Raw genomic sequence first — 57,671 nt, 5'->3', positions numbered from 1 at the left:
CCAGAGCACTATCGTCAGTTTCTTGAAGGCTTCCTCAATAGCTATAGAGATACCGGGTATCTCCCTAAGTGGCTGGCTCCTGACGAAAGAGGAATGATGCCTGGGACTTTGATTGATGGCCTTCTTGCAGATAGTGCTTGCAAAGATATGACACCTGAGTTTGAAGAAGAATTTCTCAAAGCCATGATTGAAACTGCGACCAAGGCAGATCCAAAAGCTATCAACGGGCGGCACGGTCTAAGCCAATACCAAGAACTGGGCTATTTATCCACAGACTACCACGAAAGTGTCAGTCATACGCTAGATTATGCTTACAGCGATTTTTGTATCTCTACTTGTGCAGAAAAATTAGGTCAAGAAAAGCTGGCTCAAACCTATGCTCAATATTCTAAAAACTATCAGAATCTATTTGACTCTGAGACGGGTTACATGAGGGCGCGTGATGTAGATGGCAACTTCCGTCCTGACTTTTCTCCCTATAGTTGGGGTCGTGACTACGCTGAGTGCTCAGCTATTCAAGCCAGTCTGGGTGTCTTACATGACATTTCTGGACTTAGCCAACTAATGGGTGGAAAAGAAGCCTTTAGCAACTATCTTTTGAAAGCTTGTCAAAGTCTCCCACTTTTTGAAACGACGGGCTATGGATATGAAATTCATGAGATGAGCGAGATGGCAACAGCGCCATTTGGTCAACTAGCCATTTCAAACCAACCAAGCTTCCACATCCCTTATCTTTTCCGCTACAGTAGTTATCCCCAATATACCAGTCTCTTAATCAAGACCCTCCGTCAAAAAGCCTTCCGAGCTAGCTGGGATGCTTATCCGGGCGATGAGGATAATGGTAGTCTTTCAGCTTGGTATGTATGGTCTGCTCTCGGACTTTACCCAACCTGCCCAGGAAAAGCAAGCTATGATCTTGGAATTCCACTCTTTGACCACCTTCGTGTCTATCTGGCAGAAACAAATCAGTGGTTGGATGTTCATACTCAACAAAATTATGAACACTTCCACTTTGTCCAAGACTGTCAACTGGACGGAAAAGAAAAACAAAGTATCAGCCATCAGGAACTGCTCAATGCTAAGACTCTTGACTTTACCCTCAGCTGGTTACCGAAGCACTAATAGATCAAATCCCTTTGTCATGCACAAAGGGGTTTTCTTATCCATATAAAGTTATCCACAAACTGTGAAAAACTCTCCAACTGTTCTTTGGAAAAAATTTTCAAGTTTTTCCAAAATATCTTTCCAACCTAAGTATCTATGATCTGCAATAGAAATGCTGTTAGAATCCTTGTCTAATTAGGCTTTATACCAGATCCTCCTCTCTTATAATTCCTAAATTTCTTGTCCCCTTTACAAACGATAACTATAAAAATATTTTTGATAGGATGGTGTCAAGTTATCCACAGTTTGTGGATAATCCTTTTCTAAACCAACAAGCCCTATTCCCTATCTGTTAGCTAGCTTTTACTTTTTTATAGTAAATTTCAAATTTTGTTAGGCGCTTTCAAAAAATCATGATATACTGAAATTATCAGAAAAGGAGACATTATGAAAAAAGATCAACACCAACTTAATTGGCTGATGGTTTCTCTAATTGCTTTCAACATGGTTTGGGGGCTAGGAAACGTCGTCAACAACTATTCTCAACAGGGAATTTCAGTAGTCGTATCTTGGGTTTTAATCCTCGCACTCTACTTTATCCCATATTCACTCATCGTCGGACAACTAGGTTCTACCTTCAAGGAAAGCGGAAGCGGTGTTAGCGACTGGGTTGAAAAAACATCAACCAAACGCCTCGCCTACTTTGCCGCTTGGACCTACTGGGTTGTGCACATCCCTTATCTCGCACAAAAACCTCAAGGAATCCTGATTCCGCTTGGATGGGCCTTGCAGGGTAACGGACAATTTCTAAAACAAATCGATATCCACTGGATTGTTATTCTCTGCTTGCTAATCTTTGGACTTTTCCTCTATCTTTCTACAAAAGGATTGACAACACTGAAAGTCATCGGTAGCTTGGCAGGAAGTGCCATGTTGATTATGTCTATACTCTTTGTGCTTTTGGCTGTCGGTCTGCCTTTCATTAAGCCAGACATCCAGTTTGCGACACCACATATGGATCAACTGAGTACCTACATTCCAAACTTTGATTTTTCTTATTTTACAACCATCTCACTACTGGTCTTTGCCGTTGGTGGTTGTGAAAAAATTTCCCCTTATGTGAATCAAACTCGCAATCCTGCAAAAGAATTTCCAAAAGGTATGATTGTCATGGCCATCATGGTAGGACTCTCTGCTATCCTTGGTTCAGTTGCCATGGGAATGCTATTTGATGGTAATAACATCCCTGAAGACCTCATGCGTAATGGTGCTTATCAAGCCTTCCAAATGTTAGGAAATTCTTGGGGAGTTGGAAATCTTTTCGTTGTGATTTACGCTCTTACAAATATGGTCGGACAAATTGCTGCGCTTGCCTTTTCTATTGACGCACCATTACAAATCCTACTCAATAATGCTGACGAAAACTACATCCCAAGCTGGCTTCGTAAACGTACTGAAAAAGGTGTCCTCATTAACGGTTACCTCCTTACAGGTGTCCTCGTTAGCCTTATCATCATCCTTCCAATTTTTGGTATCCAAGAAATTGATGGACTTGTAAAATGGATGACCAACCTCAATTCTATCGTAATGCCAATGCGTTATCTCTGGGTATTCCTTGCCTACATGATGCTTAATCGCGCTTGGAAAACATACAAAAATGCCGAATACAAGTTTGTGAACAATCCTAAGCTTGGCTTTGTAATCGGTACTTGGTGCTTCCTCTTCACTGCCTTTGCTTGTATCCTGGGTATGGTTCCAAAAATTAGCTATGCTGAGAATCCAACTGCTTGGCAATTCTCTCTTCTTACAAACATCTTGACCCCAATTATTCTGATTGGTTTAGGTGTTATTCTACCAATCCTTGCAAAAAAAGAACAAAAGAAACAAATCAAATAAATCCTACTATTAGCTAGATAGTATCACTTTTGTCTTTTCCTGAAAGAAAAATCCCCTTTGAACCATAATGTTCAAGGGGATTTCTTTTTTGTCTGATAGGCTATCTCTACTTAGCCTCATACCAAGTCACGCCTTCATTTTCATCAGCAATCAGGGGCACACTGAGTTGAATGGCTTCTTCCATGGTTTGTTTGACAAGTTTTTTAATAGATGCCAATTCTGACTTAGGCACTTCAAGAACAATTTCATCGTGTACTTGTAACAGCATCTTAGTTTGATAACGACCTGCTACCAAGGCTTTATCTAGCTGAATCATGGCAATTTTGAGAATATCTGCAGCCGATCCTTGAATAGGTGAGTTGATAGCTGTACGCTCTGCAAAACCACGAATGTTAAAGTTACGCGAATTGATATCTGGTAACTCACGACGACGTTTGAAGAGAGTCTCCACATAACCCTTATCACGCGCCTCACGAACCACTTCATCCATGTAGTTTTTAATACCTGGGAAGCGTTCAAAGTAAGTGTCGATGTATGCCTTAGCCTCTTTACGGCTGATACCTAGGTTATTGGATAAACCAAAGTCTGAAATTCCGTAAACCACTCCAAAGTTGACAGCCTTGGCATTGCGACGGTCGTTTGGAGTCACATCCTCAGGACGTTCAATTCCAAAGACACGCATGGCTGTCGAGGTATGGATATCAGCTCCTTCTTGGAAGGCCTTGATTAAGTGCTCATCTTTAGAGATATGTGCCAAAACTCGCAACTCAATCTGTGAATAGTCCGAGCTGAGAAGGACACTATCCTCCCACTCTGGCACGAAAGCCTTACGAATGAGGCGGCCTTGTTCCAAGCGAACAGGAATATTTTGCAAGTTTGGATCCACACTAGACAGACGCCCTGTCTGAGTCAAATCCTGCACATAGCGCGTGTGAATCTTGCCATCCGCTAAAATCCAATCCTGTAAACCAATCACATAAGTCGATTGAATCTTAGCAATTTGACGATAATCTAAAATTTTCTTGACGATTGGGGCAATAGGAGCTAGGCGCTCTAACACATCCACTGCTGTTGAATAACCTGTCTTGGTTTTCTTGGTGTATTCTATAGGGAGACCTAGCTTTTCAAAAAGTAGTTCGCCCAACTGCTTAGGCGAGTTGATGTTAAACTCCTCACCAGCCAATTCATAAATCTCTTGAGTTAGCTTTTCAATGACAAGCTCATTTTCAGCTTGCATCTCAAGCAAGGTTTCTTTTTTGACCTTGATTCCAGCGATTTCCATCTTAGCAAGGACAAAAGCCAGAGGTTGCTCCATATCATAGAGGAGGTCCAATTGTCCGTTTTCACTTAATTTTTCAAGTAAAACAGGCTCTGTCTCAACTAATACAGCAACCTTACGAGCCAAGTGCTCCAAGAAGGTTTCTCTCTCAGGGATAGCTTTCTTGACACCCTTACCATAGAAGGTTTCATCATCGACTAGGTAAGTTTGACCATAAAGACTAGCAATGGTTGAAATTTCATTATTCTCTACAGTAGAGAGAAGGTATTTGGCCAAGCGACTGTCAAAAGCAGGAGCCTGCAAGTCCAAACCAAAGCGATTTAAGAGAACTTTAGCTTTCTTACAGTCATATACTTTCAGAGGTGTTTTTTCTAGAAATTCCTTAAGAATCGAATCCTGCAGAAGTTCCAGCTTATCTGTAGCATAGAGTTTGTCTCCGCATGACCAAGCAAAACCAATCAATTCATCTGTATGGTAGTTTTCACCAAAAAGTTCAAAGTGGAAGATAGAGTCGGCACTCAGCATATCTTCAGTCACTTTGTCCACCATGGTGAAATTCAAAGTCTCAGCTTGATTCGCCTGAGAAGCATTCAAGGCTTGTTTGAGCTGCTTAAAGCCCATCTCATCGTAGAACTTCCCAAGGTTTTCCACATTTGGTCCACTATAGACCAAATCATCTAGACCTATCTCAATTGGCGCTTTCGTGTCGATGGTCGCTAGTGTTTTAGACAGAAAGGCTTGTTCCTTGTCATTGACAAGATTTTCCTTCATCTTGGAAGCCTTCATGCCATCGATATTTTCATAAATACCTTCCAGCGAGCCATATTCTAACAAGAGCTTGATCCCAGTCTTTTCACCAATCTTGGTCACCCCAGGGATATTATCAGACTTATCCCCCATCAGGGCCTTGAGGTCTATAAACTGAGCTGGTGTGAGTCCCATCTTTTCCATGAGGTATTCTGGTGTAAAGGCCTCAAACTCAGCCACACCTTTCTTGGAAATCTCGACCACCGTACGTTCATCCGTCAGCTGAATCAAGTCCTTGTCCCCGCTAACGATTGTTACATCAAAAGATTCCTTTTCAGCCAAGCGACCAAGAGTTCCAATGATATCATCCGCCTCATACTGAGTCAACTCATAATGGCGAATCCCAAGATGGTCTAGCAACTCACGAATGAAGGGAAATTGCTCACGAAACTCATCTGGAGTCTTCGCACGACCACCCTTATAATCTGCATACATCTCTGTACGGAAAGTCGTTTTCCCCGCATCAAAAGCAACCAAAATATGACTCGGTTGGACACGCTCCAGTAGGTGATTTAGCATCAGATGAAATCCGTAGATTGCATTGGTATGTAGTCCATTGTCATTTTTAAAACGATCCAGTTGCTGGTAAAGTGCAAAAAATGCCCGGAAAGCAACTGAAGATCCATCAATCAATAATAATTTTTTCTTGTCCATACACCCATTATAAAGGAAAGCAGGGAAAAATACCATTGCTAAGAGTTAGATTATCGGTCAAGGCTTATTGGGATTTTTTTCAACTCGCGCACCATTGCTATCAACTTGGAAACCATCGATAGTCGTATCTACTGCCAATTCTCCAGATGCGTTCACGTAATAATATTTCCCTGAAACCTGGAACCACTGACTAGCTTTCATAGCACCCGAGCTTTCGAGATAATACCAAATGCCCTTATCCTTCAACCATCCTGTCTGCATTTCTCCAGATGATTTCAAGTAGTACCACTTGGAACCGTCTTTTAGCCAACCTGTTCTCATTGAACCATTAGTTTGGAAATAGTACCAACTGCCGTTTATCTTTTTCCATCCAAGTGCGACTTTGCCATTTTCATAGTAGTACCAGACTGTTCCCTGTTTTTCCCATCCATTCTTCGAGGTTACCGTTTTAATTAAGGGGATATAACGTCTGTTCCCACTTCTTGAAATATAACTAATCCATCTATAGCCATCCTTTTCAAGAGTTTGATCATAATGAACACTCATTCCAGGTTCGTAGTAATCAATAATAGTAGATGTCAATGATGGCTGATTCATAATAGCTACTTTTTCTGTAAAGTAATGAGTTCCACTAGAAGATAGTACAGATTGATGATCCCCTACACTAGCATTCCCCACATCTTTAAAATGAATGAAACCAGTCATAGAACTTGCTTTTACTATCCTACGATAATACGTTTCTGTATAATCGTAATTGTACTCCTCGATTTCAACCATGTCTCCAATCACGTTAGAAACCCAAGCTACGTGGCCATGTGTTCCCCTCGTACTCCAAGCAATAGCTCCAATCGCTGGTCTCTGATCTACACGATATCCTTCTTTTTGAGCACGGTATCCCCATTCCTTCGCATGCCCATAAGCAGCTGGTAGTTCAAATCCATTAACACTACTTAAACGAAAGGCAGCGAAAGAGGTACACTGTCTGGAGTATAGACGCCATTTATCGATTTCTTGACTTCCATTTTTATAATAATAAGGATAATCATCTCCACGTGCCAGTGAGCCATTGTTTGCCTGATTGGCATGAACAGCTCCTCCACCAAACAAAAAAGTACCTGCTAACAGTAGGGAAGCTGTACCCACTGTCGTTCTCTTAAGAAAAGTTCCCTTTTTACTATATGTCATTCATTCTCCTTCGAATAGATAAATTTTTGAGGTTGACCTCATTTATATCATTCGAAAGAAAAAGAAAAAAGTGAGAAAACTCCCACTTTCAACCTTAATCCAAATAGTGAATCAAATTCTTTTCCGTTAAAATATCAGAATAGGTGAAGGATTCAACGTAGACGTTGGCCTGTTTGTCTCCTTCTACATCCCCAAATTCAACGATAAAGAGCGATGGATAAACTTCAATAAGTCTTCCCAAGCGATTCTTTTGGCGTTTACGACCGTTTTCTAAAGTCATTTCCACGACTTGTCCTTCATGCGCCTTGATTTCTTCTTTGATTTTTTTCATCTTGGCTACATCTGTAAATGCATCTGTCATCTTTGTTCCTCTCTCTTCGAAATACTTGAAAACTTGTTATACTCTTTTTGAAAAATCAATTCTACTGTTCCACGCGCACCGCTACGGTTCTTCTCAATAATAACTTCTACCTTGTTATTCGGAAGACCTTCCTCTTCTTCGCCACCACGTTCATAATAGTCATCTCGATAGAGAAAGGCTACGATATCCGCATCCTGCTCGATAGATCCAGACTCACGAATATCTGATAGCACCGGTCTTTTATCTTGACGTTGTTCAACACTACGTGACAGCTGACTTAGCGCGATAACAGGCACCTTCAGTTCCTTAGCCAGAATTTTCAACTGACGTGAAATCTCTGAAACCTCTTGTTGACGGTTCTCACGACCAGTCCCTGTAATTAACTGCAGGTAGTCAATCAAGATCAATCCAAGATTGCCTGTTTCCTGAGACAATTTTCTGGCGCGTGAACGAATCTCCGTAATTCGAATTCCAGGGGTATCGTCAATATAGATACTTGCTTTTGCAAGATTACCTTGAGCAATCGTATATTTGCGCCACTCTTCCTCAGTCAATTGCCCTGTACGGATAGAGTGAGACTCTACTAGTCCTTCGGCTGCCAACATACGGTCGACCAGACTCTCTGCACCCATCTCGAGAGAGAAAATTGCAACGGTCTTGTCTAGCTTGGTTCCAATATTTTGAGCAATATTCAAGGCAAAAGCAGTCTTACCAACCGCAGGACGAGCAGCAAGAATGATTAACTCCTCCTCGTGCAACCCAGTTGTCATATGATCCAAATCTTGATAACCAGTAGCAATCCCTGTAATATCAGAAGTTTGTTGTGAACGAACTTCTAAATTTCCAAAGTTAAGATTTAGGATGTCTCGAATATTTCTAAAACCACTACGATTTGCATTCTCACTGACATCGATCAAACCTTTTTCTGCTCGTGCAATGATTTCATCTACAGGACTAGAAGCCTCATATGCTTGATTGACAGACTCTGTCAACTTAGCAATCAAACGACGAAGCGTGGCTTTCTCTGCTACAATTTTTGCATAGTATTCAGCGTTTGCAGAGGTTGGTACAGAGTTGATAATCTCAACAAGGTAGGACAAGCCACCAATATTTTGCAAATCACCTTGATCATCTAATATCGTACGAACAGTCGTTGCATCAATGGCTTCGCCTCGATCTGACAAATCAACCATGGCCTGAAAAATCAAACGGTGAGCATACTTAAAGAAGTCTCGAGAGTCAATATATTCTCGAACAAATACGAGTTTACTCTCATCGATAAATATAGCTCCCAATACCGATTGTTCTGCCAAAATATCCTGGGGCTGAACTCGTAGTTCCTCTACTTCTGCCATCAGACTTTCCTTCCTTTTACAAAATCATTACTCAAATCTAGCTTAGCCTTCTTTTACACGAAGATTGATGACGCTAGTTACATCCTGATAAATTTTTACAGGTACATCAATCAAACCAACTGCTCGAATTGGAGATTGAACTTGAATATGACGTTTATCAATTTTAATTCCAAATTGTTTTTGGAGCTCTTCCGCAATTTTCTTGCTAGTAATTGAACCAAAAGTTCTTCCATCTGGACCAACTTTTTCAACAAACTCAACAATTGTTTCTTCTGCTTCAAGTTTCGCCTTAATTTCTTGTGCTTCTGCAAGAAGTTGAGCATGTGCTTTTTCTTCAGATTTTTGCTTCCCGCGCAACTCACCAATTGCTTGTGAAGTCGCTTCTTTAGCAAGGTTTTTCTTAATCAAAAAGTTTTGTGCATAACCTGTTGGCACTTCCTTGATTTCGCCTTTTTTTCCTTTGCCTTTTACATCTGCTAAAAAGATTACTTTCATTCTTCTGTCTCCTTTTCTCTAATTTCATTAGAAATAACGGTTTTTAGTTTATCACCTGCTTCTTGCAGAGTCATATCTGTCAGTCGGGCAGCTGCCAGGTTGAAGTGGCCTCCACCTCCCAACTCTTCCATAATCCGTTGCACATTGATCTTACTTCGACTTCGTGCAGAAATGGAAATATCCCCTTGGCTGTTTTTAGCAATGACAAAGCTAGTTTCAATACCTGACATAGCTAACATAGTATCAGCCGCTTTACTAATCACTACAATATCATACTCCTTATCATCCTTGGCCTGAGCTACAAGAATAGAAGGTTGTACGGCCTGTCCTTGCAAGATTAGCTCATTAACCAATCGATACTCTTCAAAGTCAGTCGCCGCAAGTTCTTGAATTACAATACTATCACTACCACGTGTTCTTAGATAACTTGCCACGTCAAAGGTTCGGCTAGTTACACGAGAAGTGAAATTCTTAGTATCCAGCATCATACCGCCCATAAGAACACTAGCTTGGATACGACTTAAGCGTGCTTTCTTAGAGTTTTGGAATTGAATTAACTCTGTTACAAGCTCGCTCGCGCTACTTGCTCCACTCTCAATATAGGTGATAACAGCATTTTCCGGGAAATCCTGATCTCGTCTATGGTGGTCAATAATGATGGTTTGTGTAAACAAATCATAAAACTCTTTTGACAAGGTTAAAGCTGTCTTAGAGTGGTCCACCATCACTAGCAAGGAACGATTAGTGACCATTCCCATAGCTTGAGTTAGAGGGATGAGTTTTGTTACTCCCTCATTCTCTAAAAATTGAATGGCACGATGAATGTCCGGAGACATTTGTTCTGCATCATAGACCACATAACTTTCATCCAAGACGTTACTCGAGAACAATTGCATACCAACAGCAGAGCCTAAAGCATCCATGTCTAAGTTTTTATGACCAACTACGAAGACACGGTCAACACTTCTCAACTTTTCAGAGATTGCCGTCATCATTGCTCTTGTACGTGTTCTTGTTCGCTTAATAGAAGCTGCAGAGCCACCACCAAAATAAATTGGATTTTTCGTCTCATCATTTTCTTTTACAACGACCTGGTCTCCACCTCGAACTTCTGCAAGGTTGAGATTTGATAAAGCAACTTTACCAATACCCTCATGATCGCCATCACCATATGACAAGCCCATACTCATGGTTAAGGCTAAATCTCGCTGCTTAGCTTCTTCACGGAAGGTATCAATTACAGAAAATTTATCCTGCATCAATTGCTCTAATACCGTATAGTCGGTAAATAAGTAAAAACGATCCATGGTCACTCTACGAGAAAACATCTGATACTTTCCAGTAAATTCTGATACAAAATTTGCGACAAAACTATTAATATGACTGATGTCTGATTCAGATGTTTCGTTCTCTAAATCATCATAATTATCTACCGAAATAATACCAATAACAGGGCGACTTGTAACCAATTCTACTGTGGCTTCGTACTCTCCAGAAACGTCAAAAAAGTAGAGCACGCCAGAATTTCTATCTAGATGCACCGCATAACGTTTTTCCCCCACATTTGCATAAATTCCAGGCGAAGATATGGATGTTTTTATAATTTCTTGAAGTTGAGGAAGGTCAATTTCTCCATCTTCCGTTGTCAACATTAACTCTGCGTAGGGATTGAACCACTCAATCTCACTGCTTTCCATGTTTAGCTTGACAACTCCAACAGGCATCTGTTCTAAGAGTGAACTTAAACTATCTTCCGCCTGATGGTTTACGTACTGGATTTGTTCAATTTCTGTTTTTTGATAAGATTTCTTCTGAAAATAAAATAGCAGAAGAAATGCCACCATTAAGAAAAATAAGCATGCTATTGTGACTAGGTTATTTTGAAGAAAAATAACCAATACAGTCATGATTATAAAGGAAATCCCAACAAATAAGTATATAAAAAAGGGATTCATTTCATTTTTTTTCATTACAAACCTCTTGCGCAATATTATACCATATTTGCACTGAAAAAGCGACCTTTAAAGAAGGAATAGCACTTGTGCTCAAATGTAGCATGTAGGAACACAAAAGGTGGTTTACACTAGTGTAAACCACCTTTTTAGTCTAAGCATATTAAGTATTATGATTCTTTCACTTCAAGAAGACCAATATCTCCATCTTCGCGTCGATAAATAACATTTGTAGTTTCATCTTCAACATCGATGTAAATGAAGAAATCATGACCCAATAAGTCCATCTGAAGAAGTGCTTCTTCAAGATCCATTGGTTTTAAATCAATTTGTTTTGAACGAACAACTTTAGGTTGAGCAGCATCTGTCTCTTCTACCAAGGTATCTGTAAATAGTTGGCTAGTAGAAACTTTATTTCTGTTTTTACGTTCAATTTTAGTTTTATTTTTACGGATTTGGCGTTCAATCTTATCTGTCACCAAATCAATAGATCCATACATATCTTGAGAAACGTCTTCTGCACGAAGAGTAATAGATCCAAGTGGAATTGTTACTTCTACCTTAGCAGTCTTTTCACGATACACTTTCAAATTTACACGCGCATCTAATTCTTGATCTGCTTGGAAGTATTTTTCGATCTTTTCGAGTTTAGAAACTACATAATCACGAATTGCTTCAGTTACTTCTAGGTTTTCACCACGGATACTATATTTAATCATATAAGTACCTTCTTTCTAAACATATTTGTTTTTCTATATTTATTATAACGCTTTCATAATCTTTTTGCAATCTTTTTCCTCATCTTACGAGGGAAAATGTTTTAACCTCTTCTGCTCCTGCATTCTCTAGCATACTCTTGACACGGTTAACAGTCGCTCCTGTCGTATAAATATCATCAATCAATAGAATCTTCTTTGGAATCCTACTGTCTTCTTTAATAAAAAACGGAAGTTCCGTGGCCAACCGCTCTGAACGATTTTTAGAAGAACTTGCTTTTTCTTCTCTTTTCCCTAATACATCCAGATGGGAAAATCCTGCCGCTTCTATTAGGCCTGCAACCTGATTAAAACCTCTTTTTGCATACCTCTCAGGGCTTAACGGTATTAAAATAAAATGATAATCCTTGTATTTTTTTAAATTCTCATTTAAAATCATAGCAAAAACTTTTCGGAGAATATAATCGCCATCAAATTTGTAACGATTAAAGAAGTCTTTCATGGCTTGATTATAACTAAAAATCGCTTCATGACTTACTTCAACCCCTTCTTTACACCAAAGTTGACAATCTTGACACGAACTTGACACTCCTTTTTTATGACAATTTGTGCAATGTTCTTCCCCAATCATTTCAAAACTTGAGTAACAAGCTAAACAAAGTGAGCCCTCCTCCTTTTTCAAAAAAAGAAGCTCTCCAAAGGTTAGATTTTTCTTCAAATGTTGGGCACATAGTAAACAAATCATAGGCCTGCCTCCTTGTTCATCAGTTTAATTTCCTTTATAGCATTCTTAATCGAACGATCTAATCCATTATGAAAGAAAATTAGATCTCCTGTAGGTCTATCCATGCTACGACCTACACGTCCTCCAATTTGAATGAGGCTTGATTTTGTAAAAATACGATGGTTTGCTTCTACGACACAGACATCAACACAAGGGAAGGTAACTCCGCGCTCCAATATTGTTGTGCTTATCAATATGGTCAATTCCCTATCCCTAAAAGCTTGAACTTGCTCTAATCTATCTTCAGTAACTGAGGATACGAAACCAATTTTCTCATTTGGAAATTTCTCTTGTAAGATTTCCTTCAACTTCTCTCCCTTTGTAATTTCTGATGCAAATATTAGTAAGGGGTAGCCAGTTCTTCTCTGGTTTTCAACATATCTTTTTAGCTTTGGTGGTAGGCGAAACTTATCCAAACATTTATCCAGATCAGATAGCCAAACCGGTTTGGGAATAATTAAAGGATTTCCATGGAACCGCCTTGGCAGGCTTAGTCGTTTTAGCTCCCCTAAGCGAACCTTCTTATCCAACTCATCTGTAGAAGTTGCAGTGAGAAAAATTCTTAGTCCGTTTTCCTTTACACAATTCTTTACAGCTTTGTAAAGCATCTTGTTGTCAACATAGGGGAATGCATCTACTTCATCTACTATTAGTAAATCAAAAGCGTGATAAAACTTTAATAATTGATGAGTTGTTGCAACAACTAGTGGTGTCCGAAAGTATGGTTCAGACTCACCATGCAGTAAAGCTATTTCACAAGCAAAGTCATTCTGCAATCGCTTATACAATTCCAAACAAACATCTATCCGTGGACTTGCTAGACAAACTGCGCCACCATCATTAATAACTTTCGCAACAACTTTATAAATCATCTCTGTCTTCCCAGCACCAGTCACTGCATGAACTAAAGTCGGTTGCTGGTTCTCTACTGCCTGAAGTAATCCTTCTGATACTTTCTCTTGAAATGGAGTCAATTGTCCCTTCCATTTAAGAACATCTTGTTTAGGAAAATCTTCTTGAGGGAAATAATATAAGGCCTGATCACTCCTAACTCGCTTCATCAACAAACATTCTCGGCAGTAATGAGCATTAATAGGTAGAGACCATTCATCTTGAATCATACTATCACATCGTTGACAGAAGAGTTTCCCCTTCTCTTTTCTCATACTTGGCAGCTTCTCCGCCAGTTGTCGTTCTTCAGGGCTTAATTCTTGTTCTGTAAAAAGTCGGCCTAGATAGTTTGGATTTATTTTCATACTTCTTTATTCGTAAAATCTAGAACTTTAGACTATTTTTTAGTACAATAAAAATATGGAATTTAGAACGATAAAAGAGGACGGACAAGTCCAAGAAGAAATCAAAAAATCACGATTTATTTGTCATGTAAAACGTGTCTGTAGTGAAGAAGAAGCTCGTGCCTTTATCACTGCTATCAAAAAAGAACACTATAAGGCTACCCACAACTGCTCTGCTTTTATTATCGGTGAGCGCAGTGAAATCAAGCGAACCAGTGATGATGGGGAGCCAAGTGGAACTGCTGGTGTACCTATGCTAGGAGTTCTAGAAAATCACAATTTGACCAATGTTTGTGTAGTTGTTACCAGATATTTTGGTGGTATCAAATTGGGAGCAGGAGGTCTTATTCGCGCTTATGCAGGTAGTGTTGCCTTTGCTGTCAAAGAAATTGGAATTGTTGAAATTAAAGAACAAACAGGGATTCAAATTCAAATGAGCTATGCTCAATATCAAGAGTATGGGAATTTTCTTAAAGAACATAATCTTATGGAACTCGAAACCAACTTCACAGATCAAGTTGACACAATTATCTTTGTCGATAAAGAAGATAAAGAGGATACCAGAGCTGCCCTTATAGAATTTTTTAATGGGAAAGTTATCCTAACAGATCAGGGCTTACGAGAAGTTGAAGTCCCTGTAAACCTTGTGTAAAGCACTTTTAAATATCTTCCCTCAATTTTTAGATTTACACTGACTATTTTTCAGATTGTTATAAAAAAATCCTATCGCTTCGATAGGATTTCTATATTTTACAAAAGTTTAAGATAGCGTTATACTAGAAACATCTTATATAAAGAGGTGCTAACATGGCTATTTATAACAATATCACAGAACTTATCGGAAAAACACCGATTGTTAAATTGAATAACATTGTACCAGAAGGTGCAGCAGACGTTTACGTAAAACTAGAAGCTTTTAACCCAGGTTCATCCGTTAAAGACCGCATTGCTCTTAGTATGATTGAAAAAGCAGAACAAGAGGGTAAACTGAAACCAGGCTCTACAATTGTAGAAGCAACAAGTGGGAACACTGGTATCGGTCTTTCATGGGTTGGTGCTGCTAAAGGTTATAAAGTTGTCATTGTTATGCCTGAAACAATGAGTGTTGAACGCCGCAAGATCATCCAAGCTTATGGTGCTGAACTAGTCCTCACTCCCGGTAGCGAAGGAATGAAAGGTGCGATTGCAAAAGCGCAAGAAATTGCTGCTGAACGCGATGGTTTCCTACCATTACAGTTTAATAACCAAGCTAACCCAGAAGTTCACGAAAGAACAACAGGAGCTGAAATTCTAGCTGATTTCGGAGCTGATGGTTTAGATGCCTTTGTTGCTGGTGTTGGTACTGGAGGAACTATTTCTGGTGTCTCTCACGCTCTTAAATCGGCTAATTCAGGCATTCAAGTATTTGCAGTTGAGGCAGACGAGTCAGCAATCTTATCAGGTGAAAAACCAGGACCTCACAAAATTCAAGGTATCTCTGCAGGATTCATCCCAGAAACACTTGATACAGAAGCTTATGATGGTATCGTTCGCGTGACATCAGACAATGCTCTTGCACTTGGTCGCGAAATTGGTGGAAAAGAAGGCTTCTTGGTAGGTATTTCTTCTGCCGCAGCTATCTATGCAGCAATCGAAGTTGCTAAAAAACTAGGGGCAGGTAAAAAAGTCCTTGCGCTTGCACCAGATAACGGAGAACGTTACCTATCTACAGCGCTCTATGAGTTCGAAGTCTAGTCTCCTAAATACACAAAGCCCTTTAACAAGGGCTTTGTAATTTTTTCTATAAGAAAGAGGAAGCAAATCTGCTTCCTCTTTTTATTATTAGTTATTCAAGGCTGCTGCCATTGTAGCTGCAACTTCTGCTTCAAAGTCGTTTGCAGCTTTTTCGATACCTTCACCAACTTCAAAGCGAGCGAACTCAACTACTGAAGCGTTAACTGATTCAAGGTAAGCTTCAACTGTCTTGCTGTCATCCATGATGTAAACTTGTGCAAGAAGTGTGTAAGCTTGGTCAACTTTAGTGTTGTCAAGCATGAAGCGATCCATTTTACCTGGGATGATTTTATCCCAGATTTTTTCTGGTTTACCTTCTGCAGCCAATTCAGCTTTGATAGCTTCTTCAGCTTGAGCGATTACTTCATCAGTCAATTGAGCTTTAGATCCGTATGCCAAGTGTGGAAGAGCTGGTTTACCAACCATAGCACGGCTTTCATTATCTTGGTCGATAACGTGGTTCAATTGTGCCAACTCATCTTTAACAAATTGCTCATCCAATTCTTTGTATGAAAGAACTGTTGGTTTCATAGCAGCGATGTGCATTGAGATTTGTTTAGCAAGTGCTTCATCTCCACCTTCGATTACAGAGATAACACCGATACGTCCACCGTTGTGTTGGTAAGCTCCAAAGTGTTGTGCATCTGTTTTTTCAATCAAAGCAAAGCGACGGAATGAGATTTTTTCTCCGATAGTCGCTGTTGCAGACACATAAGCTGCTTCCAGAGTTTCACCTGAAGGCATTGTCAAAGCAAGAGCTTCTTCGTTGTTAGCTGGTTTTCCTTCAGCGATTGCTTTAGCTGTTGCGTTTACCAACTCAACAAATTGAGCGTTTTTCGCAACGAAGTCAGTTTCAGCATTTACTTCAACAACTGCTGCAACGTTACCGTTCACATAAACACCAGTCAAACCTTCAGCAGCAACACGGTCAGCTTTTTTAGCTGCCTTAGCCATACCTTTTTCGCGAAGCAATTCAATCGCTTTTTCGATATCACCTTCAACTTCGACCAATGCTTTCTTAGCGTCCATGACACCAGCACCAGATTTTTCACGCAACTCTTTAACAAGTTTAGCTGTAATTTCTGCCATTTTGATTCTCCTATATTTTTAAAAAATAGGAGAGCCGGGCTAAGCCCCGCCCTCCTAGGTAATGATTACTTATTTGAATTAAGCGTTGTCGCCTTCTACAACTTCAACGATTTCTTCGATTGAGTCTGCTTGAGCTTCTGAAGCTGCAAATTCTGCTTCAACTGCTGCTACAGCATCTTCACCTTGGCGACCTTCGATGATAGCGTCTGCCAATTTAGCTGTAATCAACTTAACCGCGCGGATAGCGTCATCGTTAGCTGGGATGATTACATCGATATCATCTGGGTCAGTGTTTGTGTCAACCATCGCTACAACTGGGATACCCAATTTTTTAGCTTCTTTAACAGCGATTTGCTCTTTATGTGGGTCAACTACGTACATTACATCTGGGATGCGAGGCATGTCTTCGATACCACCCAAGAATTTTTCAAGACGAGCGCGTTGTTTGTTAAGAAGTGCAACTTCTTTCTTAGGAAGAACGTCGAAGATTCCTTCTTCTTCCATGCGTTTGATTTCTTTCAAACGAGCGATACGTTTTTGGATTGTTCCCCAGTTAGTAAGGGTACCACCCAACCAACGGTGGTTGATGTAGTATTGACCTGAACGTTCTGCTTCTTCTTTAACAGCGTCAGCAGCTTGTTTCTTAGTACCAACAAACAATACAACTGCATCGTTAGCTGCTGCATCACGCATAAAGTCGTATGCTTGGTCAGCGTATTTTACAGTTTGTTGCAAGTCGATAACGTGGATTCCGTTACGCTCAGTGAAGATGTACTTAGCCATCTTAGGGTTCCAGCGACGAGTTTGGTGACCAAAGTGTACACCAGCCTCAAGAAGTTGTTTCATTGAAATTACTGCCATGAGTATTTCTCCTTTTTTGTTTTTTCCTCTTCTTGATTTCAACTTGCAAAACAACCAAAAGGCAACAGTTTCACAATTCATCAAGAATGAGTATTATCGTTCACACGACAAGTTTTATTTTATCATAATTGGAGCTTTATTTCAAGTGATTTTGTTATTTTCTCCTTATTAAATTACCATTTAAAAGCTCTAAATTTAAAACATCTCAACATATACTGCTGAGATGTTCTAATAGCTAATTTTTTAAAATTTAATGTAGGGGTGTTTATGCTATCTACTTCGAAGTTTCTTACGAATCTTATAAGCTAGATTAAACAAGAAATATAATGAACTAGTTGGATAGTTAAACTCACCAGCAAACTCCTCAATAGTGGGATTAAACTTAGATTTAAAATTAAATAACCCGCCTTCTAAGTTGTTTTCAATTCCACCCATATTATGAGTCTCTGCCCCACGTTCAAATGAATGTTGAGCTGTCTCAAACCATGTAGGAATAGCAGGTTGATAATGTCTAAATTCCTCATTCATTCCAGCATATAAGTTTTCAGAAGTTTTCCCAAATTCGATGGTTAAAGTTCCAGACAATGGAACGACACTGTACCCTCTATCAATATGGCTCTTAAGAAAAGAAATTTCTTCCTCTAATCGTTTTCTCTCTTGCTGATTCTCTTTTATTTTGCCTTCTTTCGTTTTATCAGTAAATTTCTGCGCTATTTTAAGATTCTTTTCGAGTTGCTGCTCAACTTCTTTCAGTCTATTAGGTAAATCTAAGTAGCTCAGTGTGATAAAAGAGTGATTAGGATAAGTAGTCAGTAACTTTTGATAATAATCTTTGCCTCGTAAACTGATATTCTTACGAGACTCTGTTTTCTTCATTAAAAATGAAAATTCATCTAATAAATCAATTCCACCGAATTTCACTTCCAATCCTTTATTCCTTGCAGTTCGGATTGCCTGTCTAGTGGACTTGGATAGTTGATCCAACGAGAAGTTCTCTTTATGAATATTAGCTTGAAAACGTGGTTGTATATTTTCTGCCATATCCTTTGTTAAGCCTGTCCAATAAACTTTATTTTTTTTCAGTTCTTCAATAATTTCTAAAGTCCTAGAATTTTGGACAGTTTCTTGCCCAATAAGACCTCTACTGATAAATAAACTTGGATCAAATTTAACCATTATTGCATTGCTTTTTTTAGCAATTTTTTTCAATGTTAAAATCACAAATTTCAGAAGTTCTTTATCTTCATAATTAATAACTGGGCCTCTTGGAATATAGAACATGGAAAATCCTAATGGAAGAGGCTGAATTAAGATGTTCGCTACTCCAACCAATTGATTCTCTTTATAAAATCCAACTCTCTCATTCCCCCAAGTATCCTTAATCTTGGCCCAATCACTACTCTGCAACAAATTTCCTTGAGGATGATTTTCTAAAAACAAATCCCACTCTTTGACATCAACATTTATTTTATACGTAAACATAACTCCAACACCGACTCCCTTAGAAACCATTTTTTTATCAACATGCTACACTCGTACTAAATCCCTAAGTTTCATTTTACTTTAACTAAAAAATTATAAAAATAGAGAATAAGTTCAAGTAATTATATAATGAAATTTATTTTTCAGCACTATACAAAGGGTGAGATTAATAAAATCTCACCCTAATTTTAGTAATAATCAGTATATTAGTTTGGATAAATGTATCTTACAGTACCTCTTGATGCTGTCGGATTAAACCATCCACGATAATTTCCGATTGGTTGAGTTCCACTACCATCATAGTTACATTCAGAAACTTGAATACGAGTTGATGATTCAACTGCTGTAACAACTGCTACGTGTCCGTATCCTCCATCATCCCATGAAGCAATTGCTCCAACTTGTGGTGTAGAACCTGTACGGAAACCTGCTGCTGCTGCACTAGTAGCCCACTGACCACCATTACCCCAATAATCACCAGCCCATGGAGCCAAAGTCTTAGCACCCCATGTACATTGACCTACAGGGTAACTTGAAGCATTTGAACTATAAGTTGGTCGTTGACTTACAGTAGTTGCTGCAGGTGTGTAGCTTGATTCATCATCTGATGATGAAGAACTTGAAGTTGCTTGTACTTGTGCAGCAAAGGTTGTGTTAGCCGAAGCTGCAAGTGATTGTTGTTGACTTGTTTGTTTCGCTTTGTATGCTGCTTCTGCTTCTGCTGCTGCCTTAGCTTCTGCTTCAGCTGCTGCTTTTTGCTCTAACAAAGTAGCTTTTTCACTTTCTGCGGTAGCTTTTTCTGCTGCAAGATTCAACTCAGCGGCTTTCAATTCTGCCTGTTTTGTTGTCAAGGCTTGAGCGTCATCAGCAAGTGTTTGCTGATTGGCAATAACTGTGTTGATTGCATTATTGTTTGCAACTTGTTTTTCAGAGATAGCTTTTTTATCTTCTTTTTGTTGTTGCAACATTTTATTGTTTGCTGAGACAATTTCACTCATAGCTGCTACACGAGAAATAGCTTCTGTAATTGAGTTAGAGTTAATAATTGTATTAATGTAGCTTGTAGCAGTTCCGTTAGTTTGTGCACTTCGAGCTTGGTTTTCAAGCGATTCATTACGAGCTACGATGTTTTTTGAAAGCTCTATGATTTCACCTTCAAGTTTTTTAGACTCTTCTTGAAGTTTTTCATTCTCAGCTTGCAACTTTTCTTGTTCTGTTTGAATAGCTGTTACTTTAGTTTGAATCTCATCAACTTGTTTTTGAGCTTCCTTTTGTTGTGTTGTCAATTCACTAATTTTGCTATCTTGAGCAGCAATTTTTTCATTTGTTGTATTGGCTTGGACACTTGAAAGCACAGTTCCTTGTGAAACCAATACTGTACTTAATAAGAGTGATGCTAGAATTTTTTTCTTCATAGTGTAAATACTCCTTCTTTAAAAAGACAATACTAGTATATCAAAAAAAGGCCTAATAAATATTACGCCTTTATTACAGTTTTGTTTCTTTCTTATAGATATATTTTTTCAAAAATATATTGGAAAACTAACATCCATATAAAATTCAATATCATAGTAGGACCCAGACTATAAACTATAAAAACAGGTAGATTTTCTGCAGTCAATCCTACCACATGTGCTAGGATAAAGCTACCAAATTCAAATATAAAAGTCATCATTAAAACTGCTAGCAATCGAGTCCATCTATTCGACAAAATAACCGAGTTGCTTTTATATACGATTGCTCCAATAATCACAAAAAGAAGACTGGCTATCCCTATCAGATGGAAGAAATAGATATCGTATATAAGTCCTAGAACCAAGCAATAGGCCAAAAACAGATATTCTGATACTTCTATTGTCTCGAATAATAAGAAGATGAAGATAAAGTGGCTTACAATTTGAAGATGTGGAAAAAAGCTATTTACAAATTGTCCTAAGTGGCTATCTATTAAAATGATTACGGGTAAGAGCAAAAACATCCCTATTTGCTTAAAAAGTCTCATGATGGATTCCCCACTAACTCTACGACTTTAAGATTCATTGGATCAGCATGCATTTTAACCATAACTTCTCTTGTCAGATAATCATTGGTAGGGGTCACAGATACGACTTCTCCTACAGGAATGTCTGTGACATTGAAGTTCCCCAAACCTCCAGTTACCACTTTATCACCTTTACTAATATCTCCACTATTATTTAGCTGACTAATTTTCAGTAGTTCTTTTTCCTTATCATAGCCAACGATAATACCATAAATACTACTAGATCCATGCTGAATTTTAACAGAAATTTTCTCTGTATTTTCAGCATTTGTTAATAAATTGACCACAGTTGAGTTGTCTTCTACGTTTTCAACGCTTCCAACCAATCCTCCACCAGAAACAACAAGCATACTAGTTGATACACCTTGTTGCGAACCAACATTAACTGTTAACTCTTGTTTCCAAGTCGCCGGAGTTCTCATGATAACATCCGCAGCAATTAGCTTAGTCGCATTTGATTTTGACTTCATATCTAGTAATTGACGCAGTTGTTCATTTTCTTCTTTTAAGCGATCTGCTTCATTCTTTTCCTTTTCCATTTGATAGAATTCTTTTTTGAGAGTTTCATTCTCATTGTAAGCTCTCGTCAAATTTCCTAAATCTGACTTTGTAGATTCTAACCATTGAAATGGTTTTTGCACAATTCTGTCTATCAGAGAAATGCCATCTCCAGCTTTTGTCACAACTGTACTGGATCTTGTCGTTACTAAAAAAATAGAAACTACTAGTATAACGACAAATAGAACAATAATATATTTTGATTTTTTAAAACGGTTCATACCTCTACCTTATAGTATTCTATACTTCACTTTAGGATTTCAACAAAAATAGAATGCCACCCAACACACATACAAGGAGCAAAGCCACACTATCTTTATTCATCCAATTCAACTGCCGGTACTGACTGCGTCCGTTCCCACCTTGATACCCTCTAGCCTCCATGGCTGTAGCAAGAGAATCTGCTCGTTTCAAACTCGTAGCGAATAATGGAATCAAAATAGGAATCATAGCCTTAACTTTTTGGATTATATTTCCTTCTCCAAAATCAACACCACGCGCCTTTTGAGCGTTCATAATTCGAATCGTATCATCCATTAAGGTTGGTACAAAACGTAAACTCATAGACAACATGAGCCCGATTTCATGAACAGGAACCTTAAATCTTTTCAAGGGTCCAAGCAAGGACTCAACTGCTGTAGCCAAGCTTAATGGCATGGTTGTCAAGGTAAGCAAAGTTGAGAAAAAGATAATCAACACAAAGCGGCAAAAAATAATTCCCGCCTGCTCAATGCCATGACTCGTGATTTTAATAAACCCCATCTCGAACAAGACATCTCCACCAGAGATAAAGAAAAGTTGAAAAAGAGTTGTAAAAGCAATCAGAAAAAACATAGACCGCAAACCTTTTATGAAAAAGGATAAGGGAACCTCAGATAAGGCTACAAATATACCTGTTACAACGAAAAGGATCACATTTGTTATTGGATTATTGGCCCAAAAAACGATCATAATCAATAAAATCATTGCCACTAACTTACTACGAGGATCCAAACGATGAACAATCGAATTTCCTGGTATGTAACGACCTAAAATCATGTTATCCATTGATGAACTCCTTAAACTCCTCTATCGTTATCGGCAATTGTTTAAAAGAAACCCCTCGTTCAGCTAGCCTTTGAGCAAATCTTGTGATTTTTGGAACACCTAATTGGATTTTTTCCATGAATTCGACATTTTGAAAAACAAGACTTGGCTTCCCACTCTTGACCAACTTTCCTTTTTCCATCACATAAACTTGGTCAGCAAATTCGGCCACGTCATCCATCAGATGGGTCACTAAAACAATCGTGATACCATCCTGATGAAGTTTTTTAAACAAGGCCATTAACTCTTTTCGACCAATTGGATCTAAACCAGCGGTTGGTTCATCTAAGACCAAGATGCTAGGCTCCATCGCCAAAATACCAGCAATCGCAACCCTTCTCATTTGTCCGCCTGAAAGCTCAAAGGGACTACGTCCAAAGAGTGACTCATCAATTCCTACTAAAGCTAGTTTTTCACGCGCAATAGCTTCTGCCTCTTCTACAGAGACTCCAAAATTTTGAGGTCCAAAAGCCACATCTTTTAAGACAGTCTCCTCAAAGATTTGATTTTCTGCAAACTGAAAGACTAAGCCCACTTGTTTGCGAATTTGACGAATTTGCTTATTGACGGATGTTGATGTAATTAATGTATCAAAGACACGAACACTTCCCTTTGTGGGAACCAACAAACCATTCAAAAGTTGAAGAATTGTAGATTTCCCGCTTCCTGTATGCCCAATAATTGCTGTATAAGATCCATCCTCTATTGACAAATTAACGTCGGACAAGGCAGATGAGGCAAAGGGTGTTCCTTCCTGATACGTATAACTCACATTGTCTAGAATAATTCCCATAAAGCCTCCTCGAGCTCCCCTTCGGTCAGGTAGTGCTCTGGTAATTTCAAGCCACTAGTACGTAGAGATTCTTTTAATTGGTTGACAAAGGGTTGATCTAAACCAATTTGATCTAAATCTGACCTAGAAAATAGTTCTCTAGGAGTACTAGTTGATTCGATTTCTCCTTTTTTCATCACCAAAATACGGTCACTCATGGCCACCTCATCTAAGTCATGCGTAATAGAGATCACTGTCATTTGGTGATCTTGGCGAATCTTTTGGACAATCTTAATCAACTCTAGACGCCCCTCTGGATCCAACATGCTTGTAGCCTCATCCAAAATTAAAATGTCTGGTCGCAAGGCGACAACGCCTGCGATAGCCACTCTCTGTTTTTGGCCACCTGACAAGCGAGCTGGTTCCTTTTTAGAAAATTCAGCCATCCCAACTAATGACAGAGCTTCAGAAACTCGCTTCTTCATCTCTTCAAGTGGAATCCCTTGGTTTTCTAGTCCAAAAGCAACGTCATCTTCTACGGTTGCCCCCACGAATTGGTTATCAGGATTTTGAAATACCATACCAATCTTACGTCTTTTTTTCCAGACGTTTTCCGGAGTTAGGCAATCACCGTCTATCCAAATTTCTCCAGATTCCGCTTCTAGCAAACCGTCAATCAAGCGAACAGTTGTTGATTTTCCACTACCATTATGACCAACGATAGACAACCATTCTCCACGTTTCACGTGAAACGAAATGTTATGAACATCATAGTGTTCTTGATCTGCCTGGTATCGAAATGACAGATTCTTAATTTCAATAATAGATTCCATATCTAGCGAAAGGTTCCTTTAAACAAATACGCGCTTCCCTTGAAGTAATCATAACCAGAATAAACTGTAAAGAACAAAGCGATATAAAGAGTTATCTGACCAAGTAAATTCCAATGAAATAACAAGAAGATAATCGCAAACATCTGGCTAAATGTTTTGATTTTTCCTGGCATTGCTGCAGCTAAAACAGTTCCACCAGTTTCAACTAAGAGTAGTCGCAACCCAGTAACTGCAAGTTCTCGGCAAATGATTACAGCTACTACCCAAGCAGGAGCCATATTTAGACCTACTAGCATGATAAAGGCCGACATAACCAACAACTTATCAGCCATCGGATCCGCAAATTTCCCAAAATTGCTAACTACTTGCCATTTTCTAGCTAAATAGCCATCCAGATAATCTGTGATACTGGCAATGGCAAAAATAATTGCTGCTATTTTATGTAACACAGGAGACTGTCCAAATGATAGAAGGAGAACAAAAATCGGAATAAATAAAATTCTACCAAGCGTAAGTATGTTAGGAATATTCTCTTTTTTCATGTTATCCTTCCTTAATTTGAACTTAATTTCAATGTAATCCAGCCAGTTTGACCAGTTAATTTCGAAGTATCAATTTCCTGATTATCGATTTTGATTTTCACGCCTTTGACAACGCCTAATGTGATAGTTACTGGAGAGCCTTTAGAAACTGTTGTTTTGGCCATCTTATTATTAGGCTCAAGAGTTGTTCCTCCAGCCAATTCAGTATCTGAAACACTAATCCAGCTTGTTGCATCCGTCACAGATAGTTGAAGTTCGGCAGTATCTTTAGCAGTTTTATATTCTACCGATATAACATCTCCCTGACCAGAAACCGTCACAGTTGATGCGTCGCTCGAACTTGATGGGCTAGTGGTTTGATTGCTAGTTGTTGTTTCACTACTTGTTGCACTTGTTGTCGTAGTCACAACATTATAGTTGGCTGAAGTTGTTGCTGTCGGTTGTGTTTGAATGTAATTCCAAACATAATAAGAAACAAAAATTATAATAGATAAGGAGAAGAGAATAAAGTAAAACAGAGGGAGCAAGGAACGTTTCTTGCGATTAGAACGTCTACGACCTGATAGTTCTATCTCATCAACATCAACTTCCTCATAGGTAATCATACTCCCTGAATCATAAGCATCTAAAACAAGATTTTCATCCAATTCAACTGCCCAAGCATACTTCCTCAAAAAAGAACGTGTATAAAAAGGGCTTGGCAATTGGTCGAAATCATCTGATTCTAAAGCCTCAAGCAGATTCAGTTGAATGTCTGTCTTGCGCTGCAATTCCTCTAAACTCAAACCTTGGTTGATTCTTGCTAAACGTAACACTTCACCAATTGTTTTTTTTCTCATACTTACCATGCCTTCTTTCTAGTTTATTTTATATTTCGATAGCTATAGTGGAAAAATTGTAAATTCAACTATTTCACTATTATCGATAAAATGATGTCCTACCTCAAGAACATCATCCAAGGTCATTTCCTGTATAATCTTTGGTAAATCAAACAGGGTTGTTTCGTCAGAATGTGACTGATATTGGGTCGCAATAAATTCTAAAGAGTTCATACTATGGATAAATTCTCCATAAATTTCACTTTTGATTAAATCAAGATGTTCTTCCGAAATATCTGCATCAGTAACAAAGTTCTGAATCGTCTTTCGGAATTGATGCGAAATTGACACAGGCTCCTTAGTGTCCATTGTCAGCATCAAAAAGTTAAAACGTCGATTGATCTCAACTTCTAAAGATAATGAAGAATCTAATTTCCCAGTTTCATACAAACTCTGAAATCTTTTAGAGGTCCAACCAAACATCATCGTAAATAACGCTCTTAATAGAACGCTATATCGATAGCAATCCTGATGACCCATATCAGAATTCGTTCGGACTCCTATTGCTAATTTAGGTGATGCAACATCCATACGAATGCTCTCAACCTTCTTTACAGGGTTTAAAGCGATTGGTTCTTTTGGATTTTGAACTATACAACCTCCAACATCCTTTTGCGAAAAATAATTCTGCATCAACTCTAAATCAAAATTTCCAACGAGGAAAATTTGGCTATTGACAGGAGTGTAAAATTCATCAAAATTGTCCCGTAGATTCTCTAAACTAATATCTTCTATCGAATCTTCAGTCCCAACAATATCTGAAGCTAGTGGAGTTTCCGGATATAGATTTGCCAGTGTTTTAAAGAACAAGCAAGAATCAGGATCATCCTGATACATTTCGCGTTCTTGTTGAATAATATCCTTTTCTCGTTCAACAGATTCTTCAGTAATGTTAAAGCTAGTAACAAGCTCGTCAAGCAAGTCCAAACACTCAGCGACATTCTCAGAGGTTGAAAAAAGATAACTTGTATTTGTAAAGCTTGTAAAGGCGTTACTATCTGCACCTAATTTGGTAAATGCAGCCATGATATCTTCAGAATTTTCTCTTTCAAAAAGTTTATGTTCTAAAAAATGAGCGATTCCCTTAGGATATGTTTTCTTTTTTCTATCTCTAGCTGTAAACTCAGTGTCAACTGAACCAACATAGACAGTTACTACACCATAAACTTCGTTAAAATCATTTTTAGGAAGCAAAGAAACTGTCAATCCATTTTCTAATTTTGCTTGATAAAGAGTTTCCTTTACAGCAGGATAATATTTCTCTTGAAAAGTAACTCTAGTCATTCTGCTCCTTCCATAAAATAGATAGCCTGCAATTTCAAACTAGATGCCGCCCTACAGATTTCATCCTTGTCAACTTGCTCTAGTCTCTCTATCAAAGTATCCATGTCTAAAACCGATTTACCAAAAAAGAGGCTTAAGTATTCTCTATCTATAATCGAATCTTGATTATCCTGACTCAACAACATCGTCCTACGAATCATTTCCTTAGTTTGATTAACTTCAGCATCTGTAAATCTACCATTTTTGATAGCTAACAATTGATCATTCATCAATTTTCTTACCTTGTTTCGGTTTTGACGATTTATCCCAGCAAACAATCTTAAAAATCCACTAAAGAGATCTAAGTGACCAGAAACAGTGTAGGCCAACCCTTCCTTTTCCCTAACTTGGGTAAACAATTTAGAGTGTGGGAAAGCTCCAAGCAAACCATTCACGAGAAGCAAGGCCATCTTTTGATCATCTCCATAACCAATTGTGCTATGATAACCCATCTCTAGAATAGACTGACCCAGGTTTTTCCTAGCAATTCCTTCTCTAAGAACATTTGAAGTACCTTGCTGATATTGAATGTTTGCAGTTTCTTTACGACCTGTCAAGTTAAATTTCTGCAGACTTTCTAGAACTTCAATTTCATTAAAATCACCTAAAAAGAATAAATCAATCCTATCTTCTTTCAGCATTTTTTGAAAACTTAAATAGCAAGATTTAGAAGTCTCTTCAGAAATTCTGGCAATTAAATCTCTAGGAACTAACTGCATTGATTCTTCTTGGAAAAACAACTGATCCAATTCTTTATGGGCAAAGAAGAAAGGATCCTCTAATTCTGATTCTAATCTCGCCAACAATTGTTTTTTTTCAATTTCAAAGGCATTGTTCTCAAATTCATCTTCATTTGACAATGGATTAAATATGACTTGATACAATAATTCTAAAATCTGAGCAGTTAAGACGTTTTTCTTACTTAAAAATTCATCTCGAACATAAGTCAAACTCACGTCTACTAAGTGACTTTGCCCCCTTCTATAAGCATGAGTTGATAAATCTGCTCCATACAATGCTGCCAGATGTTTTCTAAGAACCTGAGCAGTTGGATAGCCTTTATTAGCAGTTTCAAGCATACTGGCACTTAGCATGCGACCAGAAATTAAATCCAGAGATAATGGAGCTGTGAAACGCATGGTTATTTTATTTGTCTTAAACTTTTTAGATTGGATAAAATGCACTGCAATTCCAGGGAATAACTCCATCTTTTACCTCCTTTTACATAGAGTTCTATTATACCATGAAAACGAAAATTTTTCCTGTTCTCTTTGACTCTTTTGAAATTAAAATCGTTTTCATATCAGTAGTTTCTTCTCAACTATTTTGTGCAAAATATGGTATAATACCAAAGATTGAGGTGAACTATGGAATACAAATTATTTGAAGAATTTATTACTCTCCAAGCTCTTTTGAAAGACCTTGGTGTTATACAAAGTGGTGGCGCTATTAAATCTTTTTTAGCGGACCATCTTGTATATTTTAATGGAAAATTAGAAAATCGTCGAGGCAAGAAAATTAGAATCGGGGATTCTATTGAAATCCCTGATTTAAAAACTCAAATTATTCTAGTTAAACCAACATCAGAAGAAATAGAGGAGTTTCGTATAGAAAAACTTGAGAAAGAACGTGTAGCTAAGCTTGTCAAGGAAATGAATAAAAAGGTACAAAAAAAGCCAGCAAAAAAGAACCAGTCAACAAAAGCAAAACCTGCACCACGTTTCCCAGGTAGATAAATATGTGGCTTAAAAATCTATCCATTAAACAATTTCGTAACTATCGAGATGTTGAAGTAAATTTTAATCCAAAATTAAATGTATTTGTTGGCCGAAACGCTCAAGGAAAAACAAATCTTCTCGAAAGTATTTACTTTTTAGCCTTAACGAGAAGTCATCGAACAAAGACTGATAAAAATTTAATTCAATTTGAAGAAGAACAACTGCAAGTTTCTGGAATCTTACAAAAGAAAACAGCAAGCATTCCACTTGAAATTGACCTAACACAAAAAGGGCGAATTACTAAAGTGAATTACTTAAAACAAGCTCGCCTATCAGACTATATTGGTCATATGAATGTTGTCTTATTCGCTCCAGAAGATTTACAACTTGTCAAAGGCGCTCCGGCCATTCGTCGTAAATTCATTGACATAGAATTAGGGCAAATTAAACCGATTTACTTGTCAGACCTGTCAAGTTATAACCACATCCTTAAACAGAGAAATACCTATCTCAAATCTACACAAAACATAGATGAGACTTTCCTATCTGTTCTTGATGACCAACTGATAGAGTATGGCTGTCGTGTAATGAATCATCGAGCTGACTTTATCCAGAAAATGGAACTCTTTGGCAAGAAAAAACATTTTGACATCTCAGATCAGTTAGAAAATCTGTCAATCCGTTATCAACCTTCTGTAAACTTTGTTGACAAGAAACATTTGGCTGAATCTTTCTATATAGCACTTCAAAAAAGTAGATCCAGAGATTTATTTAAGAAGAATACTGGAGTTGGTCCTCATCGGGACGATATGATTTTCATGATTAATGGAATGGAAGCAAGTTTCGGAAGTCAAGGGCAACATCGTAGCTTGGTGCTTTCTATAAAACTTGCTGAAATCGAATTGATGGAGAGCATTACCAAAGAATCTCCCATTCTTTTACTTGACGATGTCATGAGTGAACTTGACAATACTCGTCAACTTAAATTATTGGAAACTATTTCTCATAACATTCAAACTTTTATTACAACTACTAGTTTAGACCATCTTCAAAACTTACCTGATAACTTGAGCGTCTTTACAGTAGATAATGGTCAATTAACTGTAAATTAAACTTTACATCTTTGTAAAACAAAAAAATCTCCCGTTTAACAGGAGATTTTTTTATTACATTGAATAGTTTGGTGCTTCATTAGTGATTTGCACATCGTGTGGATGGCTTTCTTTTAGACCCGCACCTGACATTTCGATAAACTGAGCATTGTCATGTAATTCTTTTAAGTTAGCAGCACCACAGTAACCCATACCAGAACGAATACCACCAATCATTTGGAAAACAATATCAGCTGCTGCACCTTTATAAGCAACACGACCTTCGATTCCTTCTGGAACCAGTTTGTTTGCTTCATTGACAGAACCTTGGAAGTAACGGTCGCTTGAACCCTTCCTCATAGCAGCGATTGAACCCATACCTCGGTATGTCTTGAACTTACGTCCTTGAAAGATCTCAGTTTCACCTGGAGCTTCATCTGTTCCTGCAAACATTGATCCGAGCATCACTGCGTTTCCTCCAGCAGCAAGGGCTTTTACAATATCTCCAGAATATTTGATTCCACCATCAGCGATAATTGTTTTACCATATTCACGAGCAACTGCTGCTGCATCGTAAATTGCTGTTACCTGGGGAACTCCTACACCAGCAATAACGCGAGTTGTACAGATTGACCCTGGGCCAATACCGACTTTAACAACGTCAACACCTGCATCATAAAGAGCACGCGCACCTTCAGCAGTAGCGATGTTCCCAGCAATCAAAGTACGGTCTGGGAAATGCGCACGGATTTCAGCTATTTTACGAAGTACACCCGCTGAGTGACCATGGGCTGTATCGATAACAATAGCATCTGCACCTGCTTCGAAAAGTGCTTCCGCACGTTCAAATGTATCAGAAGTAACTCCTACCGCACCAGCAACTAGAAGACGACCGAATTCATCTTTTGCCGCATTTGGGAACTCAATCACTTTCTCGATATCTTTAATGGTGATTAAACCAGAAAGACGACCCTCTTCGTCAACTAGAGGTAGTTTTTCAATACGGTGTTCTTGAAGAATACTCTCAGCAGTTTTTAAATCTGTACCAACCGGAGCAGTAACTAGGTTTTCACTAGTCATGTGTTTTGAAATTGGTTGGTTGTAATCAGAAATGAAACGCAGATCTCGGTTGGTCAAAATACCAACTAACTTACGATTTTCAAGTGTTTCAACTACTGGAATACCACTAATACGGTAACGACCCATAAGTTCATCCGCTTCAGCAATTGTATGTTCTGGAGTCAAGAAGAATGGATCAATGATAACACCATTTTCAGAACGTTTTACCTTACGAACCTCATCTGCCTGTTGCTCAATAGACATATTTTTATGGATAACTCCAAGTCCACCTGCACGCGCAATAGCAATCGCCATTTGACTTTCTGTTACAGTGTCCATTGCAGCTGTAATAATTGGGATATTTAAAGTCAGATTATCTGCCAATTTTGTAGTCAAATCCGCATCATTAGGCAACACATGACTCTCTGCTGGAATAAGCAATACATCATCAAAGGTAAAACCTTTTTTCAAAAATTTAGTGTCCCAATTAGACATTGAAGTTTCCTCTTTTCTTTATTTTTGAGCTTAACGCTTTTTGTATTGTATCTATCATACCATTCTATGAAAATTTGTCAATTAAATTTATAAGAGAACAAATAAAAAACTATCCCTCTTATTTTAAAGAAGAAATAGTTTTATAGTTCATATTTTATCCATTAGTGAAAGTAATTTAGACCCATTGCAGCTTTTACTTCTGATAGTGTTTGCCCAGCAACTTCTCGAGCTTTTTCACTACCTTTTTGGAGCATATTATAAACCTCACCCATATCTTTAGCATATTCTAGGCGACGTTCACGGATTGGACCAAGTTCACGTTCTAGAATTTCAAGTAGGTAACGTTTGGTCTTAACATCACCAAGGCCTCCACGTTGATAATGTTCCTTCATTTCAGCAATTTCTTGAGCATCCTCAGGTCGACCGAATACGTCCAAGTAATGGAAAACCATATTTCCTTCAATCTTACCTGGATCCTCAACACGAATATGGTCTGGATCTGTATACATACTCATTACTTTTTTACGCAAAGTATCTGCATCATCAGCTAGGTAAATTCCATTATTAAGTGATTTCGACATTTTGGCATTACCATCAAGACCTGGTAAACGTCCCGCACCTTCGTGCTCAGGGTAAATTCCTTCTGGTTCTACTAAAACATCACAGTTATAGGCATGGTTGAAAGAACGCACAATTTCACGTGTTTGTTCAATCATCGGCTTTTGATCATTCCCTACTGGAACCAAGTTAGCCTTAAATGCTGTAATATCTGCTGCTTGCGCAACTGGATAAACTAAAAATCCAGTTGGAATACTTTCACCAAAGCCTTTTTGAGCAATTTCAGTCTTTACGGTTGGATTTCGTTCCAAGCGAGCTAATGAAACTAGGTTCATATAATACATAGAGAGCTCTGCCAATTCTGGAATCTGGCTTTGAATGAAAATCGTTGCTTTATTAGGATCTAATCCCACTGCAAGATAGTCCAAAGCAACATTCCCAATAGACTCTACAATAGTTTGTGGATCTTTTGCATGGTCTGTTAGTGCTTGCTGGTCAGCTAAAAAAACAAACATGTCATATTTATTTTCTTCTTGTAGTAAGACACGATTTTTCAAACTACCAACGTAGTGCCCAATATGTAATTTCCCCGTTGGACGATCTCCTGTTAAAATAATGGGTTTACTCATCTTATTCTCCTTTGATATGGTCCTTTCAATTATAGCATTTTTTTAATAAAAAGACAGATAATTTTTTTATTGAAACAATAGAGATGTTACCCCTTTCAATCGTAAAGGGGTTGTCAACTTTGTTTACAAAAAATTGACAAATAAAAATTTGAATAATTGATGATTTTCTAGTAGAATTAGAGTATTACATATAATAGGAGAAAAACTTTGCTAACAGTATCTGATGTTTCACTACGTTTTAGTGATCGTAAACTTTTTGATGATGTAAACATCAAATTTACAGAAGGAAATACCTATGGTTTGATTGGTGCCAACGGTGCTGGAAAATCAACCTTTTTAAAAATCTTAGCTGGAGATATTGAACCGACAACTGGGCATATCTCTCTTGGACCAGACGAACGTCTTTCAGTACTTCGTCAAAATCACTTTGACTACGAAGATGAGCGTGTTATTGATGTTGTTATCATGGGTAATGAAAAACTATACAACATCATGAAAGAAAAAGACGCCATTTATATGAAAGAAGATTTTTCAGATGAAGATGGTGTTCGCGCAGCTGAACTTGAAGGAGAATTCGCTGAACTAGGTGGTTGGGAAGCAGAAAGTGAAGCTTCACAACTCTTACAAAATTTGAATATTCCAGAAGAACTTCATTACCAAAATATGAGTGAACTAGCAAATGGCGACAAAGTAAAGGTTCTCCTTGCTAAAGCCCTCTTCGGTAAACCAGATGTCCTTCTTTTGGACGAGCCAACCAATGGTCTGGATATTCAATCCATCACTTGGCTAGAGGATTTCCTAATCGACTTTGATAATACTGTCATTGTCGTATCCCACGACCGTCACTTCTTAAATAAAGTTTGTACTCACATGGCTGACCTTGACTTTGGAAAAATCAAACTCTATGTCGGAAACTACGACTTCTGGAAGGAATCTTCTGAGCTTGCTGCTAAATTACTAGCAGACCGTAATGCTAAAGCAGAAGAAAAAATCAAACAACTTCAAGAATTCGTTGCTCGTTTCTCTGCTAATGCTTCTAAATCAAGACAAGCAACTTCACGTAAAAAAATGCTTGATAAGATTGAGCTAGAGGAAATTGTTCCTTCTAGTCGTAAATATCCATTCATCAGCTTTAAAGCTGAACGTGAAATTGGGAACGACCTCTTAACAGTAGAAAATCTATCTGTAAAGATTGACGGTGAAACTATTCTTGACAACATCAGCTTCATCTTGCGTCCAGGTGACAAGACAGCTCTTATCGGACAAAACGACATCCAAACAACTGCCTTGATTCGTGCCATTATGGGTGAAATTGACTATGAAGGGACTGTCAAGTGGGGAGTTACAACTAGTCGCTCTTACTTGCCAAAAGACAATTCAGCTGATTTTGCTGGCAGTGAATCTATCCTTGACTGGCTCCGTCAATTCGCAAGTAAAGAAGAAGATGACAACACCTTCCTACGTGGTTTCTTAGGCCGTATGCTTTTCTCTGGAGACGAGGTTAACAAACCTGTAAACGTCTTGTCAGGGGGAGAAAAAGTGCGCGTGATGCTCTCAAAACTCATGCTTTTAAAATCAAACGTTCTTGTACTTGACGATCCTACAAATCACTTAGACTTGGAATCTATCTCAAGCTTGAACGATGGATTGAAAAACTTTAAAGAGTCCATCATCTTTGCCAGTCACGACCATGAGTTTATTCAAACTTTGACTAACCACATTATTGTCCTATCTAAAAACGGCGTCATCGATCGTATTGATGAAACATATGATGAATTCTTAGAAAATGCTGAAGTTCAAGCAAAAGTCAAAGAACTTTGGAAAGATTAGGTAGAACTTAAAAAACTCAGTTGAATTAACCAACTGAGTTTTTTTATTAATTACTTGTAAATCATTCATTGTTTCACGTGAAACTTTTTTAATCTTCATCCATTTTTTTAGGTTGATAAGCAAGCATACCTAATCCTATGAATAGAATTAAAGTTACGAGAAGGAAAATTACCTGATAATGAACATTCCCTGTCATAGAAATTGTTTGTCTCAATCCTGAAACTGAATAACTCATTGGTAACCAAGGATTGACAGCCTTAAAGAAATCATTAGTCAAAGCAAGTGGATAAGTTCCTGCACTTGATGCTAATTGTAATAATAGTAAAATAAGAGAGAAGAAAGCACCTAAGCGACTATTCCATGTCGTTAACGCGGTTACCATAGACATAAAGGTCAAACTTGCGATGATGATTAAGAACAAGGTTCTCATTTCATGATTTGCCGTTAGACCGATAAGATGAACTCCTCCATAGACTAAGACAGCTGCTAAAACAGCTATAACTCCATTTATTTCGAAACGAGATTTAACCCAAGCCCAACGACTTTCAGGATGACGACCTGAAGGTAACTTAGCAAAAATCATATTTGTTGATAACGCAGCAACAAAGAGGGCCACAGATATCATATAAGGAGCCATAGCAATCCCATTTACAGGAACCTGATCATTGTCTGTTTTTGAAAGACTCAAGGGCTCAGATAATACTTCTGCATTACTAGACTCTGTTGATGCTATTTTTAGTTGATTGCTAGCAGCGTTCAATCCATGTTCTAGTCCAGTAGCTCCTACTTGTAAACTTTCAATACCAGCAGTTAAAGTTGTTCCACCATCTGCTAGTTTTCCAGCGCCATCAGCAATTTTCACTGCTCCACTTCCTAACTGAGAGCTAGCTGAAAGCAATTGATTTGATTTGTCTGTTAATTGACTAGAACCTAGCTGTATTTTATCAAGTCCTGCAATTAAGTCTGAACTCTTACTATTTAATTGGCTAGAACCAGATGAGAGTTTTTCGATACCTGTTACTAGTTCTGGAGTTTTCCCAGCTAGCGAATCCAAACCAGTTGTCAAGGTTGAAGAGTTTTCTGTCAACTTACTTGATCCAGAAACCAATTGATCCAAACTTGTTGTTAAAGTTTTATTCTTTTCACTTAGTTGGTTTACACCTAAAGAAATAGTATCCAACCCTTTAGTATAATCATTAACTCCATTTTCAATCGATTGACTTCCAGGAACTAACTGATTATCTAAAGCATTTTGCAACTGTGTAAATCCACTTGACATAGATGTCAAGGAACTAGACGCCACAGTTAATACTTGATTTGCTTTAGTCTGTAAAGTAGAAAGATTAGAGACTGGTTGGTTTACACTTCCCAAATTTTCTTTTAGATCTCCTACCGTCGTTAAAATTGCTTTTGCTGACTCTATCGTAGAGTTAGAATTATTTGAAACAGCTGCAGTCAGTTCTTGTTTCTGAGTATCAGTAAGAGATTGATAAGTTGCTGTTGCTTGAAGATTGGTAAGAGTTTTCTCTTGCTCTGTTTGACTATTAGTCACAATAGTTTGAGCAAGAGTAGATATATTCGCTAAATCATTAGATATTGTACTTTTAAGTTCAGTATTATCTGAAATAGTTACAGCTTGAAGTGCTTTATTCAATTCATCTAAACTAGTTGCTAATTGAGTGATTTCCTCTTTTTGTTGAGATGAAATATTCAATTGAGTCGAAATTTCTTTAATTCCTTTATTTAATTGGGTAATACCGTCTCTCAATGTGTCTGATTGACTAGATAATTGATTTGCCCCAATAGATAGCTTGTCAACACCGCTTGTGTAAGCATTGACACCAACTGAAAATTGATTGAGACCTGTATTCAGTTGCGAAACTCCTCCTGCATATGACTTCATTCCAGTATTTAGCTGATTGACACCTGCTACTAATTCTGGAGTCTTGGAAGATAATTGATTGAGTCCAGTGTCAACCTGTGAAACTGCACTTGTATAGTTCTGTAAACCATCATTAAATGTACCTAAGCCACTATTCAGTTGCTTTACTCCTGTTACATACGTTGTCAACCCTTTTGTAAATTGATTTGTGCCATCAGAAAAGGTTAAACTTGAACTAGCTAAAGTGTCAAGATTAGAAGACAATGTCTGACTTCCTACAGCTAACTGACTAGCCCCATTGGCCAATTGTTCACTTCCATCAGCTGCCTTCGTTAAACCAGATTTTAAATCTCCCATCTTTTGAAATAAAGCTTTCGTATAGGTTTCGGTTACATTAGCAGAAACATTTTGTTTTAACTGTGTCATGGCAGAATCACTCATCTTACTTGCAATGAAACTATGCCCGCTAGAAGTTTGATAGTTAATATTCATTTGTTCTGGGTGATCTGATAGAATAGAAGCAGCCTTTTCAGATAAGTCACTTGGTAAAGTTACTACCATATAGTAATCACCGTCTTCTAGACCCTTCTTACCTTCTTCTTCACTGACAAAATGAAAATCTAATGATTTATTTTGCTCTAAATTGGACACCATGTCTTTTCCAATAGTCATTGTGTTTCCATTATAAGATGCTTCTTTATCATTATTAACGACCGCTACAGGCAACTCAGATAATTGGCCATATGGATCCCACATAGATGATAAAAATATGATGTTGTATAAAGCAGGAATAAGAGAAATCCCTATCATTACAATGATAAAGGTTGGTTTTTTAAAAATTGCTTTCCATTCTTTAAACATATTGTCTCCTTTTTTACACATATTGTCTAAAATTTTGATATAATAGATTATACATTAAAAATTCTTATTTACAAGTCAAAATTATCATTTTTAGACACTAAGTCTATTTTTGTTCACAAGGAGGAACTATGAAAGAGAGCAACAAACGCTTAAAAACCAAACGTACTATTGAGAACGCCATGGTTCAATTATTAACGGAACAACCATTTGATCAAATTAGCACTATTAAGCTGGCAGAAAAAGCCGGAATTAGTCGTTCTAGTTTTTATACTCATTACAAAGATAAGTATGATATGATTGAACATTACCAAAGTAAGCTTTTTCATACCTTTGAGTATATTTTCCAAAAACACGCAAATCATAAAAGAGATGCTATTCTAGAAGTGTTTGAATACTTAGAGTCTGAACCTTTACTAGCTGCTCTTCTATCTGAAAATGGTACAAAAGAGATACAAAACTTCCTGAGAAATAAACTTCACATTATGCTTAGCACTGACCTCCAAAAACGCTTTATGCAATTAAATTTAAACAATATTGAGTTAGAGTATAGCAGTATTTATCTAACAAACGCACTATTTGGTGTATGCCAAACCTGGATTGCTCATGGAAAAAAAGAAAGTCCACAAGAAATGACAAACTTTCTTATGAAAATGTTGGGAGATGCAAATTAGAGACAAAAAAAGAACACCAATGGTGTTCTTTTTGTTTAACTCCGCCAGTAGGACTCGAACCTACGACATCATGATTAACAGTCATGCGCTACTACCAACTGAGCTATGGCGGATAATATAGTCCGTACGGGATTCGAACCCGTGTTACCGCCGTGAAAAGGCGGTGTCTTAACCCCTTGACCAACGGACCATCTATCTGTAGCAGATATAACCATTATATCAATTTCTTACTAATTGTCAATCACTTTTTAGATTTTTTCTCCAGAATATCTCTTAATTTCCGTACCTTTAGACGGGTAATTGGACAACGATGATCCTCATAAAAAACCACTTCTAAATTTTTTCGATCAATTTCCCTAATATTTCCTACATTGACAAGAAATGATTTATGAGCAGAATAAAATCTTTGAGTATCTTTATCTTTTTCTTGAATATCCGCCATAGTACCATAAAATTCTTTGGCAAAATTCTTACCAATAATCCTTAATTTATGAGATACTCCTGTTGTTTCAATATATAAAATATCATGGTAGGGAATTTTTAAATCATTTCCCTTGTAATTATAGTCAAAATAATCCACAACATCTTTATTTTCAAGCAGCATACTTTTGGTATATAAGATACTCTGTTCGATACGTTTTTTAAATAATTCATCATTGATATCTTTATCAACAAAATCCAAGGCTGATACTTGATATTTGTAAGTTAAGGTAGCAAATTCTGATCTACTAGTAATAAATACGATAATTGCATAGGGATTGTGGCGACGAATAAACTGTGCTACCTCAAATCCTTTTTTCTCAACACCATGAATATCAATATCTAGAAAATAAAGCTGGTTTACTTCATCATTTTCGATATATTCCTTAAATTCTCGTTCTTTACCTGTTGTTTTATAAGAAATAGGAATATTTAATTCCTTTGAAATTTCATCCAAGGTTCTTTCTAATCTGACTTGATGTTGAATAACATCTTCTAAAATTAATACTTTCATTCAAACTCTCTCTTAAATCTAATAATCTGTCTAAACTTACTATCTTCCATCTCTGTCTCTAAAATGATATTTTCATACTTATCCAAAATATCTTTGACATTATTAAGACCAATTCCTCTATTTCTACCTTTAGTAGAAAAACCTAGTTCAAACAAGTCTTCTGAAGGCGTCATAGTATATTTACACGAATTTTGAATCACGATAACTGTTTCTAAATCCATCTTAATCACTGCAACCTCCATTTGTTTCAAGTAACTTTCTGCAGCACCTTCGACAGCATTGTTCAATAAAACGCTCATAATACGCACAAGATCAAGTAAATCAATTGACAACCTTGTGATAATATCCTTTACTTCTAGTGTAAACTCTACGTCCTTATTTCTTGCATATACAATAGATTGAGCAATTAAACTTCGTAAAGCTGAATCTTCTATATTGTTTAAATCAAAGTATGTATACTTATCTGAACGTAATTTTTGATTAGCTTTGACTAGAACTTGATTGTAAATTCTGTCAATTTCCTGTAAATCTTTACTGTCAATTGCCATTTGCATACTGACAAGCATCCCTGCATAATCATGACGAAAACCACGGATTTCATTATACAAAGCCACAATTTCATCTGTGTAAGTCTGTAAATGTTCTTGTTCAAATTTTTTCTGATTTAGAGCAATTTCTCTTTCAACTTGGACCTTCTTGGCATTCATTGCAAAGAAGATTAGTAATAAACAAATAAAGACAATTGTTGCTAAAATACTACCAAAACTATTAAAATGCACATAATTACTTACTATATCTGAAATGAATAATAGGATTTGTAAAGCAAAGAAAGCAAAGATGACCTTTTTAAAAAATGAATAGAGGTAATCTTTATCAAAATAATTGAGCTCCAAGTGAAAATAAAAAATAATTTTTTTTATTACAAAATAAGTCAGCAATAAAACTACTACAAAAAACAAATCTTCATATTTGGTTACAAAAGAATCACCTGTAACAGAGGATATGGTTACGGATAAAAAAGTATGAGTGCTATGATATAATAAAGACAATAGCAGACTGATAAAAATAGCTTTGTATTTATCAAACTTTTTTAACCCTATTAAATAAAAAAATATAATACAGGTAAATGAAATTTTTTCCATTCCAAATCCATCTAGATAAATAAAATAGAATAAAACTTCAACTATAAACTGTAATATAAATACCCAAGAAATAAACAGATATCTTTCTTTTTTTGTTGCCTTACAAATGAGTTCATAGCTATTTGTTAGAATAAGAATATGAAGAATAACTATGAGTATTTTCAATAAATCCATTATATCTCCCTATAATGTTTTCTCTTTTTTCTTATAAATGAACTTACCAATCTATTATACAAAATGTGATTTATATTATAAGTGATCATTCTCAACTGGACATTTTTGTACCTGAACTGTCAATTTTTACAAAAAACGCTGGGTTTCCCCAGCGTTAAATCTAGTATATGATCCCAGCAGGATTCGAACCTGCGACCGTTCGCTTAGAAGGCGAATGCTCTATCCAGCTGAGCTATGAGACCTAACTAGTTTATCTTATCAAAATAATCGAAAATAGTCAATCCTATTTATGATAGGGAGAACCTTGTTGGATGGTAAAGGCTCGATATATCTGTTCTACAAGAACTAGATGCATTAATTGGTGAGGAAGAGTTAAACGACCAAAACTAAGGGATAGATTCGCACGCTTTTTTACTTGAGGAGAGAGTCCTAAACTCCCACCGATAACAAAGGTTAAGGTTGAAAAACCATTAATAGATGCTTGTTCTAACTGTTTACTGAATTCTTCAGAAGACAAGGTTTTCCCTTCAATAGCTAAAACGACAACAAATTCTCTATCCCCAATTTTGGAAAGGATTCGATTTCCCTCTAAATCCAAGATTTTTTCATTTTCAGAATCACTAGCACGATCGGGAGTCTTTTCATCAGCTAATTCGATCATTTCTACGGCAGCAAATCGTGATATTCTTTTAGAATATTCTGCAATTCCATCTTTGAGATACTTTTCTTTTAGTTTTCCAACTGTTACAAGTTTAATTTTCATGCTTCTATTTTACCATAATCGTGTTCTATTCACATCTTATTCACAAATGAAAAAGGTGAAAAACACAATAAATTCACAAATTTTCAACAATTATCCACAGATTGTTGAAAACTTAAGTTTTTTAAGTTAGAATTAAGTTAATAATCTTATACTTTCACTAATTAATCAAATATGGAGGATTCTATGAAAAACTTAAACAAGTTTTCAAAAACAATTGGACAACTTTTACTAGTTATTCTTATTAGCTTTTTTAGTGGTCTATTAGGAAGTTTGGCTGTTCTTCAGTTCAACCAAAAGCAAGGAGGTGGAGAACAAAATAGTGCAGCAGTCACTCAGACTGCTTCGAAAAATGAAAATTCTACCACACAGGCTGTAGATAAAGTTAAAGATGCAGTTGTATCGATTATCACTTATTCAGAAAACTCTCAAGGTGGTTTTGTTGGAACTGATGATACTGATACAGATTCAAACACTGAACAAATTAACAGTGAAGGTTCTGGTGTTATTTATAAAAAAGAAGGTGAATCTGCCTATTTAGTTACTAATACTCACGTTATTAATGGCGCTAAAAAAGTTGACGTTCGTTTGACTGATGGAACAAAAGTCCCAGGTGAAATTGTTGGTTCTGATACCTATTCTGATATTGCAGTAGTAAAAATATCTTCAGAAAAAGTTTCTACAGTTGCTGAGTTTGGTGATTCAAGTCAATTAGCTGTTGGAGAAACGGCTATCGCAATCGGTAGTCCTTTAGGTTCAGAATATGCAAATACAGTTACTCAAGGGATTGTATCAAGCTTGAACAGACATGTTTCTTTGAAAGCTGAAGATGGTCAAGCCATTTCAACAAATGCCATCCAAACAGACACAGCTATTAACCCTGGTAACTCTGGAGGTCCTTTGATTAACATTCAGGGAGAAGTTATCGGTATTACATCAAGTAAAATTGCCTCAAATGGTGGAACATCTGTAGAAGGCCTTGGTTTTGCTATTCCTGCAAATGATGTTATTAATATTATTAAACAATTAGAAAAAGATGGAAAAGTAACTCGACCAGCGCTTGGTATCCACATGGTTAACTTAACAAACCTCAGCACAGCTGACCTTCAAAAATTAAAACTTCCTGACAACGTTACTTCTGGTGTAGCTGTTCGTTCTGTTCAAAAGAACATGCCTGCAAATGGACATTTACAACAATATGATGTTATCACAAAAATAGATGATACTAAAATTTCTTCTACTACTGAATTACAAAATGCACTTTACAGTCACTCTATTGGTGATGAAATGACTGTAACTTATTACCGTAATGGTAAAGAAGAAAAAACTACAATCAAACTAGATAAGAGTACAAGTGATTTAAATTAATAGTTTACATATTTGTAAACCTACTTTACAGAATATTAAAGATATGATACTGTAGAAATATGGAAGAACTCAAACTAATTCGTATCAGTGATATTCAAAAAAATCCCTATCAACCTCGTAAAGAATTCTCAAAAGAAAAAATTCAAGAACTTGCCCAATCTATTAAAGAAAATGGTTTAATTCAACCCATTATTGTCCGTCAATCTCCAGTTATCGGATATGAAATCCTAGCTGGAGAAAGACGGTATCGGGCATCGATAGCAGCTGGGCTATCAGAAATTCCTGTAATCATCAAAAAATTATCTGATCAGGATATGATGGTTCACTCAATCATTGAAAATTTACAACGAGAAGACTTAAATCCGATTGAAGAAGCAAAAGCTTATCAATCTTTAATTGATAAAGGATATACTCATGCAGACATTGCTGAAAAAATGGGGAAATCACGCCCTTATATCACTAATCTTGTTCGATTGCTAACGCTCCCTGATTTTATTTTAAAAGAAGTAGAAACTGGAAAATTGTCTCAAGCACATGCTAGACTTCTAATCCAACTACCTTTGAAAGAACAAAAAAATTTACTCAATCGCATTCAGAAAGAGGATTTATCAGTTCGGCAGGTGGAACATCTACTTAAAGAAGAAAAAAATAAGAAGAAAACCAAAGAAAAAGATCACTTTATCAAAGAAGAAGAAGAAAATTTGAAAAAATTGTTGGGATTAGATGTCCAAATCGTCCTTCAAAAAAAAGAGGCAGGAAAAATAACTATCTCTTTTCATAATCAAGAAGAATACCAACGTTTTATTAACAGCCTGAAATAAGGCTGTTATTTTATTTTTCTAAACTCACATACTTATCCACTGGATTAGTATAGAAAAAGTCTATTAAATCAAAATCTAAACCTTTTATCCACAAGTTGTGGATAAATCTTTTAAACATTGTGGATTGTTTTTCACAAGTTGTGGAAAAATTGCTTTCTATGTGATAAAATAGTGTTTAAGATTACACCATTTAGAAAAGGAGGAGTTTGTTGTTGAAAGAAAAACAATTTTGGAATCAGATTTTAGAATTAGCTAAAGAGAGATTGACTCGATCAATGTTTGATTTCTACGCAACACCTGCTGAATTAATAAAGGTTGAGGGAAATGTAGCTACCATATTTTTGCCCAGATCTGAAATGGAAATGGTTTGGAGTACAAAACTCAATGATATTATTGTAGCTGTCGGTTTTCAAATCTATGATACTGAAATAAAAGCTCAATATGTATTGACTAAAGAAGATTCTAATACCTCCGATATAGCAAGCAATGTTGAAAACAGTAATCATCAACAGGAAGAAATTAAAAAATCTATACCCTATTCAGAAACAGGATTAAGAGACATCTATACTTTTGATAATTTTATCCAAGGTGATGGAAATATTTGGGCTAAGTCTGCTGCTTTAGCTGTCTCTGAAGATCCTGGATTAACTTATAATCCTCTGTTTATATATGGTGGACCCGGTTTAGGAAAAACTCACTTGCTCAATGCTTTGGGGAACGAAATTCTCAAAAAAAATCCTAATACGCGTGTAAAATATATTCCTGCTGAAAGCTTTATTAATGAATTTTTAGATCATCTAAGACTCAATGATATGGATAATTTTAAAAAAACCTATCGAAGTATAGATCTCCTTCTTATTGATGATATTCAATCTCTCAGTGGAAATAAAGTGCAAACTCAGGAAGAGTTTTTCAACACATTTAATAACCTTCATAGTAATAATAAACAGATCGTTTTAACGAGTGACCGTAGGCCAGAACAACTAGAAAATCTACCTGAACGACTTGTCACGCGCTTCTCATGGGGATTAACAACGGATATTACTCCACCTGATTTTGAAACTCGTATCGCTATCCTAAATAGTAAAACAGAGGATTTAGATTATCATTTTCAACCTGACACAATCGAATATTTGGCTGGCCAGTTTGATTCAAATGTACGTGAATTAGAAGGTGCGCTCAAAGATATTAGTCTCATGGCTAAAGTTAAACAAATCAACACTATAACTGTGGATATTGCATCTGAGGCTATACGTGCTAGAAAACAAAGCGTCAGCACCATGATCGTCATTCCGATTGAAAAAATCCAAGAGGAAGTCGGAAAATTTTATGATGTGAGCGTTAAGGAGATGAAGGGAACTAGACGTGTTCAGAGTATTGTTCTAGCTCGCCAAGTTGCTATGTACCTAGCTAGAGAATTAACTGATAACAGTCTTCCAAAAATCGGAAAAGAATTTGGTGGTAAAGATCATACAACCGTCATTCATGCTCATGCAAAAATCAAATCTATGATTGAAACTGATGATAAATTACGTATAGAAATCGAAACCATCAAAAAGAAAATTAAATAACTTGTGGATAAGTCTTTAAAATTTTACTGATTTATTAACAAATTTTAAACAAGTATAACTTCTTGATTTTTCTAAACTAAACTTGGTTTTCCACAGATTTCACACAGCCTACTATTACTATTAACCTTCTAATAATAAAAATAAATAAAGGAGATTCCATGATTCATTTTTCTATTAATAAAAATTTATTCCTGCAATCATTAAATATTACAAAACGTGCTATTAATTCAAAAAATGCTATTCCTGTTTTATCAACTATTAAAATTGATGTGACTAACGAAGGAATTACATTAATTGGATCAAATGGTCAAATTTCAATTGAGAATTTCATTTCTCAAAAAGATGAAAATGCAGGTCTTTTGATTAACTCTTTAGGATCAATTCTTTTAGAAGCTTCTTTCTTTATCAATGTTGTTTCTAGTCTTCCAGATGTGACTCTTGATTTTAAAGAAATTGAACAACATCAAATTGTACTAACAAGTGGAAAATCAGAAATTACTCTGAAAGGAAAAGACAGCGAACAGTATCCACGTATTCAGGAAATTGCAGCAAGTAATCCTCTAGTTCTTGAAACAAAACTTCTTAAGAAAATTATCAATGAAACTGCTTTTGCTGCTAGTGTACAAGAAAGCCGTCCAATCTTGACTGGTGTACACTTTGTCCTAAGTAATCATCAAGAATTAAAAACAGTAGCAACAGACTCACATCGTCTCAGCCAGAAAAAATTAACTCTTGAAAAAAATAGTGATAATTTTGATGTTGTTATCCCAAGTCGCTCTCTACGCGAATTTTCAGCTGTTTTTACGGACGATATCGAAACAGTAGAGATTTTCTTCGCAAACAACCAAATTCTCTTTAGAAGCGAAAATATTAGCTTCTATACACGTCTCTTAGAAGGTAATTATCCTGATACAGATCGTCTGATTCCAACAGATTTTAATACGACAGTAACTTTTGATGTTGTGAATCTACGTCAATCTATGGAACGTGCACGTCTTTTATCAAGTGCTACTCAAAATGGAACTGTAAAATTAGAAATCAAACAAGGAGTAGTTACAGCTCATGTAAATTCTCCAGAAGTTGGTAAAGTAAACGAAGAAATCGATACAATTGCTGTATCTGGTGAAGATTTAACTATTAGCTTTAACCCAACTTACTTGATTGAAGCACTAAAAGCCTTGAATAGTGAAAAGGTAACAATCAGTTTCATTTCAGCAGTTCGTCCATTTACCTTGGTACCAGCTGATACAGATGAAGATTTCATGCAGCTGATTACACCAGTTCGTACAAATTAAGTTAAAGAGGTTGAGCCTAGCTCACCTCTTTTATGATATAATCAGAAATATGAAAAGGAGAGTAGTATGTATCAAGTTGGAAATTTTGTTGAAATGAAAAAACCACACGCTTGTACAATCAAGTCTACAGGTAAAAAAGCCAATCGTTGGGAAATTACACGTTTAGGTGCAGATATCAAAATAAAATGCAGTAATTGTGATCATGTTGTCATGATGAGTCGCTATGATTTTGAAAGAAAAATGAGTAAAATTATCGACTAAATGCAAGTAGTTAGAGGGTTAGCAAGTTTTCCCTTTTTGTGTTATAATATTGAAGATTGAAATGTGAACGGAGAATGAGAAATTATGGCTTTAACAGCAGGTATCGTGGGTTTGCCAAACGTTGGTAAATCAACCCTATTTAATGCAATTACAAAAGCAGGAGCAGAGGCTGCAAACTATCCATTTGCAACTATTGACCCAAACGTTGGGATGGTAGAAGTTCCAGATGAACGTCTACAAAAATTGACTGAAATGATTACTCCTAAGAAGACAGTTCCAACAACCTTTGAATTTACAGATATTGCAGGGATTGTAAAAGGTGCATCAAAAGGAGAAGGTCTTGGAAATAAATTCTTGGCCAATATACGTGAAGTTGATGCCATTGTCCATGTAGTTCGTGCCTTTGATGATGAGAATGTCATGCGTGAGCAAGGTCGTGAAGATGCTTTTGTAGATCCATTAGCAGATATTGATACCATTAACCTAGAATTGATTCTTGCTGACTTAGAATCTGTTAATAAACGCTATACGCGTGTGGAAAAGATGGCACGTACGCAAAAAGATAAGGAATCAGTTGCAGAATTTAACGTTCTCCAAAAGATTAAACCTGTCCTTGAAGACGGTAAGTCAGCACGTACCATTGAATTTACAGATGAAGAGCAAAAGGTTGTTAAAGGTCTTTTCCTCTTAACTACGAAACCAGTTCTTTATGTAGCAAATGTGGATGAGGATGTTGTTGGAGACCCAGACTCTATTGATTATGTGAAGAAAATTCGTGAATTCGCAGCAACAGAAAATGCAGAGGTAGTAGTCATTTCAGCGCGTGCTGAAGAAGAAATTTCTGAGTTAGACGATGAAGATAAAAAAGAGTTTCTTGAAGCCATTGGTTTGACAGAATCAGGTGTGGACAAGTTGACTCGTGCAGCTTACCATCTATTAGGACTTGGAACTTACTTCACAGCTGGTGAAAAAGAAGTTCGTGCTTGGACCTTTAAACGTGGCATGAAAGCTCCTCAAGCTGCTGGAATTATCCACTCTGACTTCGAAAAAGGCTTTATTCGTGCAGTGACTATGTCTTATGATGATTTGATTAAATACGGCTCTGAAAAGGCGGTAAAAGAAGCTGGACGCTTGCGTGAAGAAGGAAAAGAATATGTCGTTCAAGATGGCGATATTATGGAATTCCGCTTTAACGTATAATCAACATTTTTAATAGTGTCAATTAGGTTGGAAAAAAATTCCAACCCTTTTAGCTTTTGAAAGGAAATTTAAATGACAAAATTACTTGTAGGATTGGGAAATCCAGGGGATAAATATTTTGAGACAAAGCATAATGTTGGTTTTATGTTGATTGACCAACTAGCAAAAAAACAGAATGTATCTTTTACACACGATAAAATATTCCAAGCTGAATTAGCTTCATTTTTCCTTAATGGTGAAAAAATTTATCTGGTAAAACCCACTACTTTTATGAATGAAAGTGGGAAAGCAGTTCATGCTTTATTAACCTACTATGGTTTAGATATCGAAGATTTACTGATTATTTACGATGATCTTGACATGGAAGTAGGAAAAATTCGACTTCGCGCTAAAGGATCAGCTGGCGGTCATAATGGTATCAAGTCAATTATCCAACATATTGGTACACAGGTTTTCAATCGTGTAAAGATTGGTATCGGTAGACCTAAAAAAGGAATGTCTGTTGTTCACCACGTTTTGAGTAAATTTGACAAGGATGACTATATAGGTATTTTACAGTCTATTGACAAGGTTGACGATGCTGTAAATTGTTATTTACAAGAGAAAAACTTTGAAAAAATAATGCAGAAATACAATGGGTAAGGGAATGTCATTAATCGAATTCTTTTTAGAGAACAAGCAGATACAATTATGGAGTGAACATTTATCTCTCAAGCAGAGGGAATTACTACTAGGTCTCTCTGGTTCAGCAAAGTCTTTAGCTATTGCAAGTAGTGTTAAAAATCAGAACAAGATTATAGTAATGACATCTACTTATGGAGAAGCTGATCGTCTAGTAAATGATTTAATTTCTATCCTGGGTACTGATATGGTTTATCCATTTTTAGTAGATGATTCACCAATGGTAGAATTTTTAGTATCGTCTCAAGAAAAGATTTTTTCAAGAGTTGAAGCCTTGCGTTTTCTAAGAGATAAATCTCAAAAAGGAATACTAGTTTGTAACATGGCAGCTAGCCGTTTATTCTTACCAGATCCTCAAGTCTTTGATAACAGTGTGTTAAAACTTGAAGTTGGCGAAGAGTGTGAACAAAGAGAATTAAAAAGTCAATTGATTTCACTTGGTTATAAAAAAGTTACTCAAGTTCAAAGTCAAGGTGAATTTAGTCTTCGAGGGGATATTTTAGATATCTTTGAAACTTCACAACTATCTCCTTACCGAATAGAATTTTTTGGTGATGAAATAGATGGGATTAGAGAATTCGACGCAGATACACAATTATCAAAAGATAGTCAATCTCAAGTCTCAATCTACCCAGCTAGTGATATTTTACTAGCTACTGAAGATTATCATCGTGGTCAACAATTCTTAGAACATGAGATGGATAAAACTATTTCACCTACATTAAAGTCGTACTTAGAAGAAGTTTTTAGTTGTGCGAAAGAGCAAGTTCTTCATGCTGATATTCGTAAATTTTTGTCTGTTTTTTATAAAAAACAGTGGACCTTGATTGACTACTTGAACCAAGTGCCTATTATCTTTGATGATTTTCAAAAAATTATGAATCAGTATGATATTTTTGATAAGGAAACAGCTAGCTACTTTACAGAGGATTTACACAACAGTAAAGCTGTATCAAGTTTACAATATTTTGCTGACGTAGAAAGTCAGTTTAAAAAATATTTACCAGCTAGCTTCTTTTCTAATTTTCAAAAGGGACTTGGAAATCTAAAATTTGATCATCTTTATCAATTTAATCAATATCCAATGCAAGAATTCTTCAATCAGTTTTCTTTTCTGAAAGAAGAAATTGAACGCTATAAAAAATTAAAATATACGATTGTTCTTCAATCAAGTAGCCAAACAGAACTAAAAAAACTGTCAACGATTCTTGATGAATATAGCATTAAAGTTGACAATAGTAATCAAAGTGAAATCTGTAAAGGAACTGTCAATCTTGTTGAAGGAAACCTTCGTCATGGTTTTCATTTTGTGGATGAGAATCTTGTATTCATCACTGAATATGAAATTTTCAAAAAGAAAATTAAACGCAAATACAGAAGACAAAATATCAGTAATGCTGAAAGATTAAAGGATTATAGTGAACTCCAAAAAGGAGATTATGTTGTTCATCAAATTCATGGGATTGGTCAATATTTAGGAATAGAAACGATTGAACTCAAAGGGATTCACCGAGATTATGTAAGTATCCAATATCAAAATGGAGATCGAATTTCTATCCCTGTAGAACAAATCCAAACCTTATCTAAGTATGTTTCAAGTGACGGTAAGGCTCCAAAGTTAAACAAATTAAACGATGGACGTTTTAAAAAAGCTAAGCAAAAAGTTAAAAATCAAGTTGAAGACATTGCAGATGACTTAATTAAGTTATATGCAGAGAGGAGTCAACTTGAAGGTTTTGCATTTTCAAAAGATGATGAAGATCAAGTTGCTTTTGATGAGGCTTTTCCTTATGTTGAAACTGAAGATCAACTTCGAAGTATCGAAGAAATTAAGAAAGATATGCAGGCTTCTCAACCAATGGATAGACTTTTAGTTGGAGATGTTGGTTTTGGTAAGACTGAGGTGGCCATGCGAGCTGCTTTTAAGGCTGTCAACAATCATAAACAGGTTGTTGTTTTAGTACCTACTACAGTTTTGGCTCAGCAACATTATAGTAATTTTAAGGAAAGATTTGAGCAATTTGCTGTCAATGTAGATGTTTTGAGTCGTTTTAGAAGTAAAAAAGAGCAGACTGAAACACTTGAAAAATTGAAAAAAGGCCAAGTTGATATCCTGATAGGAACCCATCGAGTTTTGTCTAAAGATGTTGAATTTGCTGATTTAGGATTAATCATCATCGATGAAGAACAACGTTTTGGTGTCAAACATAAGGAAGCTTTGAAGGAATTAAAAAAGAAGGTTGATGTCTTAACTTTGACAGCTACACCAATTCCTCGAACTCTACATATGTCTATGCTAGGTATTCGAGATTTATCTGTCATCGAAACTCCCCCAACCAATCGATATCCTGTACAAACCTATGTCCTTGAACAGAATGATCGTGTCATTCGAGATGCTGTATTGAGAGAAATTGATCGTGGTGGTCAGGTTTACTATCTTTACAATAAAGTTGACACGATTGAAAAGAAGGTTTCAGAGTTACAAGAACTGATTCCAGAAGCTTCTATTGGTTTTGTTCATGGTCAAATGAGTGAAATTCGTTTGGAGAATACACTACTTGACTTTATTGAAGGTGAATATGATATTTTAGTAACAACAACAATCATTGAAACAGGGGTAGACATTCCAAATGCCAATACCTTGTTTATCGAAAATGCGGATCATATGGGATTGTCAACCTTGTATCAATTAAGAGGTCGGGTTGGTCGTAGTAATCGTATTGCTTATGCCTATCTTATGTATAGACCAGATAAATCATTGACAGAAGTTTCTGAGAAGAGATTGGAGGCAATTAAAGGTTTCACTGAATTGGGTTCTGGTTTCAAAATTGCCATGCGTGATTTATCCATTCGTGGAGCGGGTAATCTTTTAGGAAGTTCGCAGTCAGGTTTTATCGATTCTGTTGGTTTTGAACTCTATTCTCAATTACTGGAAGAAGCAATTGCTAAGAAGAATGGAACTGATAAGAAACGTGAAAAAGGAAATGCTGAGTTAATTCTACAAATTGATGCCTATCTTCCAGATGAGTATATTTCGGATGAACGACATAAAATTGAGATTTACAAGAGAATTCGTCAAATTGACAACCGTGTCAATTACGAAGAATTACAAGATGAGTTGATAGACCGATTTGGAGAGTATCCAGATGTAGTTGCTTACCTCTTAGAAATTGGATTAGCTAAAGCTTATCTTGATAAAGTTTTTGTCAATCGTGTTGAAAGAAGAAATAATAAGCTTGTCATTCAATTTGAAAAGATATCCCAACAACTATTTTTAACACAAGATTATTTCCAGGCTCTTTCTCAGACAAATTTGAAGGCTAATATTTCTGAAAATCAAGGTTTAATCGAAGTTGTTTTTGATATTCGAAATAAAAAAGACTATGAGATTTTAGAAGGACTCTTAACCTTTGGAGAATCGTTAGCGAAGATAAAAGACTTAAAAGAGTCACATTAGGGCTTACCTTTTTTCTTCTATAAAAGGGATAAAAATGGTACAATAATAATTTGAGGTATTATAAGATGAGATTAGATAAATATTTAAAAGTATCACGAATTATTAAACGCCGTACGGTAGCTAAGGAAGTTGCAGATAAAGGGCGAATCAAGGTTAATGGTATCCTTGCTAAAAGTTCAACTGATTTAAAAATCAATGATCAGGTTGAAATTCGTTTTGGAAATAAATTGTTGCTTGTAAAGGTGCTCGAAATGAAAGATAGCACAAAAAAAGAAGATGCAGCTGGAATGTATGAAATTATCAGTGAAACAAGGGTAGAAGACGATGTATAAAAAAATAGTCCAAATGAATAATTCATTTATTCAAAATGAACACCAACGACGTAAATACATGATGGAAGAACGTCAAAAACGTAATCGTTTTATGGGTTGGGTTTTGATTTTGATTATGTTGCTATTCATCTTACCAACTTACAATTTAGCACAAAGTTACCAACAATTACTAACACGTCGCCAGCAACTAGCTGATTTGAAAAAACAATATCAGGACTTGAGCGATGAAAAGGATAAAGAAGCTAGTTTAGCAACTAAGCTAAAAGATGAATCCTATGCGGCTAAATATTCCCGTGCAAAATATTATTATTCAAAAACATGGGAGGAAGTTTATACAATTCCGGACTTACTTCCTAGGTAATGCGAAATGGAAAATTTATTAGATATTATCGAAAAATTTTTAAGTCAGTCAGATGAAAAATTAGATGAGTTAGCTCAAAAGAATCATCTGTTACGGCTACAAGAAGAAGAGGGGAAAAAGAATGCGTAAATTTTTAGTGATATTACTACTTCCTATTTTCCTAAAAAGCGTTCAAGTAGTAAGCACTGAGAATCCAGTTATCATTCCAAAACAAGAAGTTTATTCTTTAACTCATACTCCGTATCATTTTTATTATCAAGATACTATAGAATCTCCAAAATTTTATGGTGAGACGCCAGTTTATTCTACAGAAGACCTGATTAATGAATCGGGTAAAGTAAATGCAGAAACAAAATTATCTGTTTTAGAATGGCGATTAAATAAACAAGGACAACCTGTCTTTAAATTGTCAAATAATCAATTTGTAATGGCTGATAAACGACTTTTATACGATAGTTCCATCGTAAACGATTTTTCTAAACGAGTATGGCTAGAACCGGGATTTGTCGTTTATAATAGTCCTTATGATCAACAAGAATTAAAGTCTACTTTAGCGCCTTATCAAGAAGTTGAAGCAGATATGTCTATTTTTGCTGAAGGTCGTGAATTCATACATATCAAGCAAACGGGCTGGATTTCGACGGATTATATTTCCGATGATGATAATCGTATTCAGAAAGTACAAGAGTTGCTATCTGCAAATTATCAAAATGAACAGTTCTCTATTTATATTAAACAATTGAGTACAGGTAAGGAAGCTGGCATTAATGAAAATCAGAAAATGTATGCTGCTAGTGTTATGAAATTACCTTATCTTTATTCTGTTCAGGAAAAAATCAATCAAGGTGATTACCAACTTGACACGAAATTGAAGTATGTTTCCGAAGTTAATGATTTCCCTGGTTCTTATAAACCGGAAGGAAGCGGAAGTCTCCCTAAAACAGCGGACAATAAAGAATACACAATCAAAGATTTAATCACAAAAACTGCAAAAGAATCTGACAATGTAGCTCATAATATTCTCGCTTATTATATTACGAATAAATCAGATGAAGCCTTTAAAAAAGAAATGGCTACTATCGCAGGTGAAGAATGGGATGTGACAGATAAGATGGCTTCAGCTAAAATGGCTGGTCAAGTTATGGAATCTATTTATAATCAGAATGGTTTTGTTTTAGAATCTCTTTCACAAACATCTTTTGATAATCAGCGGATTGCTAAGAATATTTCTGCTAAGGTAGCCCATAAAATTGGGGATGCAGATGAATTTAAACACGATGTGGGAATAGTCTATACAGATTCTCCTTTCGTTGTTTCAATCTTTACCAAAAATTCTGATTACGATACTATTTCTAAAATTGCTAAGGATGTCTACGAGGTCCTAAAATGAGAGACCGCGATTTTTTAAATCATTTTCTAGAAAAAGGTTACTTTGAAGGACATTCAAGAGTTGTGCTGGCCTTGTCTGGTGGATTGGATTCGATGTTTCTTTTTCAACTTCTTTTGACCTATCAAAAAGAACTTGGTATTGAATTGTTTTTAGCTCATGTAAATCATAAACAACGACCAGAGTCAGATAATGAAGAAAATGAATTAAGAAAATTAGCTGAACAAGCTGGAGTTCCAATTTATGTAGCTTGTTTTACTGGAGATTTTTCAGAAGCGAATGCTCGTCAATTTCGCTATGAATTCTTTAGAGAAGTGATGGAGAAAACTTCATCTACAGCTCTTGTAACAGCTCATCATGCAGATGATCAAGTTGAGACGATCTTTATGCGATTGATTAGAGGTGTTAGACTACACCATTTATCAGCTATTAAAGAAAGACAAATGTTTGATAAGGGAGAGTTGATTCGTCCTTTGTTGTCTTTTTATAAGAAGGATTTTCCTGAAATTGAGCATTTTGAAGATTCAACGAATAAAGAAAATCACTATCTTCGCAATCGTATTCGCAACCTCTATCTGCCACAGTTAGAAAAAGAAAATGTTCAGGTAAAAAAAGCAATTTTAGAGTTTGGAAAAGAAGTTTCTGACTATCAAATTGCTCTGGCTGAATTATCTCAAGCAGTTGATGTAGAAGATTTAACTCAGTTTTTATCTTTTAGTGAAGCAACGCAAGGAGTTTTACTACAACAATACCTTAGTCGTTTTGCTGATTTAAATGTAACAAGAGAACAATTTCAAGAAATTCATCATATTTTAAAAACTAAGAGTCAATATCGCCATAATATAAAAAATGGTTATGAACTTATAAAAGAATACCAGCACTTTCAAATTGGTAAAATCAGACCAAAGTCTGATGAAAAAAGTAGTGAGTGTGTGTTAAACTATCAAAATCAAGTTTATTATGAAGGTTTTCTATTTTCATTTGGAATTCCTCTAAAAGGTGAAAATGTTCAACAAATAAATGTTTCCCGTGAAACATCATTGATTTTGCGGCATCGACAGCCAGGTGATTATTTGATAATAAATGGTCATCAAAAAAAAGTAAGGCGACTTTTTATTGATTTAAAAATTCCTGCAGAAAAACGAAAAAATGCGATTATTGTTGAGCAATTCGGAAAGATTTGTTCAATTTTAGGAATTGAACTCAGTGATTTGAGTATAAAAACGAAAAATGATATAATGAACACTGTACTTTATATAGAAAAAATAGATAGGTAAAATCATGTTAGAACAAGACATCAAGAAAATTATGATTTCGCAAGATGAAATTACAGAAGCAGCTAAGAAGTTAGGTGCTCAATTGACAAAAGATTATGAAGGGAAAAATCCGATTTTAGTTGGAATTTTAAAAGGATCTATTCCTTTTATGGCAGAATTAGTCAAATATATCGACACTCACCTTGAAATGGATTTTATGATGGTTTCTAGTTATCATGGTGGAACTGTAAGTAGTGGTGTCATTAATATCAAACAAGATGTCACTCAAGATGTTAAAGGTAGACACATTGTCTTTGTAGAAGATATTATTGATACTGGACAAACATTAAAAAGTTTGAGAGATATGTTTACTGCTAGAGAAGCAGCGTCTGTTAAGATTGTTACTATGATGGATAAACCAGAAGGACGTACTGTAGAAATTGAAGCAGATTATACATGTTTTACAATTCCAAATGAATTCGTTGTAGGCTATGGTTTAGACTATAATGAAAATTATCGTAACCTTCCTTATGTAGGTGTATTGAAAGAGGAAGTTTACTCAAAATAGAAGGGTAAGTTGTTGAATGCAAAAACAAAATAATGGTTTTATAAAAAATCCATTTCTTTATTTGTTGATGATTTTCTTGCTAGTAACGGGATTCCAGTACTTTTTCGCTGGGAGAGTTGCCGGGCACAGTCAACAAATTAAATACTCAGAATTGGTGCAGGAAATCACTAATGACAATGTAAAAGAAATAACCTATCAACCAAGTGGTAGTATTATTGAAGTGTCTGGTGTCTATAAAACTGCTAAAACAGAAAAACCGGAAACAGGTATTCAGTTTTTCACACCTTCTGCAACAAAAGTAGAAAAATTTACAAGTATTATTCTTCCATCGGATACTACTGTAGCAGATTTGCAAAAACTAGCTGGTGAACACCAAACACAAGTTGAAGTCAAGCACGAAAGCTCAAGTGGTATGTGGATTAACATCCTAGTTTCGGTAGTGCCATTTGCTATTTTATTCTTCTTCCTATTTTCTATGATGGGAAATATGGGAGGAAACAGCGGACGCAATCCGATGAGTTTTGGACGCAGTAAAGCTAAGGCTGCTAATAAGGAAGATATCAAAGTACGCTTTTCAGATGTAGCAGGAGCTGAAGAAGAAAAACAAGAACTTGTTGAAGTTGTTGAATTCTTGAAAGATCCAAAACGCTTTACAAAATTAGGTGCTCGTATCCCAGCTGGTGTTCTCTTAGAGGGACCTCCGGGAACTGGTAAAACATTACTTGCTAAAGCAGTAGCAGGAGAAGCTGGAGTACCGTTCTTTAGTATTTCAGGTTCTGACTTCGTAGAAATGTTCGTTGGTGTCGGTGCCAGCCGTGTACGTTCACTCTTTGAGGACGCTAAAAAAGCAGCGCCAGCTATTATCTTCATCGATGAAATTGATGCCGTTGGTCGCCAACGTGGTGTCGGTCTTGGTGGAGGTAATGATGAACGTGAACAAACCTTGAACCAACTCTTGATTGAAATGGATGGTTTTGAAGGAAATGAAGGGATAATTGTCATTGCGGCAACGAACCGTTCAGATGTTCTAGATCCAGCCCTTCTTCGTCCAGGTCGTTTTGACAGAAAAGTATTGGTTGGTCGTCCAGATGTTAAAGGACGCGAAGCAATTCTGAAAGTCCATGCTAGAAATAAACCTCTAGCAGAAGATGTGGATTTGAAGTTAGTAGCACAACAAACTCCAGGTTTTGTTGGTGCTGATTTAGAAAATGTATTGAACGAAGCGGCATTAGTTGCTGCCCGTCGTAACAAATCAGTCATTGATGCTTCTGATATTGATGAGGCAGAAGACCGCGTTATTGCAGGGCCTTCTAAGAAAGATAAAACTGTTTCTCAAAAAGAACGTGAAATGGTTGCTTATCACGAAGCCGGGCACACTATCGTAGGGTTAGTCTTATCAAATGCGCGTGTCGTTCATAAGGTAACAATTGTTCCACGTGGTCGTGCAGGTGGTTACATGATTGCTCTTCCAAAAGAAGATCAAATGTTGCTATCTAAAGAAGATATGAAAGAACAATTAGCTGGTTTGATGGGTGGACGTGTTGCTGAAGAAATCATCTTTAATGTCCAAACAACAGGTGCATCAAACGACTTTGAGCAAGCTACACAAATGGCGCGTGCAATGGTTACAGAGTATGGTATGAGTGAAAAACTCGGACCTGTTCAATACGAAGGTAATCATGCTATGTTTGGTGCTCAAACTCCACAAAAATCTATTTCAGAACGTACTGCATATGAAATTGATGAAGAAGTTCGAGCATTGTTGAATGAAGCACGTAATAAAGCAGCTGAAATTATTCAATCAAATCGTGAAACGCATAAATTAATTGCAGAAGCCTTATTGAAATATGAAACATTGGATAGTACACAAATCAAATCTCTTTACGAAACAGGGAAAATGCCTGAATCAGTAGAAGAGGAATCACGTGCCCTATCATATGATGAAGTCAAATCAAAAATGGCTGAAGAAAACTAAAATATTAGTAGACAAGATACAAGAGAGGATACTATTATATCCTCTCTTTCTTATTTATAAAAACTAATCTATGAAAACCAGTAAAAAAATTTCAGAAAAAACAAATCAAACTAGTTGACAAGAATCTAAAAGTAGGTATAATAGAAAGAGTTG

At 36.4% G+C, this 57,671-nt stretch carries 51 protein-coding genes and 3 tRNA genes (1 of these 54 running past the window's edge); 23 read left to right on the top strand and 31 right to left on the bottom strand.

What is annotated here, in order from left to right:
- Nucleotides 1–1,122 carry the 3' portion of a GH92 family glycosyl hydrolase gene (locus ACLNCS_RS07200; protein WP_414312420.1) on the top strand. 963 nt of this gene lie to the left of the window's left edge, so the window shows 1,122 of its 2,085 coding nt (coding positions 964–2,085); its start codon lies beyond the left edge, outside the window; the stop codon is at nucleotides 1,120–1,122.
- Between the two features lie 429 nt (nucleotides 1,123–1,551).
- The gene (locus tag ACLNCS_RS07195; protein ID WP_004250998.1) at nucleotides 1,552–3,000 is read left to right on the top strand and encodes an APC family permease; all 1,449 of its coding nucleotides are present in this window, start codon (nucleotides 1,552–1,554) and stop codon (nucleotides 2,998–3,000) included.
- A gap of 106 nt (nucleotides 3,001–3,106) precedes the next feature.
- Here the strand turns inward: ACLNCS_RS07195 and polA are convergent, their stop codons facing one another.
- The 9 genes from polA to ACLNCS_RS07150 form a co-directional block, all read right to left on the bottom strand.
- The gene (gene polA, locus ACLNCS_RS07190; RefSeq protein WP_004250997.1) at nucleotides 3,107–5,740 is read right to left on the bottom strand and encodes a DNA polymerase I; all 2,634 of its coding nucleotides are present in this window, start codon (nucleotides 5,738–5,740) and stop codon (nucleotides 3,107–3,109) included.
- A gap of 57 nt (nucleotides 5,741–5,797) precedes the next feature.
- Entirely contained in the window at nucleotides 5,798–6,925 is a 1,128-nt protein-coding gene (locus ACLNCS_RS07185; protein WP_004250995.1) for an SH3 domain-containing protein, read from the bottom strand.
- Nucleotides 6,926–7,019: 94 nt separating this feature from the next.
- On the bottom strand, nucleotides 7,020–7,286 hold the full coding sequence (locus tag ACLNCS_RS07180; protein ID WP_004250994.1) for a Veg family protein: 267 nt from the start codon (nucleotides 7,284–7,286) through the stop codon (nucleotides 7,020–7,022).
- Nucleotides 7,283–8,641 carry a replicative DNA helicase gene (gene dnaB / locus ACLNCS_RS07175; protein ID WP_004250992.1) on the bottom strand — a complete coding sequence of 453 codons (1,359 nt, stop codon included), beginning with the start codon at nucleotides 8,639–8,641 and terminating at the stop codon, nucleotides 7,283–7,285. Before dnaB ends, ACLNCS_RS07180 begins: the two co-directional genes overlap by 4 nt.
- A 42-nt stretch (nucleotides 8,642–8,683) precedes the next feature.
- Complete coding sequence (gene rplI, locus ACLNCS_RS07170) at nucleotides 8,684–9,136, bottom strand: 50S ribosomal protein L9 (protein ID WP_004250991.1); 453 nt, start codon at nucleotides 9,134–9,136, stop codon at nucleotides 8,684–8,686.
- Entirely contained in the window at nucleotides 9,133–10,980 is a 1,848-nt protein-coding gene (locus ACLNCS_RS07165; RefSeq protein ID WP_424847999.1) for a DHH family phosphoesterase, read from the bottom strand. The genes rplI and ACLNCS_RS07165 overlap by 4 nt, the downstream gene beginning before the upstream one ends.
- A 278-nt stretch (nucleotides 10,981–11,258) precedes the next feature.
- Nucleotides 11,259–11,807: a ribosome hibernation-promoting factor, HPF/YfiA family gene (hpf, locus tag ACLNCS_RS07160; protein WP_004250989.1), complete on the bottom strand. Its 549-nt coding sequence runs from the start codon at nucleotides 11,805–11,807 to the stop codon at nucleotides 11,259–11,261.
- 79 nt (nucleotides 11,808–11,886) lie between these two features.
- Nucleotides 11,887–12,549, bottom strand: coding sequence for a ComF family protein (locus ACLNCS_RS07155; protein ID WP_004250987.1), 663 nt, complete (start codon nucleotides 12,547–12,549; stop codon nucleotides 11,887–11,889).
- A complete protein-coding gene (locus ACLNCS_RS07150) occupies nucleotides 12,546–13,844 on the bottom strand; it encodes a DEAD/DEAH box helicase (RefSeq protein ID WP_025170528.1) in 1,299 nt (432 codons plus the stop codon). The genes ACLNCS_RS07155 and ACLNCS_RS07150 overlap by 4 nt, the downstream gene beginning before the upstream one ends.
- Before the next feature lie 55 nt (nucleotides 13,845–13,899).
- On the opposite strand from ACLNCS_RS07150, the gene ACLNCS_RS07145 reads away from it, so the two are divergent.
- Both ACLNCS_RS07145 and cysK read left to right on the top strand, forming a co-directional pair.
- The gene (locus ACLNCS_RS07145) at nucleotides 13,900–14,535 is read left to right on the top strand and encodes a YigZ family protein (RefSeq protein WP_004250985.1); all 636 of its coding nucleotides are present in this window, start codon (nucleotides 13,900–13,902) and stop codon (nucleotides 14,533–14,535) included.
- 155 nt (nucleotides 14,536–14,690) lie between these two features.
- Entirely contained in the window at nucleotides 14,691–15,617 is a 927-nt protein-coding gene (cysK, locus tag ACLNCS_RS07140) for a cysteine synthase A (RefSeq protein ID WP_004250984.1), read from the top strand.
- A gap of 87 nt (nucleotides 15,618–15,704) precedes the next feature.
- Here the strand turns inward: cysK and tsf are convergent, their stop codons facing one another.
- From tsf to yfmF, 13 genes are all read right to left on the bottom strand, one after another.
- Entirely contained in the window at nucleotides 15,705–16,745 is a 1,041-nt protein-coding gene (gene tsf, locus ACLNCS_RS07135) for a translation elongation factor Ts (protein WP_004250982.1), read from the bottom strand.
- A 78-nt stretch (nucleotides 16,746–16,823) separates the two neighbouring features.
- Nucleotides 16,824–17,606, bottom strand: coding sequence for a 30S ribosomal protein S2 (rpsB, locus tag ACLNCS_RS07130; RefSeq protein ID WP_004250981.1), 783 nt, complete (start codon nucleotides 17,604–17,606; stop codon nucleotides 16,824–16,826).
- 270 nt (nucleotides 17,607–17,876) lie between these two features.
- Nucleotides 17,877–19,088, bottom strand: a complete 1,212-nt coding sequence (locus tag ACLNCS_RS07125) for an aminoacyltransferase (RefSeq protein ID WP_074324773.1) — start codon at nucleotides 19,086–19,088, stop codon at nucleotides 17,877–17,879.
- Between the two features lie 206 nt (nucleotides 19,089–19,294).
- Entirely contained in the window at nucleotides 19,295–20,503 is a 1,209-nt protein-coding gene (gene pcsB / locus ACLNCS_RS07120) for a peptidoglycan hydrolase PcsB (protein ID WP_004250976.1), read from the bottom strand.
- Nucleotides 20,504–20,595: 92 nt separating this feature from the next.
- Nucleotides 20,596–21,090, bottom strand: coding sequence for a rod shape-determining protein MreD (gene mreD, locus ACLNCS_RS07115; protein WP_070677810.1), 495 nt, complete (start codon nucleotides 21,088–21,090; stop codon nucleotides 20,596–20,598).
- Nucleotides 21,087–21,908: a rod shape-determining protein MreC gene (gene mreC / locus ACLNCS_RS07110; RefSeq protein WP_070677808.1), complete on the bottom strand. Its 822-nt coding sequence runs from the start codon at nucleotides 21,906–21,908 to the stop codon at nucleotides 21,087–21,089. The genes mreD and mreC overlap by 4 nt, the downstream gene beginning before the upstream one ends.
- A gap of 31 nt (nucleotides 21,909–21,939) precedes the next feature.
- The gene (locus ACLNCS_RS07105) at nucleotides 21,940–22,734 is read right to left on the bottom strand and encodes an energy-coupling factor transporter transmembrane component T family protein (protein WP_070677806.1); all 795 of its coding nucleotides are present in this window, start codon (nucleotides 22,732–22,734) and stop codon (nucleotides 21,940–21,942) included.
- Complete coding sequence (locus ACLNCS_RS07100) at nucleotides 22,727–23,566, bottom strand: energy-coupling factor transporter ATPase (protein WP_070677804.1); 840 nt, start codon at nucleotides 23,564–23,566, stop codon at nucleotides 22,727–22,729. Before ACLNCS_RS07100 ends, ACLNCS_RS07105 begins: the two co-directional genes overlap by 8 nt.
- Nucleotides 23,551–24,378 carry an energy-coupling factor ABC transporter ATP-binding protein gene (locus tag ACLNCS_RS07095; protein ID WP_004250968.1) on the bottom strand — a complete coding sequence of 276 codons (828 nt, stop codon included), beginning with the start codon at nucleotides 24,376–24,378 and terminating at the stop codon, nucleotides 23,551–23,553. The genes ACLNCS_RS07100 and ACLNCS_RS07095 overlap by 16 nt, the downstream gene beginning before the upstream one ends.
- A 2-nt stretch (nucleotides 24,379–24,380) precedes the next feature.
- Complete coding sequence (gene pgsA / locus ACLNCS_RS07090; protein ID WP_004250966.1) at nucleotides 24,381–24,920, bottom strand: CDP-diacylglycerol--glycerol-3-phosphate 3-phosphatidyltransferase; 540 nt, start codon at nucleotides 24,918–24,920, stop codon at nucleotides 24,381–24,383.
- Nucleotides 24,921–24,931: 11 nt separating this feature from the next.
- On the bottom strand, nucleotides 24,932–25,759 hold the full coding sequence (rodZ, locus tag ACLNCS_RS07085) for a cytoskeleton protein RodZ (RefSeq protein WP_006155809.1): 828 nt from the start codon (nucleotides 25,757–25,759) through the stop codon (nucleotides 24,932–24,934).
- A 42-nt stretch (nucleotides 25,760–25,801) separates the two neighbouring features.
- Complete coding sequence (gene yfmH, locus ACLNCS_RS07080; protein ID WP_424847991.1) at nucleotides 25,802–27,082, bottom strand: EF-P 5-aminopentanol modification-associated protein YfmH; 1,281 nt, start codon at nucleotides 27,080–27,082, stop codon at nucleotides 25,802–25,804.
- Complete coding sequence (gene yfmF, locus ACLNCS_RS07075; protein ID WP_004250962.1) at nucleotides 27,079–28,329, bottom strand: EF-P 5-aminopentanol modification-associated protein YfmF; 1,251 nt, start codon at nucleotides 28,327–28,329, stop codon at nucleotides 27,079–27,081. The genes yfmH and yfmF overlap by 4 nt, the downstream gene beginning before the upstream one ends.
- Nucleotides 28,330–28,488: 159 nt before the next feature.
- On the opposite strand from yfmF, the gene yaaA reads away from it, so the two are divergent.
- On the top strand, nucleotides 28,489–28,857 hold the full coding sequence (gene yaaA, locus ACLNCS_RS07070; protein ID WP_004250960.1) for a S4 domain-containing protein YaaA: 369 nt from the start codon (nucleotides 28,489–28,491) through the stop codon (nucleotides 28,855–28,857).
- A gap of 2 nt (nucleotides 28,858–28,859) precedes the next feature.
- On the top strand, nucleotides 28,860–29,951 hold the full coding sequence (recF, locus tag ACLNCS_RS07065) for a DNA replication/repair protein RecF (protein ID WP_004250959.1): 1,092 nt from the start codon (nucleotides 28,860–28,862) through the stop codon (nucleotides 29,949–29,951).
- Nucleotides 29,952–30,005: 54 nt separating this feature from the next.
- Here the strand turns inward: recF and guaB are convergent, their stop codons facing one another.
- Both guaB and trpS read right to left on the bottom strand, forming a co-directional pair.
- Nucleotides 30,006–31,484, bottom strand: coding sequence for an IMP dehydrogenase (gene guaB, locus ACLNCS_RS07060; RefSeq protein WP_004250957.1), 1,479 nt, complete (start codon nucleotides 31,482–31,484; stop codon nucleotides 30,006–30,008).
- A gap of 161 nt (nucleotides 31,485–31,645) precedes the next feature.
- A complete protein-coding gene (gene trpS / locus ACLNCS_RS07055; RefSeq protein WP_004250956.1) occupies nucleotides 31,646–32,671 on the bottom strand; it encodes a tryptophan--tRNA ligase in 1,026 nt (341 codons plus the stop codon).
- Nucleotides 32,672–32,878: 207 nt separating this feature from the next.
- Here trpS and ACLNCS_RS07050 point away from each other — a divergent pair, with 207 nt between their 5' ends.
- Nucleotides 32,879–34,501, top strand: coding sequence for an ATP-binding cassette domain-containing protein (locus ACLNCS_RS07050; RefSeq protein ID WP_004250954.1), 1,623 nt, complete (start codon nucleotides 32,879–32,881; stop codon nucleotides 34,499–34,501).
- An 88-nt stretch (nucleotides 34,502–34,589) separates the two neighbouring features.
- Here ACLNCS_RS07050 and ACLNCS_RS07045 read toward each other — a convergent pair whose 3' ends face one another.
- Nucleotides 34,590–37,244 carry a YhgE/Pip domain-containing protein gene (locus ACLNCS_RS07045; RefSeq protein ID WP_004250953.1) on the bottom strand — a complete coding sequence of 885 codons (2,655 nt, stop codon included), beginning with the start codon at nucleotides 37,242–37,244 and terminating at the stop codon, nucleotides 34,590–34,592.
- A gap of 128 nt (nucleotides 37,245–37,372) precedes the next feature.
- Here ACLNCS_RS07045 and ACLNCS_RS07040 point away from each other — a divergent pair, with 128 nt between their 5' ends.
- Entirely contained in the window at nucleotides 37,373–37,915 is a 543-nt protein-coding gene (locus tag ACLNCS_RS07040; protein ID WP_004250951.1) for a TetR/AcrR family transcriptional regulator, read from the top strand.
- A gap of 39 nt (nucleotides 37,916–37,954) precedes the next feature.
- On the opposite strand, the gene ACLNCS_RS07035 is transcribed toward ACLNCS_RS07040, so the two are convergent.
- The 6 genes from ACLNCS_RS07035 to rlmH all read right to left on the bottom strand — a co-directional run bounded on the left by ACLNCS_RS07035 (nucleotide 37,955) and on the right by rlmH (nucleotide 40,988).
- Nucleotides 37,955–38,028, bottom strand: a tRNA-Asn gene (locus ACLNCS_RS07035).
- 5 nt (nucleotides 38,029–38,033) lie between these two features.
- Nucleotides 38,034–38,105: transfer RNA gene (locus tag ACLNCS_RS07030), tRNA-Glu, on the bottom strand.
- A gap of 51 nt (nucleotides 38,106–38,156) precedes the next feature.
- Nucleotides 38,157–38,909 (bottom strand): competence system response regulator transcription factor ComE, encoded by a 753-nt coding sequence (gene comE / locus ACLNCS_RS07025; RefSeq protein WP_004250949.1) that lies wholly within the window; start codon nucleotides 38,907–38,909, stop codon nucleotides 38,157–38,159.
- Entirely contained in the window at nucleotides 38,906–40,225 is a 1,320-nt protein-coding gene (comD, locus tag ACLNCS_RS07020) for a competence system sensor histidine kinase ComD (RefSeq protein ID WP_070677798.1), read from the bottom strand. Before comD ends, comE begins: the two co-directional genes overlap by 4 nt.
- A 168-nt stretch (nucleotides 40,226–40,393) precedes the next feature.
- Nucleotides 40,394–40,467 (bottom strand) — tRNA-Arg (locus tag ACLNCS_RS07015).
- A 41-nt stretch (nucleotides 40,468–40,508) separates the two neighbouring features.
- Nucleotides 40,509–40,988, bottom strand: a complete 480-nt coding sequence (gene rlmH, locus ACLNCS_RS07010; RefSeq protein ID WP_424847985.1) for a 23S rRNA (pseudouridine(1915)-N(3))-methyltransferase RlmH — start codon at nucleotides 40,986–40,988, stop codon at nucleotides 40,509–40,511.
- A 183-nt stretch (nucleotides 40,989–41,171) separates the two neighbouring features.
- On the opposite strand from rlmH, the gene ACLNCS_RS07005 reads away from it, so the two are divergent.
- The 15 genes from ACLNCS_RS07005 to ftsH all read left to right on the top strand — a co-directional run bounded on the left by ACLNCS_RS07005 (nucleotide 41,172) and on the right by ftsH (nucleotide 57,518).
- A complete protein-coding gene (locus ACLNCS_RS07005) occupies nucleotides 41,172–42,353 on the top strand; it encodes a S1C family serine protease (RefSeq protein WP_254804371.1) in 1,182 nt (393 codons plus the stop codon).
- A 59-nt stretch (nucleotides 42,354–42,412) separates the two neighbouring features.
- Nucleotides 42,413–43,174 (top strand): ParB/RepB/Spo0J family partition protein, encoded by a 762-nt coding sequence (locus ACLNCS_RS07000; protein WP_070677793.1) that lies wholly within the window; start codon nucleotides 42,413–42,415, stop codon nucleotides 43,172–43,174.
- A 212-nt stretch (nucleotides 43,175–43,386) separates the two neighbouring features.
- Nucleotides 43,387–44,745 (top strand): chromosomal replication initiator protein DnaA, encoded by a 1,359-nt coding sequence (dnaA, locus tag ACLNCS_RS06995; RefSeq protein WP_225750758.1) that lies wholly within the window; start codon nucleotides 43,387–43,389, stop codon nucleotides 44,743–44,745.
- Nucleotides 44,746–44,903: 158 nt separating this feature from the next.
- Nucleotides 44,904–46,040 (top strand): DNA polymerase III subunit beta, encoded by a 1,137-nt coding sequence (gene dnaN, locus ACLNCS_RS06990; protein ID WP_070677791.1) that lies wholly within the window; start codon nucleotides 44,904–44,906, stop codon nucleotides 46,038–46,040.
- A 66-nt stretch (nucleotides 46,041–46,106) separates the two neighbouring features.
- The gene (locus ACLNCS_RS06985; RefSeq protein ID WP_004250933.1) at nucleotides 46,107–46,301 is read left to right on the top strand and encodes a DUF951 domain-containing protein; all 195 of its coding nucleotides are present in this window, start codon (nucleotides 46,107–46,109) and stop codon (nucleotides 46,299–46,301) included.
- A gap of 84 nt (nucleotides 46,302–46,385) precedes the next feature.
- Complete coding sequence (gene ychF, locus ACLNCS_RS06980) at nucleotides 46,386–47,501, top strand: redox-regulated ATPase YchF (RefSeq protein ID WP_074324764.1); 1,116 nt, start codon at nucleotides 46,386–46,388, stop codon at nucleotides 47,499–47,501.
- Between the two features lie 72 nt (nucleotides 47,502–47,573).
- A complete protein-coding gene (gene pth / locus ACLNCS_RS06975; RefSeq protein WP_070677787.1) occupies nucleotides 47,574–48,143 on the top strand; it encodes an aminoacyl-tRNA hydrolase in 570 nt (189 codons plus the stop codon).
- Entirely contained in the window at nucleotides 48,136–51,639 is a 3,504-nt protein-coding gene (gene mfd / locus ACLNCS_RS06970) for a transcription-repair coupling factor (protein ID WP_029747255.1), read from the top strand. Before pth ends, mfd begins: the two co-directional genes overlap by 8 nt.
- A gap of 65 nt (nucleotides 51,640–51,704) precedes the next feature.
- The gene (locus ACLNCS_RS06965; protein ID WP_004250926.1) at nucleotides 51,705–51,971 is read left to right on the top strand and encodes an RNA-binding S4 domain-containing protein; all 267 of its coding nucleotides are present in this window, start codon (nucleotides 51,705–51,707) and stop codon (nucleotides 51,969–51,971) included.
- Nucleotides 51,964–52,332, top strand: coding sequence for a septum formation initiator family protein (locus ACLNCS_RS06960; protein ID WP_004250925.1), 369 nt, complete (start codon nucleotides 51,964–51,966; stop codon nucleotides 52,330–52,332). The genes ACLNCS_RS06965 and ACLNCS_RS06960 overlap by 8 nt, the downstream gene beginning before the upstream one ends.
- A 6-nt stretch (nucleotides 52,333–52,338) precedes the next feature.
- Nucleotides 52,339–52,461, top strand: a complete 123-nt coding sequence (locus tag ACLNCS_RS06955) for an SP_0009 family protein (protein ID WP_004250924.1) — start codon at nucleotides 52,339–52,341, stop codon at nucleotides 52,459–52,461.
- Nucleotides 52,454–53,722 carry a serine hydrolase gene (locus tag ACLNCS_RS06950; RefSeq protein WP_004250922.1) on the top strand — a complete coding sequence of 423 codons (1,269 nt, stop codon included), beginning with the start codon at nucleotides 52,454–52,456 and terminating at the stop codon, nucleotides 53,720–53,722. The genes ACLNCS_RS06955 and ACLNCS_RS06950 overlap by 8 nt, the downstream gene beginning before the upstream one ends.
- Nucleotides 53,719–54,996, top strand: a complete 1,278-nt coding sequence (tilS, locus tag ACLNCS_RS06945) for a tRNA lysidine(34) synthetase TilS (RefSeq protein WP_004250920.1) — start codon at nucleotides 53,719–53,721, stop codon at nucleotides 54,994–54,996. The genes ACLNCS_RS06950 and tilS overlap by 4 nt, the downstream gene beginning before the upstream one ends.
- Nucleotides 54,997–55,000: 4 nt before the next feature.
- The gene (hpt, locus tag ACLNCS_RS06940) at nucleotides 55,001–55,543 is read left to right on the top strand and encodes a hypoxanthine phosphoribosyltransferase (protein WP_424847978.1); all 543 of its coding nucleotides are present in this window, start codon (nucleotides 55,001–55,003) and stop codon (nucleotides 55,541–55,543) included.
- 16 nt (nucleotides 55,544–55,559) lie between these two features.
- Nucleotides 55,560–57,518, top strand: coding sequence for an ATP-dependent zinc metalloprotease FtsH (gene ftsH, locus ACLNCS_RS06935; RefSeq protein WP_070677781.1), 1,959 nt, complete (start codon nucleotides 55,560–55,562; stop codon nucleotides 57,516–57,518).
- Nucleotides 57,519–57,671 lie beyond the last annotated feature (153 nt).

The sequence above is a fragment of the Streptococcus sp. CL9.43 genome (assembly GCF_049737935.1).
Lineage (GTDB): Bacteria > Bacillota > Bacilli > Lactobacillales > Streptococcaceae > Streptococcus > Streptococcus infantis_I.
The sequence above is the reverse complement of the archived record's forward strand: the minus strand, read 5'-3'. Positions and strand labels throughout refer to the sequence as shown.

Bases quoted from the DNA above. Each gene is read 5' to 3' on its own strand.
- ACLNCS_RS07195 (WP_004250998.1), top strand. From the start codon at position 1,552: ATGAAAAAAGATCAACACCAACTTAATTGGCTGATGGTTTCTCTAATT.
- polA (WP_004250997.1), bottom strand. From the start codon at position 5,740: ATGGACAAGAAAAAATTATTATTGATTGATGGATCTTCAGTTGCTTTC.
- ACLNCS_RS07185 (WP_004250995.1), bottom strand. From the start codon at position 6,925: ATGACATATAGTAAAAAGGGAACTTTTCTTAAGAGAACGACAGTGGGT.
- ACLNCS_RS07180 (WP_004250994.1), bottom strand. From the start codon at position 7,286: ATGACAGATGCATTTACAGATGTAGCCAAGATGAAAAAAATCAAAGAA.
- dnaB (WP_004250992.1), bottom strand. From the start codon at position 8,641: ATGGCAGAAGTAGAGGAACTACGAGTTCAGCCCCAGGATATTTTGGCA.
- rplI (WP_004250991.1), bottom strand. From the start codon at position 9,136: ATGAAAGTAATCTTTTTAGCAGATGTAAAAGGCAAAGGAAAAAAAGGC.
- ACLNCS_RS07165 (WP_424847999.1), bottom strand. From the start codon at position 10,980: ATGGTGGCATTTCTTCTGCTATTTTATTTTCAGAAGAAATCTTATCAA.
- hpf (WP_004250989.1), bottom strand. From the start codon at position 11,807: ATGATTAAATATAGTATCCGTGGTGAAAACCTAGAAGTAACTGAAGCA.
- ACLNCS_RS07155 (WP_004250987.1), bottom strand. From the start codon at position 12,549: ATGATTTGTTTACTATGTGCCCAACATTTGAAGAAAAATCTAACCTTT.
- ACLNCS_RS07150 (WP_025170528.1), bottom strand. From the start codon at position 13,844: ATGAAAATAAATCCAAACTATCTAGGCCGACTTTTTACAGAACAAGAA.
- ACLNCS_RS07145 (WP_004250985.1), top strand. From the start codon at position 13,900: ATGGAATTTAGAACGATAAAAGAGGACGGACAAGTCCAAGAAGAAATC.
- cysK (WP_004250984.1), top strand. From the start codon at position 14,691: ATGGCTATTTATAACAATATCACAGAACTTATCGGAAAAACACCGATT.
- tsf (WP_004250982.1), bottom strand. From the start codon at position 16,745: ATGGCAGAAATTACAGCTAAACTTGTTAAAGAGTTGCGTGAAAAATCT.
- rpsB (WP_004250981.1), bottom strand. From the start codon at position 17,606: ATGGCAGTAATTTCAATGAAACAACTTCTTGAGGCTGGTGTACACTTT.
- ACLNCS_RS07125 (WP_074324773.1), bottom strand. From the start codon at position 19,088: ATGTTTACGTATAAAATAAATGTTGATGTCAAAGAGTGGGATTTGTTT.
- pcsB (WP_004250976.1), bottom strand. From the start codon at position 20,503: ATGAAGAAAAAAATTCTAGCATCACTCTTATTAAGTACAGTATTGGTT.
- mreD (WP_070677810.1), bottom strand. From the start codon at position 21,090: ATGAGACTTTTTAAGCAAATAGGGATGTTTTTGCTCTTACCCGTAATC.
- mreC (WP_070677808.1), bottom strand. From the start codon at position 21,908: ATGAACCGTTTTAAAAAATCAAAATATATTATTGTTCTATTTGTCGTT.
- ACLNCS_RS07105 (WP_070677806.1), bottom strand. From the start codon at position 22,734: ATGGATAACATGATTTTAGGTCGTTACATACCAGGAAATTCGATTGTT.
- ACLNCS_RS07100 (WP_070677804.1), bottom strand. From the start codon at position 23,566: ATGGGAATTATTCTAGACAATGTGAGTTATACGTATCAGGAAGGAACA.
- ACLNCS_RS07095 (WP_004250968.1), bottom strand. From the start codon at position 24,378: ATGGAATCTATTATTGAAATTAAGAATCTGTCATTTCGATACCAGGCA.
- pgsA (WP_004250966.1), bottom strand. From the start codon at position 24,920: ATGAAAAAAGAGAATATTCCTAACATACTTACGCTTGGTAGAATTTTA.
- rodZ (WP_006155809.1), bottom strand. From the start codon at position 25,759: ATGAGAAAAAAAACAATTGGTGAAGTGTTACGTTTAGCAAGAATCAAC.
- yfmH (WP_424847991.1), bottom strand. From the start codon at position 27,082: ATGACTAGAGTTACTTTTCAAGAGAAATATTATCCTGCTGTAAAGGAA.
- yfmF (WP_004250962.1), bottom strand. From the start codon at position 28,329: ATGGAGTTATTCCCTGGAATTGCAGTGCATTTTATCCAATCTAAAAAG.
- yaaA (WP_004250960.1), top strand. From the start codon at position 28,489: ATGGAATACAAATTATTTGAAGAATTTATTACTCTCCAAGCTCTTTTG.
- recF (WP_004250959.1), top strand. From the start codon at position 28,860: ATGTGGCTTAAAAATCTATCCATTAAACAATTTCGTAACTATCGAGAT.
- guaB (WP_004250957.1), bottom strand. From the start codon at position 31,484: ATGTCTAATTGGGACACTAAATTTTTGAAAAAAGGTTTTACCTTTGAT.
- trpS (WP_004250956.1), bottom strand. From the start codon at position 32,671: ATGAGTAAACCCATTATTTTAACAGGAGATCGTCCAACGGGGAAATTA.
- ACLNCS_RS07045 (WP_004250953.1), bottom strand. From the start codon at position 37,244: ATGTTTAAAGAATGGAAAGCAATTTTTAAAAAACCAACCTTTATCATT.
- ACLNCS_RS07040 (WP_004250951.1), top strand. From the start codon at position 37,373: ATGAAAGAGAGCAACAAACGCTTAAAAACCAAACGTACTATTGAGAAC.
- comE (WP_004250949.1), bottom strand. From the start codon at position 38,909: ATGAAAGTATTAATTTTAGAAGATGTTATTCAACATCAAGTCAGATTA.
- comD (WP_070677798.1), bottom strand. From the start codon at position 40,225: ATGGATTTATTGAAAATACTCATAGTTATTCTTCATATTCTTATTCTA.
- rlmH (WP_424847985.1), bottom strand. From the start codon at position 40,988: ATGAAAATTAAACTTGTAACAGTTGGAAAACTAAAAGAAAAGTATCTC.
- ACLNCS_RS07005 (WP_254804371.1), top strand. From the start codon at position 41,172: ATGAAAAACTTAAACAAGTTTTCAAAAACAATTGGACAACTTTTACTA.
- ACLNCS_RS07000 (WP_070677793.1), top strand. From the start codon at position 42,413: ATGGAAGAACTCAAACTAATTCGTATCAGTGATATTCAAAAAAATCCC.
- dnaN (WP_070677791.1), top strand. From the start codon at position 44,904: ATGATTCATTTTTCTATTAATAAAAATTTATTCCTGCAATCATTAAAT.
- ACLNCS_RS06985 (WP_004250933.1), top strand. From the start codon at position 46,107: ATGTATCAAGTTGGAAATTTTGTTGAAATGAAAAAACCACACGCTTGT.
- ychF (WP_074324764.1), top strand. From the start codon at position 46,386: ATGGCTTTAACAGCAGGTATCGTGGGTTTGCCAAACGTTGGTAAATCA.
- pth (WP_070677787.1), top strand. From the start codon at position 47,574: ATGACAAAATTACTTGTAGGATTGGGAAATCCAGGGGATAAATATTTT.
- mfd (WP_029747255.1), top strand. From the start codon at position 48,136: ATGGGTAAGGGAATGTCATTAATCGAATTCTTTTTAGAGAACAAGCAG.
- ACLNCS_RS06965 (WP_004250926.1), top strand. From the start codon at position 51,705: ATGAGATTAGATAAATATTTAAAAGTATCACGAATTATTAAACGCCGT.
- ACLNCS_RS06960 (WP_004250925.1), top strand. From the start codon at position 51,964: ATGTATAAAAAAATAGTCCAAATGAATAATTCATTTATTCAAAATGAA.
- ACLNCS_RS06955 (WP_004250924.1), top strand. From the start codon at position 52,339: ATGGAAAATTTATTAGATATTATCGAAAAATTTTTAAGTCAGTCAGAT.
- ACLNCS_RS06950 (WP_004250922.1), top strand. From the start codon at position 52,454: ATGCGTAAATTTTTAGTGATATTACTACTTCCTATTTTCCTAAAAAGC.
- tilS (WP_004250920.1), top strand. From the start codon at position 53,719: ATGAGAGACCGCGATTTTTTAAATCATTTTCTAGAAAAAGGTTACTTT.
- hpt (WP_424847978.1), top strand. From the start codon at position 55,001: ATGTTAGAACAAGACATCAAGAAAATTATGATTTCGCAAGATGAAATT.
- ftsH (WP_070677781.1), top strand. From the start codon at position 55,560: ATGCAAAAACAAAATAATGGTTTTATAAAAAATCCATTTCTTTATTTG.